The following is a 55,970-nucleotide window of genomic DNA, read 5'->3' on the forward strand; positions in this document are numbered from 1 at the left end:
CGCTCTGGCTGAGCAGGTCATTGAAGATCAGGAGGCCGAGATCGCCGAGATGGAGCAGATGCTCAACGAGCTCTGAACAAGGACATTCCCCGACCACCCCAGATGAGAAACACGACCATACGACCATCGGGCCAAACCAGGATTTCCGGGAAGGACAATCAGCATGCCGAATAAAATCAAGGTTGCAGTAAACGGGTACGGTGTCATCGGTAAACGTGTAGCCGACGCGGTGAGAGCCCAGGAGAACATGGAACTCCTCGGGGTCAGCGACGTCACCACCGATTACCGATGACACCGTACCCGGATATAGGTCTCATCCACCCGCCAGGAACTGGCCTGCCAGTCAGGTACCTGCCGGTACCACCGAGTGTGCTTGTCCAGCTCAGGGGCGTATTTCTGGACCCAGCGGTGAGAATCGTGGTGTGATCGACCGGCACGCCCCGCTGAAGTCATCATTTCCTCCAGATCTTAGGTCAGCTCACCCCGTAGCGGCAGTGACCTGCGCACTGCCCACAAAATGATGTCACGGGGGAAATGACGACCGGAGAAGATACCCATGGCTGTGATTATTTCACGTCGCTCTTCCTACTGCCCCAACTTTGCAACAGCACCGCGCGGAAGACCATCGGAGTAATCCAACCAGATGCCGAAGTCCGAGAGACGTTACGACCGGGTTATGCCACGAACGCGGATTCTTTGACCATGGCCGGCCATGTCGTCGCCATCGAGTTCGCTACCGTCGCCGCCGCCAACAATTACTGACGAGCTTAAGTCCCTGACGTGTGGCAAAGAGCGATCCCTGACCGGCCGCTGGTTTTGACCATCACGATCAACCGCAATCGAAGAGCTTGCGCAATGGGTCGGATGTAGTTGACTCGTCGCGTGATGCTGCAATAAACTTGCATTCCTCATGAATAATCGCCGCCCATCTCGATGTCAGTGACCGAAACCAAGCGCTGACCGCTATCCTGCGCATCGGCCCGCCCACGGAGGATCCCTACCACTGACACGTCAGAGTCCACTTTTTTACGTACTGCGCTAACTTCTCGGGTCATCAGGGAAGGCGCATGAACAAAAACATCGTCTCCTCACCATTCGATGCTTCCCAGACCGGCTCCGAAAGGTTGTTTATATGCACAAAATATCGATCGAGGCCCTCGCCCGCAAGCAACTTAAAGAGGCCGTCGCCGCCCCTAGTGCTCGTGCCGCCGATACCGTCTTCGGCGGGCACGAAAAAATTCTGCGGCAGACCGTCGTCGGGATACGTCAGGGTGCTGAGCTCGGAGAGCGCGACAATCACGATGAATCCACGATTTATGTCCTACAAGGGCGTGTCCAACTCAGGACGGGCGATGAGACCTGGATAGGTCGCAGCGGTGATCTGCTGATCGTGCCGCGATCTCGGCACAGCCTCGAAGCAATCGAGGACTCCGCTGTTTTGATCACCATTGCCAAACTGACGCAATAAGAAAGATAGGGACTTCCCCTGGGGTGTTTGAGCCCGCCGAGGGTCCGTCTTCCGCGGCGAGACCATGGACCGGCACCGTTCGATCACCGGCCTCCTGCCCCTGATGTTTGTACCAGCATGCGACGGTGACCAGCTGACCGGTTCCACTATCCTTACCGCTACTGGTGGCGGGCATAATCGAAAATATGTGCCCCTTGGTGAAGGGTCGGGGAGCTAATAGGATGACAGTGAACCTATTTTCCACGTCTTTATCCGTAGTATTGGAGATCCGATGACCTACACAATCGCCCAGCCCTGCGTTGATGTCCTGGATCGAGCCTGCGTCGAGGAATGTCCCGTGGACTGCATCTACGAGGGCAAACGGATGCTCTACATCCACCCCGATGAGTGCGTCGACTGCGGTGCCTGCGAGCCCGTCTGCCCGGTTGAAGCCATCTTCTACGAAGACGATGTTCCCCACGAATGGTGGGACTACACCGGCGCTAACGCCGCCTTTTTCGACGACCTCGGTTCGCCAGGCGGTGCCGCCAGCCTGGGTCCGCAGGACTTCGACGCCCAGCTCATCGCGGCGCTGCCGCCACAGAACCAGAACTAGGGCCTGATATCGGCCCTAAACAAGGAGAACCTGACTGCGATGTTTCATGTCCCTCGTACCAATAGTTGTTCCTGGCCTGTCATTGTGATGGTCGAAGGTCGACCTGCAGAAGATCATTAACCAAATCACCGCCAAGGGTGCGAGCGTGCACTTCATCAAGGAAAACCTGATCTTCTCGGCGGAATCCAATGCTTCGCGGGCCCAGCTGATGCTGAGCATTCTCGGCTCCTTCGCTGAGTTCGAATGCTCCATCATCCGGGAGCGCCAAGCCGAGGGGATCGCCTGGCGAAAAAGGCCGGCAAGTACAAGGGCCGCAAACGCGCCCTCACCCCGGACGACGTCGAGAAAGCCCGGAAACGGGTAGAAGCTGGTGAGTCCAAGGTGTCGATCGCCCAAGACCTCAGAATTGGCAGAGCCACCCTCTACCGAGCGCTATCCAATAACGATAAGGACTAATTCTCATCGCTCATGACCTGTGCCGGTAGGGTGGCGGCATGGCAGGTCGGGGACTAGATTCCCTCCAGTGAGTGACGTGTGGCGAAGGAGTTTTACGATGGAATCCGCAGGACGACCCCGGGTGACGCCGTTAGAAGAAGGAGCGCTGTTTGAAACTAAACGGATGGAAGCGGCGTCGGGAATTTCCTGGCCCAGACACAGAGCATCAACCGAATCGGTGCTCGTCGTCACCGAGGGGCGATGCATCGTTCAGTTCTCTGCCGAAGACCGTGGTGTGAGCGCGGGAGACAGCCTCGTCATTCCCGCTGATATCTGGCACGAGATCGTGGCAGACCCAGAGTTTAAGGCTGTCCACATCATGCCGAAGGAGATCCGGTTCACCTTCTCCACGTGATCTCCAGGAGTAATTCACCCTCCTCGGCTCCCTTCGTGGAGTTCGAGCGTTATCGGATCCATGAGTGCCAGGCCGAGGGTATCGACCTGGTTAAGGCGGCCAACCGCTAACAACGTCAGGGGCACGAAGTTCGATAACGAGCAACCCCAGGTGATCATGGAAAAGATCGCGGCCCACGTACCCAAGGGCCAGGTCGCCCGCGAGGACAAAGTCAACCGGCCCCCTCTACCGCATGCTTGAGCATGAGTAGGTGCCTCTTCTCGCATCTCGAGGCCGGAGTCCACGTTCCAGGAGATCTCCCAGAGAGTAACGGGACGTGTCAACGAAGAGATTAGCCCCGAAAGACGGCGAGGGTTGGCTCTGCTTCGTTGTGGGAAAACTAGGCCCTTAATAAGCTGTGCTTATAGGGTCTCCTGCACCGATAAAGGACTGATGATCATCTCCACTAACACCGCTCACCCCCTGCACGAACCGCACGTACCCAGCCACCACAATCGTATGAATACTCTGCGTGCCGGTGTGCTGGGTGCTAATGACGGTATCGTCTCCATTGCTGCGCTACTGCTCGGTGTGATCGCCACCGGCGCCAGTGACACCGTCGTGTTCGGCGCTGGTTTGGCCTCAACGATCGCGGGGGCGGTATCTATGGCTCTCGGTGAGTACGTCTCTGTCTCCTCACAGCGTGATACCGAACGGGTGCTCATCGCAAAAGAAGCGAAGGAGCTGGCCGAAGACCCGACGGCCGAGCACGTCGAGCTGTCGGAGATCCTACACTCCTACGGCATCTCCCCTGCGACAGCGAACCAGGCGGCCACCGAGATCGGGCAGGGCGACGCCTTGGGCGCCCACCTTCAGCTCGAGCTCGGTATTGATAATGAGCAACTGACCAGCCCCTTGGCCGCCGCCTTCTCCTCGGCCGTGGCTTTCCTGCTCGGAGCACTGCTGCCGATGGTGTCGGTATTCATCGCCCCTGCAGGCTGGGACGCCGGCGTGGTCTTCGTAGTCACGCTGCTGGTCCTGGCGGTGACCGGGTTCATCTCAGCCCAGATCTCGGGTACCTCCCCAATGCGCGCGTGCGGACGCCTGGTGATCGGTGGTGCCCTCGGCCTGGCCCTGACCTACGGTGTCGGTGTTTTGTTCGGGGCCGCAGTCTGAGGTGCCTCGGGACAGAAAAGGGGGAATGCGGGTTTTGTGGTGGCTGGGCGTTTTCGTCGACGCCTGGACGAGGTGATCGGCGCCGACCTCCTTGCAGACCATCCGGGGCCTGGGTGGACCGCTGCCCCAGCCGGTCGCCAGTTATGGTCCGGCTGACTACTCGTTTCTCCTTCGGCAGGTAACCACACTGGTCCTATGAGATGTCTTCTGAGAAGACGACTACCGAGTAGGCCACCACTGTCAGGCGAGATTCTGCCTGCTGGCCTCGGCGGTGAGATAGGCATGGGGGAACCGAGGATCCCAGTGGCTGTCGATTACCTGGAAACCCGCGGTCTCCAGTGCCTGGGCAAGCTCGGGCAGTGGCCACCGGTAGGCGGTGGCCACGGGATGATACATCGGTTCCAGAGAAGGCCCGGAGAAAAAGGACATCAGCAGGCCACCACCATCCTCCACCGCCATCCGCAGTGCGACCAGGGCGTCGGGCAGCTCATCAGGTCCCAGGTGAATGAGTGAGTACCACGCCAGGAGGCCCGCCCAGCGCTTCGGCGAGTCTGAGAGGTCGGTAATAGTGCCGTGGTGAAAGGTCACTGAGGGATGTGTCTGACGAGCGAGCTCCACGAGCCGTGTCGCCGGTTCCAGTCCCTCGATCTGGTGTCCGAGGCTCGCGAGGTGACCGGTCCACCGCCCGGTACCAGAGCCCACATCGAGGATCACCCCGTCGACGCCGGTCGCCCAGGGCTCGATGAGCACGCGGTCGGGGTCCTCGGCTGAGATTACCGTTCCGAGCAGTGCCTCCGCATCAAAGGTCGGTGAGCTGTAGGCCTTGCTAACGTCATCTGTTGCCATGAGGAACACCCTAGGCGTTCCAAGCCTTCCGGTACACGGCGTGCGGTTGTCGGCAGTCGCGCGGCTAGTGCCCGCGAGTCTGGATTCTAACGGCCTGTAGGACGACACAGCATCGGGGAAGGCGAGCCATCGTCGATGGCACGGCGTCTCGGGCACTGCTCCTGACACCGCTTGGCTACCCCCTCTGCGGGGATTGTCCCTTATTTTTCCTTTCTTATCAGGTTAGCGTGAGACGCATTATACGTAATTTTCCATTGTATGTAGCTATTGACGGTCACGATCTAAGGAGTAATCCGTGGAGATCAACCCAGATTTCCCCCTGTGGCTGCGGGCCACACACCTGATCAATTTCGTTCTCATCGGCATGCTGCTGCGGTCTGGCTGGGAGATTCTGTCGTCCATGCCCCGGCTGTGGTGGCGCAATGACTGCGCCTCGGGCACGGAATGGCTCTGGTTCACCAAACGCAAACTGCCCAAGGAGGAAGGGTCTACACCTCACTGATGGACGAGAAGTCCCTTTCCCCGTTGATCGGTCTGCCGGGTCGGGAGAACATCGGCCTGGGCCGACACTGGCACGGTCTGTCGACGATGTTGCGGGTGCTCAACGGCATCGTCTACGTCGTTCTGCTGTTCGCCACCGGGCTGTGGCAACGCATTATCCCCACCTCCTGGGACGTCTTCCCCGAGGCGTGGGAGACATTGAAGGTTTACCTGGGCTTTCGTGCCCCAGGCATCGAGCACTTCACCCCCCTATGACGCCTTGCAAATGCTGGGCTACACCTTCGTCATCTTTATCCTGGCGCCGTTTCTCATCCTCACCGGAATAGCGATGGCCCCGGCCATCCGGTCCCGCTTCCCGTGGTACGTCAAACTCTTCGGCGGCCACCAGGGTGCACGTTCCCTGCACTTCATCGCCATGGTGTTGATGACGGGCTTTGTCATCATGCACGTCGGCCTGGTTTTTTGGTCCATGGCGACTACAACATGGTCCACATGGTCTTCGGCGATATGAACACTGACCGTGCGGCGCAGGCCTACATCATCGTGATCACCACCATCGTCATTGTGGTGTTGTTCTGGATCGTGCTCAGCTATTGGTCGCTGGCTGACCGGGCCCGGGCCCAGCGGTTCACCGCCAGCATCACGGAGATCGGACGCAAAATCTTCCTCAACCGGCTGCGTCCCCGGATGAGCAGGCAGAACACCTACACGGACAAGGACATCTCGCAGTTCCACTGGACCAATGGCCTGCCGCCGGCCGATGATGAATCCCCCGAGTGGATCGCCGCCCGCGACAACGAGTGGGAGGGATACACCATCACCCTCGGCGACGATCTCAACGGCACCGAGAAGACCATCACCCTCGACGATCTGCGGGAGCTGCCGCAGACCTCGTATGTCGCCGTACACACGTGTATGCAGGGCTGGTCGGCGACCTCACGGTGGACAGGGGTGCGGTTACGTGACCTGATGGAGCTGATCGGTCCGAAACCGGATGGGGCGCGTTACGTGCTGGTCGACTCCTACGGTCTGGCCCAGAAGATGTACGACAACCGCCCGCGTGAGCCGTTCTACGCCGCCCTCGACCTGGAGACCGCCTATGAGGATGACACGATCGTCGCCTATGAGCGCAACGGAAATCCGCTGGAGACCCACCTCGGGGCGCCCGCCCGCCTACGGGTGGAATCCAACCACGGCTACAAAATGGTCAAATGGATCAATTCAATTCGCTGGATCCGAGACTATGCCGACTATGGTGATGGTAGAGGCGGTACCCGTGAGGACTCCGCCCTCCAGGCGTTCAACGGAAGGATCTGACCGGCAATGTCAGAGATTGTGTCCTGTCGCTTCACCGTCAGCGGCGTGCGTTCCGACAGGGACGTCAAAAAGGCCTTGCAGTCCCTCTACGACATCTTCGCCGATCACGGTCTCGGGCAGGCCGCCTTCGAGATCACCGGTGATGAACACGCCGAGCTGATCGTCAAACACTTAGTCTCCGTTAAACCGGATCCGGCCATCATCGATCAGGCCCTGGCCCGGGCGGGCAAGTACCGCGTGATCTCCTCCGATCTACACTCCGACCATTCTGGCCCTACCGGATAGTCCCTTTTGAGTTCCTACCCGTGGGCTGAGCACGAGTGAGGGCCGGGCACATATGTGCCCGGCCCTTTTTTCAATTCCCGCCCTGCTGAACCTCATCAAGGCCGGTGACCGGATCTATACAACAGCTAAGAGCACTCGCTCCAGACCTTGAGTTGGCTCGTCACGCCTGCTCTCGTGTGCTGCTGCCCGGCCCAGCTTCCCGCCCGGTATCGCCCCGTCAATGCTGTCCCTGCTGCTGGCCTCAGGCGGTGAATTCGAGTTCGCCAGCGTCTCGTAGCTGACCATCTTCCTTGATGAACCGTCGCGGGCCCGGCTGCCCGCCGGAGTGGTATTCGCCTGTTTGACATGCAGCTATGCAGGCATGCGCTTTTACGTAGACAATGGTGTCACTGAACCGCCACAAGGAAAGGACACGACATGGCCGAAGTAACCTTCGCCAGCCTGCACGAGAAACTGAACTTCCTGCTCAAAGACCATGGGGTGCATAATTTCGATGAATCTGGGCTCGACCTTGAGTCGGTGTCTTCGCTTCATGCGAAGGCTAATGCCCTGTGCTCCGCGCACGGGGGCGAGCCCTCGAGCATGCCAGCGGACACTCTCGCCCAGCTGCACCCCAAACTCGATTTGTTGATCAAGGGCCACGGCGTGGATTTCAACGCTACTGATCTCGATACGCTCGAGTCGGTAGAGGCAAAGGTGGACGTGATCATCGATGCCCACGAGGACACCCACGACGACCAGAGCTAACCAAGCATTACTAGCGCCCATCCACCGACCTCGTTACCAAATGAATCCGCTGGTAGGAGGGATGTGTCGTTATTTGATCCAGGTCAAGGAATTAACCCGGCCATGGCCGTATCTTTAAAGGTATCAGCCAAGGAACAAGACGAAAGGACCTGGATCACGATGACCGCTCCGACCACTCTCAAGAACACCACCCTGCGCTCTGATGAGTTCACCTGCCCGAGCTGTGTGGCCAAGATCGAAACCAAGCTGGGCGGCCTGGACGGGGTGGAGTCCGCCGAAGTGAAGTTCTCCTCCGGCCGTATCCTCGTCTCCCACGACCCACACAAGGTTAGCGTGCGTGACCTGGTGAATGCCGTGTCCGAGGTCGGCTACACCGCCAAGCCCTCCGCTATCTAAGACGTAGCGCCCGAGACCGCCCAGCCCCGGCCCCGGGCGCCCGGAACGCACCGAGCTCACCCGCACCACCTTCGGTGCCGGTGGGCTTCGTGCATCTTCCAACCGCGAAACACAGGAGGGACATGACTCCAGGACACACCGATTCCAGACTCTTTGCTCCAGATCAAGGAGTTAAACCCGGAATGCCCCTAACTTAAGAGATGTCGCAAGAAAACCTCGTTGCTATGTAAAAGGAAAACAATCATGAAGACCTGGAAAACCTGGGGCATCGTCGCCGTCTCAGGCCTGTTGATTATCCTGTCCTGGCTCACCCCCGCTGGGTGGCTGTCAGACGGATTCATGATCGCCGCCGCGGTGGTCGCCGGCTGGCAGATCGCCCTCTCCGCCGTCCAGGCCCTGCGCATTAGGATGATCTCGATTGACCTGCTGGTCATCGTCGCCGCCATCGGCGCGCTGTTCATCAACAACTACTGGGAATCCGCCGCCGTCACCTTCCTCTTCGCCCTCGGCAAGGCCCTGGAGAAGGCCACGATGAACCGCACCCGCAAGGCATTGTCGGACCTGGTGGACGCTGCCCCGAGACCGCCACCGTGCTGCGCGACGGTGAGCCCGAAACCGTTGAGATCTGGGAACTGGCCCCCGGTGACGTCGTGCTCGTGAAAAACGGCGAGCAGATCCCCGTCGATGGACGCGTGCTCTCCGGACACGGTGGGGTCGATGAGGCCACCATCACCGGGGAATCCGTCCCGGCCGAGAAGGCGCGGACTCCGAGGTCTTCGCCGGTACTTGGCTGCGCTCCGGTGTGCTGCGCATTGAGGCGATCGGCATCGGCTCGGATTCCACCCTGGCCAAGATCATCCACCGTGTCGAAGACGCCCAGGATGACAAGGCAAAAACCCAGACGTTCCTGGAGAAATTCTCGAAGTACTACACCCCCGGCGTCATGATCGCCGCCCTGGCCGTCGGCCTGATCACCCTGAACGTTGAACTGGCCCTGACCCTGCTGGTCATCGCCTGCCCGGGTGCCCTGGTCATCTCGATCCCGGTCTCGATCGTCGCCGGTATCGGCCGCTCCGCCAAGGACGGCGTCCTGATCAAGGGCGGGGAATACCTGGAGACCTCCGCGAAGGTCGACACCATAGTCGTCGACAAGACCGGCACCCTGACCAACGGCCGCCCCGAGCTGACTAACGTCGACGTCCTCGACCCCGCCTACTCAGACGATGAGGTGCTCACCCTGGCCGCCCGCGCGGAAACCGCCTCCGAGCACCCCCTGGCCGAGGCCATCATCCGCGGCGCGGAGAACAGGGGCTTGACCGTGGCGATGGTAGAAAAGGCCGAACCGGTCGCCGGCCGCGGTATCCGCGCTGACGTGGACGGTGCCACCGTGGCCGTGGGCTCAGCCGACCTGCTCGATCACACCCCGGATAACACCCGCATTCTCGAGCTCAACGAACAGGGCAGGACCGCCATGTACGTCGGCGTCAACGGCAAGGCCGTGGGCATCGTCGCCGTGGCCGACACCATCCGAGATGATGCCCCGGCCGCGATCAGGTCCCTGCACGATAAGGGAATCCGCGTGGTCATGGCCACCGGTGATGCCGAACGCGTCGCCCGCAACGTCGCCGCCGAGCTCGGTGTCGATGAGGTGAGGGCAGAACTGATGCCTGAGGACAAGCTCGAGATCGTCAAGGAGCTGCAGGCGCAGGGCCGGGTCGTGGCCATGGTTGGCGACGGTGTCAATGACACCCCGGCACTGGCCACCGCGGACATCGGTGTGGCGATGGGTGCGGCCGGTTCGCCTGCCGCCATCGAGACCGCCGATATCGCCCTGATGGCCGACAAGCTGCCGCGGCTGCCCTACGCCCTGGGTCTGGCCCAGCGCACGGTGCGCACCATGCGGGTCAACATCGGCATCGCCCTGCTCACTGTCACGATCCTGCTGGCCGGTGTCCTGCTCGGTGGAGTGACCATGTCGATTGGCATGCTCGTCCACGAGGCCTCCGTCCTGCTGGTCATCGCGATTGCGATGCTCCTGCTGCGCCCCACCCTCAAGGAAGACAAGGACAAGGCAGACGTCAGTACTGCTGACGCCGCGAAGGAGACGCTGAGCGCCTAACGACACAATCGCCACAGCCAGCCCCGCCGGTTTTCCTCCAGGTCTTCCCGGTGGGGCTTTCCCTGTGCACCAGATCCCCGATCTCATGTAGCTGCACTGTGACGGTGCTGTTGCAAAGTTGGGCGGAGAGCAGCGAAGACTCAGTTTCTCATTCCCTGATCGCCGCTGCGTGTGGGCGTTGTTAGGCCGTCTCGAAGACCCGGCTGACGATCACCGCGTCCGGGTTCGGTTGCCCGTAAGCAAACATCGTCCCCTGACCTTTCCGCAAGGAGTGCATCGCTTCCATCCCCTTCAGCGTCCGATATGCAGATGTCCTGTTCTTAAATGCACCCTTCGGCCCCAGGATCCTTTTCAGCCGCCCATGATCTCCCTCGAGAACGTTGTTCAGGTATTTCACCTGACGGTGCTCCACTGTCGGTGGGCAGATGCCTTCTTCCTTGAGCTCGGATATTGCCTTGGCCAGGGAGGGTGCCTTATCTGTATTAATCACCCGCGGGGACCCGGCTGACGCGTTTGACCTCAGGGTCTTAGCCAGGAAACGCTTGGCCGCAGCCACATTCCGTTTTGGTGAGAGGTAAAAGTCCAGGGTCTGGCCACCGGCGGTGATCGCCAGATCAGAGGTAGCACCACCTGCCGCCGACCCGGATATAAGTCTCATCCACCCGCCAGGAACTTAGCCTGCCAGTCAGGCACCTGCCGGTACCACCGTGTTTGCTTGTCCAGCTCAGGGGCGTATTTTTTGGACCCAGCGGTGAGAATCGTGGTGTGATCGACCGGCACGCCCCGCTGAAGTCATCATTTCCTCCAGATCTTAGGTCAGCTCACCCCGTAGCGGCAGTGACCTGCGCACTGCCCACAAAATGATGTCACGGGGGAAATGACGACCGGAGAAGATACCCATGGCTGTGATTATTTCACGTCGCTCTTCCTACTGCCCCAACTTTGCAACAGCACCCAAAATCCCACCCTGACCTCAGAAAAAGTGCCCCTCTAGATTCGCTTCAAACGGCCTAAGGAGGCCAAACCCACACTCTGGCCCCTTCGACATTTTCGACGCCTTAAATCGCCACCAAATCAGCCATCCCCAAAACCCCGCAACAGACACAAAAGCCTCAAAAGCCGCAAGACCCCAAAGCTCCCAAAAAGGACGAAAACCCCCGAGAAGAAGTTCTCCTCAGCGGTTTTCACCAAAACACAATTGGAAGCTTATGCCTCTGCAGAACCCTGCTGCTCTGCGACCTGGCGACGAACGTCATCCATGTCGAGTGCCTTAACCTGGTTGACCAGATCATCCAGTGCAGGAGCTGGCATGGTGCCGGCTTCGCGGTAGACCATGATGCCGTCGCGGAAAACCATCAGAGTTGGGATGGACTGGATCTGCAGTGCTGCAGCCAGGCCCTGGTTTGCTTCGGTATCAAGCTTGGCGAAGGTTGCGTCGGTGTGGGTTTCGGAAACCTTCTCGTAGGTTGGGGCGAACTGGCGGCAAGGTCCGCACCAGGATGCCCATGCGTCTACGAGGACAATTCCGTCGCCGGTAACTGTGCTCTCAAATGTTTCTTCGGTTACATCGATGGTTGCCATTAAGAATCTCCGTTCAAGATTTGTAAGGTCTGTATATAGACCAACTTTCAGCGGACTGTAGTTATTCCCGGCCAAGGATTTTCTTCGTTGACCGGCAGCTCGTCTGATTCACTGCACATCGTACCTTGGACGGTGGACACGTTTCAGAGTCCGCTGGATTTCATCACATCGGAAGGAAGAGAATTTTGAGTACCAAAAATTACCACGTCGAGGGTTTGACCTGCGCAAACGGTGTAGCTTCCGTAGAGGATGAAATCGGCATTGTTGCGGGCACCCAGGGTGTGGATATTGATTTTGAGACCGGCCGCGTCACGGTGACTGGTGAAGGTTTCACTGACGAGGAAATCATTGAGGCTGTCGCGAACGCGGGCTACAAAGTTTCTGAGCGGTAACACAATTGCGCATTCATCTCATCGATTCCGATGAGATTGCCACCCCCAAAATGGGGCGCCTATTTTTTTTACGGCCACCCACGGTAGCGCTTGTGCGCTCAGCCGGGGTGGCCGTTTGCGTGTACGGGTTTTGCTTATCGACGCCCACTTCTGATTTTAAAGGCAAATATTTTGTGTCACAGCGAGTAATCTTTTCGGGCATGAACCTAACCCGGAATGACAGGCTCGATCGACTGCCCGTAACTTCCAAACATAAAAAGATTCTTGGCGGCTCAGGTATCGGCTGGGCATTGGATGCCATGGATGTCGGACTGATCTCTTTCGTCATGGCTGCGTTGGCCACTCATTGGGGCCTATCCCCTACTGAAACTTCCCTGCTCGGATCCATCGGTTTCGTTGGCATGGCCATCGGCGCTTCGCTGGGCGGTTTGCTGGCGGACAAGTTGGGGCGTCGACAAGTTTTTGCGTTGTCTTTGCTAGTTTATGGCGTTGCCACTGGCGCGTCGGCGCTTTCAGTGTCGCTGGCAATGTTGATGGCGCTGCGCTTCGTCGTTGGACTCGGCCTGGGCGCTGAACTCCCCGTTGCATCCACTCTGATTTCCGAGTTCTCTCCACGAAAAGTTCGTGGCCGCATGGTCGTTATCCTGGAGGCGTTTTGGGCGCTGGGCTGGATCATGGCTGCAATCGTCGGAACCTTTGTCGTGGCAGGATCCGATAATGGTTGGCGTTGGGCGTTAGCTCTTGGCTGTGTCCCTGCAATTTACGCAGTGTATGTCCGTCTCGGACTTCCAGAATCAGTACGTTTCCTGGAGAAGAAAGGCCGGCACGACGAAGCAGAAGCCATCGTTGTTTCCTTCGAAGAAGCTGCCGCTGCCGAAGGTAAAGCTGCCGATGCCACCACCGCTGTGGTTCATGACAACGCTGCCGAGGGCTCCGTATCCATCTGGTCAGCTGCTTTGCGCAAGCGCACCGTCGCGCTGTGGATCGTGTGGTTCTGCATCAACTTGTCCTACTACGGAGCCTTCATTTGGATTCCATCGCTGCTGGTTGCCGACGGTTTCACCCTGGTGAAGTCTTTCCAATTCACTCTGATCATCACCTTGGCTCAGCTTCCAGGCTATGCGGTTGCAGCGTGGTTGATTGAAAAGTGGGGCCGTCGCAGCACATTGGCCACGTTCCTGGTTGGTTCTGCTATCTCTGCAGCGCTCTACGGCTTGGCAAATGTGGAGTGGCAGATCCTGGTCGCAGGTTGTTTACTATCCTTCTTCAACCTGGGCGCATGGGGCGCACTGTATGCCATTGGGCCGGAGCTTTATCCCACTAATGTCCGTGGAACTGGAACGGGTGCTGCCGCGGGATTCGGGCGCATTGCTTCCATCATCGCTCCGCTCATTGTTCCGCCAGTGATTGCTTTTGGTGGACCAATTGCTTTGTTCGCTCTCTTTGCCACCGCGTTTGCGATCGCAGCGATTGCGGCGTTTACGCTGCCTGAGCAGAAGGGTAAGTCTCTCGCTGATTAGTGAGATCCTTCCACCAGTTTTTCACCTGCCCAACGATGGTGCGTTTCTGCGCCTGGCGGAAGTCCTCCAAATTGCGGGGCAGGTTCGCGATAACCGTGGCACCCTGGGTGCGGGTGACCACGATATCTTCGCGCAGCTGCATGGTACTGGGGTTATAGTCTCTTGATGTCATCTGCTGCTCTCCTTAAAATCTCGATTATTTGCTCTGCTTTATCGTCGGGAGCAGCTTTCGCTGCTTCCCTGACCTTGTGAAACTCAGAGCGAATGTTAAACACCCGCACCTCTCGGGATTCTGGATTGCGATAAGCCTCCAGAATTGATCCCCACGCATCCTTGTTCTTTGCCACTTCCTGCGCGCCTTCTTCTGTAAGGCGCGCCATTTTTCTGCCCATTTCATGGGAGATGGAAATCAGGCCTTCATCTTCAAGCATGGACAAGGTTGGATAGATGGTTCCTGGGCTTGGAGTCCAGTTACCTTCTGTTTGCTCACCGATGGTGGTGATGATCTGGTAGCCGTGCATTGACTCAGCTTCCAGCAGCACCAAAATCACATTGCGCAGATCGCCTCTGCCAGCACGTCCACCGCGACCACGTCCGGGTCGCCTGCCGTGATGATGTCCGCGATCATGACCGTGTCCATGTCCGTGTCCGTGCCCTTCAGCGTGCCGTTGAGCATGACGCCTGCCCGGCCTTCCCCTGAATTCTCCGGATCCGCGTGATCCACAAGGTTCATTGTTTAGTTCTTCAAAATGCATATCATTATCTCCCGTTCTTGAACTGAAGTTAACGATATATCGCAACATATCTCTATGTCAACGATATGGCTATTCTAGAACAACTTTGCAGGTCAGTCTATGTCGGTAAGTCTTGCCAAAGATAGGATTGCCTGGGCTGAGTGACTTAGAATCACTAAAGGCAGTGCCCCACATCGGAGTCACTGCCTTTAGAAAAATGAACTTTTTTAACCGCGCGCCATGTCCACAAAACGTGAATAGTGCAGCTGGTGCGCCACCTGGACGGTATCGATCGGGCCACCACGGTGCTTAGCCAAAATGATGTCGGCCTCGCCCGCGCGCTCGTCGTCCTTATCTTGGGAGTCTGGGCGGTACAGCAGCATAACGATATCGGCGTCCTGCTCCAGCGAGCCGGATTCACGAAGGTCAGCAAGCTGTGGTCGCTTATCGGTACGGGATTCAGGTCCACGGTTCAGCTGGGAAATCGCGATCAACGGCACATCGAGTTCTTTGGCCAGCAGCTTGAGCTGACGGGAGAACTCGGAAACTTCCTGCTGGCGGGATTCCACGCGTTTACCGGAGCTCATCAGCTGGAGGTAGTCCACCACGATCATTTTCAGATCATGCTTCTGCTTCAGCTTTCTGGCCTTGGAGCGGATTTCCATCATGGTGAGGTTCGCGGAGTCATCGATGAACAACGGTGCCTGGGCTACCTTGTCCAACTTCTGCACCATCTTTTCCCATGCGGTTTCATCCATCTTGCCACCACGCATATCAGCCAGGCGGATTTCTGTTTCAGCAGAGAGCAAACGCATCACGATCTCTGACTTGGACATTTCCAAGGAGAAAATGGCAGACGCCATGTTGTTCTTGATGGATGCCGAACGCATGAAGTCCAAGGCGATGGTAGATTTACCCACACCAGGACGAGCTGCAACGATAATCATCTGGCCACCGCGCAGACCGTTGGTGAGGTCATCGAGATCCTTAAAGCCGGTTGGAATACCGGTGGCGATGCCGCCGTCGTTGAGCATTTCCAGCTCAGCCATGGTTTCATCCAGAATATCCGCCAGGACTGCATAGTCTTCGCTCTGATTCTTTTGGGAAACGGCGAAGACTTCTTGCTGCGCGCGGTCAATCACCGCGTCGATTTCGGCGCCTTCATCGCCCTCGTAGCCGAGCTGGACGACGCGGGTGCCGGCGTCGACAAGCCTGCGAAGCACTGCCTTTTCCGAAACGATTTCCGCATAGTAGCGTGCGTTGGCTGCGGTGGGAACGGACTGGATGAGGTCGTGGAGGTACGCGCCACCGCCGACGCGGTCCAGATCGTTGGTTCGATCGAGGCGACCGGAGACAATCACGGGGTCAATATCACGGTTGTCACTGAACAGGTCAATGATCGCCTGGAAAATCAGCTGGTGGGACGGCCTATAGAAGTCTTCTGGGGTGAGGATATCCAGAATGTCGATGACTGTGGTCGGACTGAGCAGCATCGCGCCCAGCACGCCCATCTCAGCGTCATTGTCATAGGGAGGTTGGCGGAAGTCACGGTATTCACGGGTCTCGTCCTTGCGGCCCCTCTTCTTGAAGCCCTGAGAGTCTCCTCCCCTAGTTCCCTGACCAAAAGCCTGGGCCGGGGAGAAATCCTCAAACGCCGGAGCAGGGACATCTACGTGTGCGTCATCCGCGAAGGAATCGCTTGGCTCCTGTGGAGGTACGTAGTCATCATCAAAACTTGCGGCGTGTGTATCTGTAGCCATTTTCTTTTCCCCAATCTGATTCTAAGTTCACTCTAGCCCCTGCATAGGCCTTTCCAGAAGGCACGAAAGCCCCACCCCGAGGCTTTGTGATTTCCAACTCATCAGGCCGTGCAGACACATTCTTTTACAAAAACAATCCACAGAGCGTTAGGTTAACAACCCTAATTATCCACAGTTTTTAAAAGTTGCACACATTTGCACTCCACGCCTGTGGATAACTTGTGGACAACTTCCTCGCAATTGACATGAATTGAGTCATATCTGCAGGTCACGACGGCGTGTCACACTGTGGATAACTAGTCTCAATCGGTGGATAACTATTCTCACCTGCGGTTTTAGTATCCCAAACTCACCGACAATAGGCCTAAGCAGGGGTTATACAAAAAGAGAATAGAAGGTTAACTATCCACAATTACTCACAGTTATCCACAGGCCTGGGATAACTTTAAATTCGGGAAAATATCCCTTGTATATTTGTCAAAGTGTGTTAGATAAAAAATACTTCAGCCCCACTCCTGCTGTTTGGAGTGGGGCTGAAGAATGCTGTTGTCGTTGGGTGATTTACCTCTTCTGTGGGTAGATCACCGCCGTCGCGTGCGCGTTGTCGTTACGCTGCGACGACCTCAAACTTCACGCGGGAAACAATTCCGTCGGTGAGCTTTGCTTCTACCTGGTACTTACCGGTGGTCTTAACCAGGTTCTTCGGGAGAACAATGGCACGCTTGTCCAGGTTCGGGCCGCCGGCTGCCTTGACTGCGTCGACGATGTCGTCAGCCTTAACGGAGCCGAACAGTTTTCCGCTCTCGGAGGTGCGGACTGCAATGGTAACACCTTCAAGTGCTTCCAGTGCTGCCTTAACTTCGCGAGCGTGGTCGAGGTCGCGAATCTCGCGAGCCTCCTGGGCACGCTTGATGCCCTCGATCTGCTTCTCAGCACCCGGGGTGGCTACGATTGCCAGGCCACGGGGGAGCAGCAGGTTACGTCCGTAGCCGTTCTTAACCTCTACGATGTCGCCAGCGACACCAAGGTTTTCAACGGCGGCGGTGAGGATCAGCTTCATGATCCCTGCCTTTCGTGGTTTTTGAGTGTTTGTGAATGTTTTAGAAAAGAAAAGCTTTAGAACGGTGGCTCATCGTCTGCGCCGCCGAACCCGCCGGAGCCAGCTGGTGGTGCAGAATTCCAAGGATCATTGTCCGGTGCTGCCTGTGGGCTGCCTCCGCCAAATCCACCTTGGTTGAAGTTGTTACCCTGGGACTGGTTTTGGTTTCCACCAAATCCGCCCTGGTTGCTTTGCTGCTGGTTGCCTTGGTTTCCACCGAAGCCGCCAGAGTTCTGGTTGCTGAATCCACCTTGCTGGTTGCCTTGGTTTCCACCGAAGCCACCACCTTGGTTGCCGCCACCGTAGTTTCCGCCAGAGTTTCCACCGCGCGGTGTGCGCTGGACATCTGCCTTGGCAAATGTCAGTGATGGTCCGACTTCATCCGCTTCGACCTCAAAAACGCTGCGCTTTTCGCCCTCACGGGTTTCATAGGAGCGCTGCTTGAGACGACCGGTGACGATAACGCGCATACCCTTGGACAGGGACTCTGCAACGTTTTCAGCTGCCTGACGCCAAACGTTGACGGTGAGGAAGAGGGCTTCGCCGTCTTCCCACTGGTTGGTTTGGCGGTTGAACGAGCGGGGAGTTGATGCAATGCGGAAGTTAGCCACTGCTGCACCCGATGGGGTGAAGCGGAGTTCCGGGTCAGCAACAATGTTGCCAACGACGGTAATGTTGGTATCTCCGATTGCCATAATCCTTCAACTACCTCTCTAGAGCCTTAAAGTTCTTTACTTGTCGAGTCGCAGAACCTTGGTGCGCAGGACACCATCATTCAGGTTCAGAACACGATCGAGCTCGAGTACGGTCGCAGACTCACACTTGAGATCAACGACGGCGTAAACGCCCTCTTCCTTCTTGTCGATTGGGTATGCAAGACGGCGCTTGCCCCAAACATCAACCTTCACAACGTCACCCTTGTCCTTGCGGACAACCTCGAGGAATTTATCCAGGGACGGGGCAACAGTGCGCTCATCCTGAGAAGGATCGAGAATGATCATAAGTTCGTATTGACGCACGGACCTCATCACCTCCTATGGTCTAGTAATTGTTTTTTCGGCCATGCCGTCGTTGGCATAGCAGGAGGGTCGTTGCGTCAGCAACCTATTCAAGGTACACCAGACGCGCGGAAATGTCGATTCCTGATTTATGCGTTTTCGTTCACAGTTCCTGCATGGAGGTTATGCTCTGCTTCCAGCGGCCTCGCTTCAGCGGTGGAGATGCTTGCCAACGTCAAAGCTGAAGCCGCGAGCATGCCTACAAAGGTGGTTGAAGTCTTAGATTTTTTCATCTGTTACCTGCCTTTCTACCTTCCTTAACGCACTTAGTTAGAGGAAAGTTCCCACGGGAGGAGGGAGACGTCGAAAAGCAAAATCTTTTAGGCGGGCGTGGTGGCCCAGAAAACCGCAATCGTCACCGGAATCACCGTGATCAGCACAATCGCGATGCTGAACAGCGTCCAAATCTGCTTATTCGATTTCTTATACATGAAGCTGGCAAACGCGCCGCCGAAACAGAGAAAACCCACAAAAACGCTGACCATGGTGACCAGCAAAACTGTTGTGCTCAACTTACTTCCTTCAATGCTTTTCGACGCTCACCAGCGCCGAAGGGCCCGGCCAACAAATCGCGCCCGGCGTGCGCATCCATCACCGGATCTGCACGTCGTCCGAGCATCTGCCGGATTACACCTACTATCATGACCACAATGAAGGCATCTCGGGAAATCACGATGAGATCCAACATCTCATGGGGGAGTCCCTTGTTGTCCGTGCCGAGCATATGCCACATCAAAATTGGCCACACCATGGTGTCTGTAACCATCCACGGGAACAGCACTTTCCACTGAGGAAATGCCAGAACAGCCAACGGGACCAGCCACAGTGAATACTGAGGACTCCACACCTTGTTAAACAGCAAAAACGCCGCGACAATCAAAAAGGCCAGCTCAGCGACTCGGGGAGTGCGCTGTACCCTGAGCCCAAGGATCAAAATAGCCACACACGATGCACCAAACAACCCGAAGCTCAGCACATTAAGCAGCACTGGATCGTTCAAATTGATCGGCAAATTACGGTCGATGACCTGGTAAATCGTGGTCCACTCCGCACCACGCTCCCGGTTCAGGCGCAAGAATTCATTCCACGCCTTGGGGTACGCGATCATCACTGGCACATTCACCACGAGCCATGTCACCGCAGCCGCTGCAGCCATGGTGATAAACGGCTTGAGATTCTTATTCTTGACCGCCAGCACCAAATACGCACCAAGAAGATAAAGCGGCCACAATTTGAACGCCGTACCCGCGCCGATCAGCACACCCGCAACCAAGGGGTTTCCGCGTTTCACCGCAAGCATCGCACCAATCACCGCCGCAATGGCTGGAGTATCCCAGTTGGTAAACGCATGCACAGCAACCAGGGGAGACGCCGCAACAAGGACGGTATCCCACACTCGATTGCCAGTGAGCTCCACCATCATGCGGATGACCAACACCCAAAAGAACGCCAACGCAAGCGCGGTGACGATGAAATAAAGACCAGATTCAGGCAGCGTATGAAACGGAATGACATCAACAACCGGGTACAAAAACCGCGTGATAATGCCACAAATCCACTGGAAAATTCCGCCCAACACCGGGTACTCCATGTACCTGGTGAGATCACCTTCCTGCCACGAAAAGGCGTAAGGGAAACCTGGCGCATCAATTCCGCGCCCCCCATAGAGCGGAACGATGTCGTTGTAACAGGCTGAGGTGTACTGGCGACTTCCCGACCAGTTCAAAGAAACCACACCATCAGTACCTCTAGAACCCTGGATACAATTGGCTTTTGTTAAAAACCCCATGGCCAAAAACACCAGGGAAGTGGTGATCAAAACACGCAGGGGAGTCCAGAACCGCTGAGTGCCTACCTGCGCAAAACGACCAAACCGACCGCCGATTGCATTGATAAAATCCCGTGCCACCGGTTCACTATCACCGGGCGATACGCGGTCTACCTTCTGCTGGTCCAATTTCTGGTCCATCGGCGGTCGGCTCCTTTTTAAGGTCGTTTAGGCTACGACCGGATTTTAGCCGATCCCTAAGAGATCTCCCGGGATAGTCAGCCCCGGCAGGATTTCTACCTGACCGTTACCGGTCTCCTCTGCAGGTGCAGTGGGATCTACAGCAGGGGTATCGATTACTGCATTTGGATCCTCCACTGGAGCTTCCTCGGTTTCTACTTCTGGATCATTAGTCGCGATGTTTGGACTTGGAGTCCACACATATTCCGGAACTGGTGGGTTACCGTACCCCAATGCTGGAGCGATATCCCAAGTTTCGAGAGGGGAGTTCTCGAGGGCGTTATCCATGGTCTGCTTCCAGATCGTGGCAGGGGAGTTAGAACCATACATACTGCCACCCCAGGTGTTATACAATGCAGTGTTGTCATCAGTTCCGACCCACACCGCAGTAGCTAGCTGAGGTGCCGCACCCAACATCCACGCATCCTTGTTGGCGCCGGTATCACCAAGCTGAGTGGTACCAGTCTTGGATGCAGAAACCTGACCATCAGCCAGAGCGTTTCCGTTGGAGTATGTGGCGATTGGTCCCATTGCCTTAAGAAGGTTCAGTGCGACCTTTTCAGAAACACGGCGCTCGCCGTCGCCATCCTCGAACTCGTAGAGAACCTCACCGCTGACAGTCTCCACCTTGGACACGAAGTGCGGGCGGTGCCAGACGCCTTCATTAGCGATGGTTGCCATCGCAGAAGCCATATCAAGTGGGCGGGACTCGTACTGACCCAAGATGATGCCCTCATAAGGGGTCTCTCCGTTTTCAGTCAGTGTCTCAGGGATAGTTGGCAAAGACTTCGCGATACCCAAAGCATGCGCCATGTCCGCAGTATCCTGTGAACCATTTTCCAGATCCTGCTGCAAACGAATGAAGCTGGTGTTGTAAGAATGCAACAACGCCTGCTCGATGGAACAGGAACCACAACCGCTGCCACCGACGTTTCCGATTTGAGCATCACCCACGGTCACCGGCGCAGAGCTGTAAGGCTGAGACAGCGGGATACCCTGCTGGAGAGCTGCCGCCAGACCAAAAATCTTGAACGTGGAACCAGTCTGAAGCGGAGCGTTTGCAAAGTCCCAACCAGTCGCATCCTCGCCACCATAATAAGCACGAACTGCACCATTAGAAGGATCAATGGAGACTACCGCTGCACGGTTGTTCTCAGACAGAAGATCCAACTGGTTTTGTACCGCTTCAACGGCACCTTCCTGAGTCTTTGGATCAATGGTGGTGGTGACCTGCAAACCACGGGTTTGCACATCATCCTCAGTGATTCCAAGCTCAGACAACTCAGCCATCACTTGGTTCTTGATCAAACCATTGGTGCCGGTGGCTTCGGTGTACGCACTGTTGGACGCTGGATCAGTTGTCTCAGGATAGGTAGCAACTGCGCGCTCCTCTGCCGAGATAGCTCCGATTTCCACCAGGCCGTCCATGACATAGTTCCAACGCGTTTCCGCCTCAACTGGATTTGTCCAAGGATCCAACTGGCTTGGCAGCTGAATACTGGCCGCCAGCACTGCGCCCTCAGCAGCCGTGAGCTCTTCTACTGGCTTATCAAAGAATGCATGAGCTGCAGCCTGCACACCATAGGCATTTCGACCGAAGTACACAGTGTTGAGATAAGCCTCAAGGACCTCATCCTTAGACCACTCATTGGCCATCTTCGCGGAATAGACCAATTCCTTAGCCTTACGGATCAGCGAACGCTCATCACCAACCACAGCCTTCTTCACATACTGCTGAGTAATGGTGGAACCACCACCCGCTGAAGAATCACCAGTGATTACGCCAAGTGCTGCTCGGGCATAGCCAGTAATGGAAAAACCGGGGTTTGTGTAAAACTCTCGGTCTTCCGCAGCCACCACCGCATTTTTCACAGTGTCAGGCACCTGATCGATCGTCACCATCTGGCGGTTGCCTTCTGGAGGAACGATGCGTGCCAATTCAGTCTCACCGTCAGATGCGTAAATCTGCGAAACCTGGGGTGAAACCAACTCTTCCGGTTCTGGAACATCAACCATGATGTAAGCACTCATGAACACCATTACTGGAATCAAAATGACAGCAACAATGGCACCAATGATGGTGTTTCTTACAGCGTGGCCCTTAGAGTCGCTCTTTAAGCGCCTTTTGCCGCTGCTCTTTTTGGCAGGAGGATTTTTACTATTCGTCAACTGGTGTTTCCGTTCAATCAGATCTGGTTCTTATCTGAAGCTTGTGCTGTAGAGAATACTGCGCCTAAGCCTATTCATCTGAATCTGAGAATCAGCTGGCCGTCGCGGTTTCCGCCTTAAGCAGGTGATTCCACTTGCAGGTGGGACATACTTCAACAGTATGCACCGTTGCCTGCCGTCCATTCTTTACCAACTGTTCGATTTCTTCTTCACTTCGAGCAGAACCTGCCGCCCGACCGATTTCATCGCCATAAACCCACAAAACCACACGTAGATCCTCGCTGCCACAAATCGGGCAAGGATAATCTGCGAGGTGTCCGTGATATTTGCTCGCAGTCACCAAGATGAACTCGGCGTCACAAATTGTGTCTTTTTGCACCAACCCCGCCCGAAACTGACGGAGAGTCTGCCTACGAGCTAGTTGGTGACTGATCTCATTTTGATAATGCACCACGATTAAAAAGTGTAGCCGTAAGCCGACCAATGAAACGACCCTCTAGAAGCATCGTTTAGAATTGCTTTTAAGTGAATAAGGAACAGCACAGAATTAAGGCCTCGGAGTTATCGCTCACGCTACTTCTCAAGTGACGCCAAGGTAAGTTGTACTTTTTCTGTCCAAATTATTGTTTTTTCCGTAGATAGGTTATCGAACGGAAATTACTTGGCAATACCGCTATGCTGGCAGGCATGCCTAATTTAAACGCTGAGGAGCTAGCAGTCCGCGTGCGACCCGCGCTGACAAAACTCTACGTTCTCTATTTCCGTCGCTCTGTGAATTCTGACCTCTCGGGTCCACAGCTCACTATTTTGAGTCGCCTGGAAGAAAACGGCCCATCCCGAATTAGTCGCATCGCGGAACTTGAAGATATTCGTATGCCAACCGCTTCGAATGCTCTGCATCAGCTGGAGCAACTCAACCTGGTTGAGCGTATCCGCGACACCAAAGACCGCCGAGGCGTGCAGGTTCAGCTCACTGACCATGGACGCGAAGAGCTTGAGCGCGTGAACAATGAACGAAACGCAGAGATGGCTCGACTCCTTGAAATGCTCACCCCAGAGCAGCTGGAACGTACCGAAGACCTGGTGGATATCATTACTGAGCTTGCAGAGGTGTACGGTAGCTGGAAAGAGACCGACAGCGGTTCTTAACAGTTTTCTCCATCTCAACTCCGGAATTTGATGAAACAACCCCTTCGCGTACTTATTTCTTGTCGACCCGAAGAAAATTCGGGTGGCAAACGTAGTGAACAAAATGATGCTGTTTTTGAGTTCGCCGCATGGCTAGCTCGTACTTCAGACATCAATGTTCGTGGAATCACAACTTTCATACGCCCTTGGCCGTCTTCCTCCATCAGTAAGCTCGGAGGAAAATATCATAAGTGGTATAAGAATTTAGATTCTTACTACCGCAGTCGCACGATCAAGGGACTCAAAGAGGCCGGAGTTGAGAAGTCCCAATGGGACGATGATGTTTCAGTTTTTGTAGATGGTCCTTCTGAATCCACGCTACTCACCCATGCTGCTGAAGAATTCGAAGCGGACCTCATTCTGCTTGGCTCTGATGCGACCGCACCAAAAGGCCGCTTCCTGGCCAGCTCCACCGCAGATGCCCTCCTTCACTCCTCGCCCGTCCCACTAGGACTTGTGCCGCGAGGGGTGAAGCTTTCCAAAAAGGGTGTCACCCGCGTCAACTACGCTTTCACCAATGAAAGCGATGACTTTGAGCAAGGTTTACGCTCTTCCGCGGAGCTCGCCACCAATTGGAACGTTCCTCTTCGGATCCTTGCTTTTTCACCCACAGGCATTACTTCCGCACCAACGTCGCGGAGCTTGGATATTTCCACTGAGCTTTCCTCCGAGTGGCGTGAACTAACGCTCGCCATGCTTGATCGAGCCCGTGATGGCGTCCTCACAGACCACCCAAACTTGAGCGTGAGCAGTGAAACCGGTTCTGGCTGGGGTTGGAGCGGTGCAATTGATGCTTTGCGATGGAAGAAAGGTGACCTGCTGTGCATGGGAAGCCATCGCACAGACACCCTTTCACGTGTCTTTGTCGGTTCGGAAACAATGGAAATTATCCGAAACTCTCCTGTACCGACCATCATTTATCCCGGTCTTTAGGCTCTCCAACAGCAGAGGACTAGACTTAAGTATGCCTGCAAAGGAGGACAACTTCATGAACACCCAACCAGAGCATCCAGAAAATGATCTAGTCGACGAAGCCGATTTTTCTAACCGGCCCAGGATCTACTCGGACGATCCTGATTCCTTGGCTGATGCGCCAGACCCAGCGCTGGAGCATGAGAAGAACAAGAAATCTTCACGCCAAGCACTCATTTATCTGTTTGCAGTTCCACTAGTTACATTCGTTTCTGCATACGTATTAGCCTGGGTGTCACGACTCCAGGGCGGTCCCATCTGTGACGCCGGTGAGGCCGTGTGGATTTGTTCCCGTGCTGCAGAACTGTGGTGGCCAATTACCACTAGCGTCATCGCATTTGGTGGCATGCTTGGATCTGCATGGATCCTCTATGACAAATACCGAAATTACCTACGCTGGCGTCCTTGGATGGGCGTGTTGTGGATTTTGATTCCATTCAGCATGCTGTGGGGAACCTCGGTGCTCACCTTGTCCATCTTGGGGCACTAAAAACTTCACATAAATGACAAAAGTCGGAACCTTTGAATCTTTCAAAGGTTCCGACTTTTCTCTTTCCCTACTTAGCGCCGGTAGATCCTAGGACTACTTCGAACTCCAGCAGGGAAGCGCCGGAAGCGACAGGCTTCTTATCTGAGCCGTGGGCTCCCTGGCCATGACCGCCCTTGGCCTTTTCGGCATCACGCCACGCGTTATAGCTGTCTTCATCAGCCCACTGGGTGACTACAAAGTAGCGGTCTTCACCGGAAACAGGGCGTAACAGTTGAAAGCCCTCAAATCCCAGAGCGGAATCCACGGCATTTTGGCGGGCTGCGAAGCGCTTCTCAAGCTCTTCACCAGCGCCTTCTGGTACGGAAATTGCGTTGATCTTAACGATGCTCATACCCAGCCACCATACCCTTTTTAAGAAGTAACGAGCGGATCAATTCCTTGCTCAGCGAAATCCGCAGCAATTGCTGCACAGCGTTCGCGCTTGCAATGACGAGTCTCAACATTGGCGAAGCAATCAGGGCACATCAACACGAGCTCGCGGCAATCATCTTCGTTGAGGCAGTACTCAAATTTGTTGGTGGGAGTATCGCAATGGATGCAGTGTCCGACCTCTTTGTAATCCTCGCCGAATTCCATATGCATGCGCTTATCGAAAACGTAGAGGGAGCCTTCCCACAGGCCCTTGTTGCCAAACTGCTCGCCGTAGCGAACGATGCCGCCATCGATTTGGTAGACCTCTTTGAAACCACGGTTGATCATGAGTGAACTCAGGATCTCACAACGAATTCCGCCGGTGCAGTAGGTGACCACAGGCTTGTCTTTGAGATCGTCGTATTTTCCGGACTCAATTTCTGCGATGAAATCATGAGTGGTTTCTACGTCAGGGACAACAGCGTCCTTGAACTTGCCGATCTGGGCTTCCATTGCGTTGCGGCCGTCAAAGAACACAACTTCATCGCCACGGGCTTCCACAAGCTCATTGACCTGCTGTGGTTTCAGGTGAACGCCGCCACCGACGACGCCGTTTTCATCCACTTTGAGCTCATCTGGAGCGCCGAAGGCAACGATCTCATCGCGGACTTTGACACTGAGCTTTGGGAAATCATCAGCGCCACCCTCGGACCACTTAAACTGCATGCGGTTGAAACCTGGGTACTCGCGGGTCTTTTTAATGTACGCCTTGCAATCATCAATATCTCCGCCCACGGTTCCATTGATGCCGTGAGTGGAGATCAGGATGCGGCCACGAAGATTCAGTGACTCGCAGAGCTCACGCTGCCACAGCTGAACCGCTTTAGGGTCAGAGAGCGGGGTGAATGCGTAATAAAGAAGAATTTTTGAGGTAGCCACAGTTCTTCAGTCTAGTGCGATGTGTGGCTACCTTAAAAACGAGGCTTTTACTCATAACGCAAGGCGTCAATTGGATCGAGCTTTGCTGCCTTGTTGGCGGGGTAGTAGCCGAAAAACAGGCCGATAGCCATGGAAAATACCAAGGCGATCACGATTCCACTCAGTGGTGGCAAGGAAATGTAGCCAATAGCGCTGGACATGATCAATCCCAAAATGCCGCCCAAAAGCACGCCGAGGATGCCACCGATGAAACAAATAATCATGGCTTCAACGACGAATTGCAGGCGAATGTCACGTCGACGAGCGCCGAGGGCTTTTCGGACACCGATTTCGCGGGTTCGCTCGGTGACAGACACCAACATAATGTTCATCACTCCGATGCCACCGACAAGCAAGGAAATTCCGCCGATGGCTGAGATACCCAAACTCATTGCGCCGAGAATGGTGTTGAACTCTTCGATCTGTTTACGGAAGTCCAACATGGCAACGTGGTGCGAGTCATTGTTGGCGTACAGCGCGTCGAAGTAGGTTTGCAGTGAACCCTTAAGTGAATCCTGGTCTACACCCTGAGCTGCACGGATACTTAACGTGTTGAATCCATCTTCCGTGTGGGTGATGTCATTGGCCACCGTGTATGGGGTGTAGGTGTGGACGGTTGGCATACTTCCCACAAGTCCACCTGCTGCGGCTTCTTTATACACACCGATAACCCGCAAAAATGTCTCTTGACCGTTGAGTTCAAAAGCTACTTCGGACCCCAGAGCGAGGTTGGGGTTTGCGTCGAAAAGCGTATTAAAGGTGTCTGGGGCGATGATCGCAACGGGGCGCTGAGCGGCAACATCGTCTTGCGTGATGGCGCGGCCGTAGTTCATTTCGACGCCATTCATCCACATATAATCCTCGTTGACGCCGAGGAGATCGGATTTAAGATCTGCGGTGTCGCCGATGAGAGTGCCTTGCGTACCCATTCCGCCAACGCTGATTCCTGTGATGCTGCCTGCGAAACGATCGCGCAGCGTATCAACTGTTTCTTCCGGAATCAGATTGCCACTAGAGTTTGCAGCCCCAGAAAAAGCGAACATATCGGGTTCGGGGGAATCTTCGTCGGGGCGTTCCTCCACCTGCGCCGACAGATCATTCGCGCCCAAGCTTTCCAAACTATTCAAAGTTTGATCCTGCAGGGCTTTACCAATGGTCAAAATTCCGATGACTGATGCGATACCAATGATGACACCCAACAGCGTCAACAATGCACGCATCTTGTTGCTTCTCAGGCTGGTGAGCGCCAAAAGAATTGATTCTGCAAGGCTCATGAGTGTTTCACCTCAGAGCCAATGATGCGCCCGTCAACCATGGTGACCACCCGATCAGATTCATCAGCAAGCTCAGGGTTGTGAGTAATAAACACGATGGTTTTGCCCTGCTCCTTGTTGAGCTGGTGGAAAATATCCATCACCATCCGGCCCGTTGCAGAATCCAACGCACCAGTTGGTTCATCAGCAAGAATAATCTCAGGATCGTTCGCCAACGCGCGAGCAATGGCCACGCGCTGCTTCTGACCACCCGAAAGCTCATTGGGCTCATGGTTGAGACGCTCACCCATCCCGACCATTTCCAACAATTCAACCGCACGACTTCTCCGCTGCTTAGCCGGAATGCCCGCATACATCATGGGCATTTCCACATTCTTCAACGCATCGATCCGGCCAATCAGATTGAAGTTCTGAAACACAAAACCAATCGATTTAGCGCGGTGGCTCGCCAAAGCATCATCGCTGATATCCAACACATCCACGCCATCCAAGGTGTACGTGCCATCAGTTGGCTTATCCAACAACCCAATGATGTTCATCATCGTTGATTTACCCGAGCCGGACGTACCCACAACCGACACGAATTCGCCACGGTCCACATGGAAATCCACACCGTGCAACACGGTGAGTTCACCTTCAGATCCAATGTTGTAGGTCTTGACAATATTTCGCATTTCGATGAGGCTCATAGGCTAAATCACCTGGCCCACGGTTTGCTTGGCAGAAACGGCAGGGGCTGCAGGGTCAAAAGGGGCCGCAGGACTAAAAGGAGCCGCCGCCTGCTCCACCGTATCTGCGTGAAGTTTCACTGTCTCCCCGATGAGGCCCCGGTAGTTTCCAGGCTGGGTGAGCACTCGAGCGTCTTCTGAAATTCCGGTACCGCTGACTGCGATATCAAAGTCATCGGATTCAGCTGTTTTTACTTCTACTTCTTCTACTTTGTTGTCGTCGCTGATGATCAAAACAGCGTCTTTGCCGTCATCATTTTTGTACACAGCTTCCAAAGGAACGGTCAGTACGTGTGGTGCGATTTCATGGACGATGCGTACTCGAGCGGATCCGCCGAGGTTGAGGCCTTCGCGGTCACCGGTGACAGAAATTTCGATGGGGAAGGTGACGTCACTGTTGGTGGTTGCGGCGCCTGCGGCAGCTCCTTCACCTGCAGCTGGGGCACTGGCGGCAGCTGCAATGGGGGAGACTTTGGATACTCGGCCGGCGAATTCTTTGGTTCCGGTCGATGGGGTAGTGAAGGTGACGCGGGATCCGACGGTGACGTTGCTGATCTCTGCTTCTTTTACATTCGCGGTGATCTTCAGTTCGGAATCATCCGCAACACTCAACAGTGCGCCGGCTGCAGGCTGACCTTGGGCTGCCTGCACGGATGAAACAATGCCTGAGTATGGGGAGCGAACGGTGGTGTTGTTGATATCCATCCGCAGCTGGGACGTGGATCTGGTGGCGGCTTCATTATCTACTGATGCCAAACCTAAAGCTGCATCGATGGCGCTTGATTGGGCTTCCAATTGGTGTTGGGTGGAAAGCTGCGCGGTCTCGAGGCCAAGTGCTGCGTCTTGTTGTGCTGAGTGGGCTTCGGCAACGGCGCGCTGTGCGGCGGCTAGTTCTGAGTCAACTTTTCCGAGTGAATCAATGTAGATCTGCTCGGCTTTTTCTAGAGCATCAGTGGTGGATGCGACGCGTCGCTCAGCTTCCTCCAAAGCGGTGTAGGACTGCAAGTAAGTCTGATCTTGGCTAGGCCACGTGGAGGTTTTGGAAGCAATTGATTGTTCCAGGCCTGCAACCTTTGCTTCAGCTGCAGCGACTGCCTCTAGGTCACCTGCAGCGCGGGCTTGAGCTAGTTCGGATTCCGCAGAAGCCAAAGATTCTCTCTCATCGAGCAGACCAATGACATCGTTGAGGTTGCTGCGATCGTTGTTGAGCAGTCCGAAGTCCGCGCGCAGTCGTTCAATTTCAGCAGCATCTGCTTGCTCACGAGCTGCCTTGAGAGCATCCGATTGAGCGACCATGGTGGAATCCAATCCGCCATCTACATCTCGCTGCTTCGCTTCAAAACTGCGGATCGCATCCTGATATGCCTGTGAGGACGCCCGCAACGAGGACTGCGCCGAGTTGATCTCCGGGCTCAAACCACTATCAAGAAGTTCCCTGGACTGCTCATATGCTTGCTGCGACTGCGCGATGGAATTGCGGTTTGCCATGGCTGCACGCGCATTGTTGGCATCAGTTTCATCCAACTGTCGTTGCAGGACAGAGGCATCCAACTCAGCCAACACCTGATCAGCTGCCACACGGTCACCAACCGCAACCGGCAAGTTCGCGACCGGCACAGTCAGACTGGTGTAAATGGTGGTGGTTCGCGCAGCTTCAATATTTCCGTTGACAGACACACGCGCCACGATTCCCTCGGAGGAAATCTCCCGAACATCAGAAGTGGCAATCACCTGGTCATTCGATGATGAACGCAGAAAATAAAACGAGGCAGCCGCAATGATCAAAATCAGGACCACGGCCACAATGATTAATTTCTTCGGGACCAAGGAAAGCGAAGGTGGTAGTGCCACAGTGAGATGGCCCCGAGGATCAGGTAACCCCGGGGCACTCCTTTCATAAGTTCTTACAACAAGTCTGTATCCAAAATGCCAGGGTACGGACATACCATTCACAGCACATCAGGGAATCCACCTACTTTGTTTTCCCCTAGAAATCCCCCATTTCATCACTCCCGAATGGGGGTAATGCTTGATCGATCAATTGAGTTGCTTTATCGATCAGGTCTGATTTCTGCTGGGAATCCCCACATTTTGGAACGTAGCGTCGATAAGCGTGCGGCGAAGCTTTTTCGGTCGCGGCCGTTATCTTTTTAAGAGGAGAAATTTTAGATGAGCACGTCCACCATCAGGGTTGCCATTGCCGGAGTCGGAAACTGCGCGACCTCCCTCATTCAGGGTGTGGAATATTACCGAAATGCGGATCCTTCCGAAACTGTCCCGGGTTTGATGCACGTCAAATTCGGTGATTACCACGTTGGCGACATTGAATTCGTGGCCGCGTTCGACGTCGACGCCGAAAAAGTAGGCATCGATCTTGCCGACGCCACCGAGGCTTCACAAAACTGCACTATCAAAATCGCCGATGTCCCACAGACCGGCATCAACGTGCTGCGTGGCCCGACTCTCGACGGCCTGGGCGATCATTACCGCGCGACCATCGACGAGTCCACCGCCGAGCCAGTCGACGTTGTCCAGGCGCTTATCGACGCAAAAGCCGATGTTTTGGTGTCCTACCTCCCAGTGGGCTCCGAAGAAGCCGACAAATTCTACGCACAAGCCGCCATCGATGCAGGCTGCGCCTTTGTCAACGCTCTCCCAGTATTCATCGCCTCCGACCCTGAGTGGGCTAAGAAGTTCACTGACGCTGGCATCCCAATTGTTGGCGATGACATCAAATCCCAGATCGGTGCAACCATCACCCACCGTGTCCTCGCACGCCTTTTTGAAGAACGTGGCGTTCGCGTAGATCGCACCATGCAGCTCAACGTCGGCGGCAACATGGACTTCAAAAACATGCTTGACCGCAATCGCTTGGAATCCAAGAAGGTCTCCAAAACCCAAGCAGTGACCTCCAACATTCCAGATGGTCCACTGTCTGGAAAGGTGGAAGACCGCAACGTCCACATCGGACCATCCGACCACGTCCAATGGCTCGATGACCGCAAGTGGGCTTATGTCCGCCTCGAAGGCACCGCATTCGGTGGAGTTCCCCTCAACCTTGAGTACAAACTCGAAGTGTGGGATTCACCCAACTCTGCCGGCATCATCATCGACGCTGTTCGCGCCGCCAAGATCGCCCTCGATCGCGGTATCGGCGGACCGATCATGCCAGCAAGCTCCTACCTGATGAAGTCCCCACCTGAGCAACTTCCAGACGATGTTACTCGTGAACGCCTAGAGGCATTCATCATCGAGGCATAAAATTTGGGTTAAGGTCCGGTTTAGATTCAGACCTTAACCCATTTCTTTTGCCAGATTCAGATTCTAGAAATGATCCTCGCACCACTGTTGACCAGCTTCAACGAAATCATCGGCAGTACCAAATACTTCAGTCGACGTGGCATACATATCCCGCATGACTAGACCTGGATCTATTCCTTCAAGCATTCCTACTGATGTGGAAACACTCGGCATATACTTTTCTTTTGCGAAAGGAATCGGCCAACCTTTATCCACCAACCTCGGACTGGCAATAATGTACTTTCCCTGTTCCGTGGGCAAATTGATTGGCTCAACAACTTCCCAAGGGGCAGGATCAGCGATGTTGACTACAACATAACCCGACTCAGGGTTGGAAGTTTTCAACGCCCCAAGGGCTGGGTTGTTTGTCCCAGGTGGGCCATCGTAAATACCACCGCTAAGTGTAAGTTCATCCACCGCGTTATCGCCACAGATGTACATGTGAAAGCTGATATTTCCGTCCTCATCATGGGACATTCCAGATAATCCTTGCGACTCTACGTTGACGTAGTTTCCACAGCCTGCAAGGGCTAAAACCGGAAGAATCGGTGCAAGCCACTTCAGTTTCACGAGCTTCACCTTATACATATTTGTAGTAGCTCACCCGCTAAACAGCCTGAAACTGCTCGACAAAATCCAGTGCCTTAACGCTTCCGGTACAAAGCTTTGCGCTGGTACTTCGGCTCTGAAGTAACTAGAACTCCGAGGTTGCGGAAAATGCCCTCATCAACTGATCCGAGGATCGTGGTGGTGTGGACATCGCAGCCGCGGAGATTTTTCAGCTCGTCCAGAGCCCGGCGGGCAGTTTCGGAGTTCGCGGCAGAGACCGACAAAGCAATAAGCACTTCATCAGTGTGCAGGCGAGGGTTGCGGGATCCCAGGTGCTGAGTCTTCAGGGATTGGATTGGCTCGATGGATTCGGGGGAGAGCAGGTCCACGCTGCGATCAATGCCAGCGAGTTCCTTCAATGCATTAAGCACCATCGCTGCGGAGCATCCGAGAAGTTCGGAGGTCTTGCCGGTGACGAGTCGACCATCGTTAAGTTCAATGGCACAACCCGGCGCGCCGGTGGATTCTTCAACATCAAGTGCTCGGGCAACCACGCGACGGTCTTCAACGGTGCAACCGGCCTTGCTCATGACAATGGCGATGCGCGCTGAAATGGTATCGTCCTGCTCCTCGCGGCGCTCGTCGACAAGCGCCTTGAAGTAACGCCGAACAATTTCTTGGCGGGCGGCTTCCTGGCACGCAGCGTCGTCGATAATTGCGCTTCCGACCATGTTGACACCCATGTCGGTGGGGGATTTGTACGGCGATGAGCCCGACAGCATTTCCAGCATGGTTTTCAGCAGCGGGAAGACTTCCACGTCGCGGTTGTAGCTGGTGGCTTTGGTGTCATAGGCGGCGAGGTGGAAAGGATCGATGATGTTGATGTCATCGAGATCCGCCGTGGCAGCCTCATAAGCCAAGTTAACTGGGTGCTCAAGAGGCAGGTTCCAAATGGGGAAAGTTTCAAACTTTGCGTAGCCGGACTTGATTCCGCGCTGGTGATCGCCATAAATCTGGCTCAGGCAGGTAGCGAGCTTTCCAGAACCTGGGCCCGGTGCGGTCACAACAACCAAATTGCGGGTGGTTTCCACATACTCGTTGATGCCGAAACCTTCCTCGCTAACAATGCGGCGAGCATCAGTTGGGTAACCTGGAATCACGCGGTGAACAGCAACCTTCAGGCCAAGGCGCTCTAGGCGCTGCTTGAACGTGAGTGCCTGATAGTTGTCATCCTCCAACTGTGTGAGCACCACATGCTCCGCCAAAAAGCCCAGCTCACGGAACACATCAATGAGGCGTAAAACATCTTCCTCATAAGAAATGTCGAGGTCGGCGCGGGTTTTCTTGCGCTCCAGATCCTTCGCGTTGATTGCGACGAGGATTTCCAGCTCATCTTTAAGCTCAGTGAGCATAGCGATCTTGTTGTCAGGAGTAAACCCTGGCAGCACACGGGAAGCGTGCATGTCGTCGAAAAGCTTGCCGCCCATTTCCAGATACAGCTTGCCGCCGATCTGCTCGCGGCGCTCATTGATGTGCTGCGACTGCATCTTGATATAAAGGTCGCGGTCGAATCCGATGCTCATAGCGCCAACTCCCCAGTTGCTTCAGCTGAAATCTAACCCCTGAAACATTACCTGGACACCCTATGAAATGGGCAAGGCCCCAGGGAGGAGGCTTATCGCCGAGGTTGGTGGAAGTCGGTTTTCGCGAGGGGGCGGGGCGTGGCGATTTAAAGGGCTTTGAGGTTGCAGTGACCCCTAGATTGGTTTTGAGTGGGTTAGGCCCTTAGAGGCGATTCTAGGAGCGTTACTTTTGAGGCGATTGAGGCTGCTGTGATTCCTGCGGGGTCACTGCAGGTTGACTGTTCAACTTCTCGTTACAGATCAGCGGAAAACTTAAAAATCGAACGAAGTTTTGCATATTCAAGCAGCATTAGCGCAAGTTCTCGATCAAAATTGGCCTTTCCCCGCGAACCGGGGACGAATTTTAGCAATCCCAACACTCAGTCCCCCAACTTGCACCTCCTGCGAGGTTCCACAGCAAGGATCCACCACATCCCACGGCAAATTCCGGAGTCTGTGGTGGATTCGTGCAGGATCCTGCGACGAAAAGTGCAAAAATCCACCACAAATTTCAGGATCAAAAATTTTGTGGTGGATTTTTGCACTAAGGACTAAGGAAGCCGCTGACCCCCGGGCTGGTGGGGGTCAGCGCCTTAACGCTTTTCGACGTTTTACTCTTGGATGTTTCCGTCTACATCAACAATGTGTGCGCGGATGAACCACTGGAATTTCTCCAGCTCCGCAGCCTGGCTGATGTAGATGTCTTCAGTTACTGGATCCACTGGGCCGGCTGATGCCATGGACTCGCGAACTCCGGTCAACACTTGGGTGTACACGCGATTGAGGTCAGTGAGGTGTGCTTGGACATTTCCGGCATTGCGCTCATATTGCAGTGGGGTGCGGTCAGCAACGTGGCCTTCTGGGGTTCCAACTGGTGCGCCTCCGAGGGTGGAAATGCGCTCTGCAACTTCGTCAGCATAGCCACGAACAAGGTCAACCTGTGGGTCGAGCATTTCGTGAACAGCAATGAAGTTGGGGCCAGTGACGTTCCAGTGCACGTGCTTCAAGATGAGGTGAAGATCGTTGTAGTCGGTGAGACGCTCCTGCAGTCCATCAATAAGCTGCTTTGCGTCATTCTCGTTGATTCCAGGGACTGTGTAGTTTGCCATGACCCCTATTATAGCACTGCTTGATAAATTGTCACCGACCCTTAGTCTAAGCTTATTTATATTAGGTTGTCCTATCCTGAAAGTGCCGATTCCCGCAGGCCACACTTAGTTTTTTATCAAATCGGCACACCGGCTACTAAGGTTGGTGATTATGCCTGAAGGACACGTGATTCATCGACTAGCTGGGGAGCTCACCAAGCATTTTGGCGAAACCGTTTTGGACGCCACTTCACCTCAAGGACGCTTTGCTTCTGAAGCGGCGATCATCAACGGTCACCGCATCGCGGTTGCGGAGGCTTATGGCAAGCACCTGTTCGTCGAGTTCGATGCGGATCACCCTGAGCACATTTTGTATATCCATTTGGGTCTGATTGGCACGTTGCAGTTTGAACCTGCGGAAGAAACCCGCGGGCAGATTCGCCTGCACCTTTCCGACGGGGAGATCTCAGCTAATTTGCGCGGACCCCAATGGTGCAGGTTGATCACCGATGCAGAGCGCACCCAGGCCATTGGAAAATTGGGCGCTGATCCGATTCGCGATGATGCCGATCCGGAACCAATTCGGATTAAGGTGCAGCGCTCAGGGCGAAGCATTGGTTCGTTGTTGATGGATCAGAAGCTTTTCGCAGGTGTGGGAAATATCTACCGTGCGGAGACACTTTTCCGCCTGGGGATTTCACCGTTCACCATTGGAAAAGACATCACCACGGCACAGTTCCGATCCATTTGGGCGGATCTTGTTGGGTTGATGAAAGACGGTGTTGTGGCTGGTCGGATTGATACTGTGCGCCCGGAACACACACCGGAGGCGATGGGTAGGCCACCGCGGAAAGATGATCACGGCGGTGAGGTTTACACCTATCGGCGAACCGGTCAAGAGTGCTTTCTGTGCGCAACTCCCATCAAGGAGCAGGTCATGGAGGGTCGAAACTTATTTTGGTGTCCCGGCTGCCAACGCTAGACAGATTCACTTTTTGCTGTCATCATTGGCTCTACACGTTTAAATGAGGAAGTTAAGGAGTCGGCCGTGCGCTTTTATCAGCAACTACACCTGCTGCAAAAGCCTGCGCCGCCATGCCTTCTAAACGTGTTGAACTTCTAAAAACACATTTTTAAGCCCTCCCGGCGTAGCTGAAAACTCAGTCGCCGGGAGGGCTTTTTTGTACCCGAATTTGTACCCGAATTTAAGGAATCGCTATGAATCATGTTGTTAATTTTGCTTCACATTTGGAAGACGCAGCCCTGAAGCAAGCCGAAGCTACTGCCACCATGCCGTTTATTTACCCGCATGTGGCGTTGATGCCTGATGCTCACTTTGGGTTGGGTTCGTCGGTGGGAACGGTGTTCGGCACCAAGGGTGCGATCATTCCGGCGGCTGTGGGTGTGGATATAGGTTGCGGAATGATAGGAGTGTGTACCAATTACACGGCCTCTGACCTGGAGGGACGTGATTTGGTGACGCTTCGGGATTACATCGAGCGGGTTATTCCGTTGTCTCCTGGAAATTACAATTCCACCACCTTGAAGGAAACCGCGAAGGTGAAGGTCGCGGAGTTGGAGGAGCTCGCGGAGAGCGATGGTGTGGATTTGTCGCACTCTCCGACGTGGAAGCGCCAGTTGGGTTCGCTTGGTGGAGGTAATCACTTCCTTGAGTTGTGTCTTGATGAGTTGGATCGGGTGTGGATGTTTTTGCACTCTGGTTCCCGCGGTGTGGGTAACAAGATTGCCCAGAAGCACATCAAGATCGCGCAGGCTGAGTGTAAGAATGAGGAGCTTCCCGATAAGGATCTTGCGTACTTGACCGAGGGGACTGAGGAGTTTGAGTCTTACATCAAGGAACTGAATTGGGCGCAGCGTTTTGCGTTCCTCAACAGGGAAGAAATGATGGACAGATTCGCACGGGAGCTGGGTTTTTTCGTCGACAAGCAGCTTGAAGAGGTCGAGCGCATCAACTGCCACCACAACTACACGGTCCGGGAGGAGCACTACGGGGAGACCATTTGGCTCACCCGTAAGGGTGCCGTGTTGGCGGACGAAGGCACGCCGGCGTTGATTCCGGGGTCGATGGGCACCGCGTCGTACGTGGTCAGTGGCAAGGGCAACGCCGAGGCACTGCGGTCGGCGCCGCATGGGGCGGGCCGGAGGATGTCGCGCAACCAGGCTAAAAAGCGCTTCTCGACGGCTGACCTGGATTCTCGGATGGCGGGCATCGTCTACCGGCCCGGCAAGGAGTGGATCGATGAAATTCCCGACGCTTACAAAGACATCGATCAGGTGATGGCCGATGCTGCCGATTTGGTGACAATTCGCCATAAATTGCGCCAGATCGTCAACGTGAAAGGCACCTAGTTTTCCTTAAGGGTGCTCGAGCTTCAACAACCACTGTTTCGCTTCCAAGCCACCTCGGTATCCGCCTAAAGCTCCATCAGTGCGCAACACTCTGTGGCAGGGAGCGAAAATTGGCAGTGGATTGGTCGCGCACGCGCTGCCCACTGCGCGAACCGCACCAGCATTGTTGAGTTCAGCGGCGATCTGCTTGTAAGTTTTGCTCTCCCCATAAGGAATGGACAGCAAGAACTCCTGAACTTTCCCTCGGAAGCTCAGCAAGTTTTGGCTCGGCCAATCCAGGGGAGTGCTGAACTCTTTGCGTTTACCAGCGAAGTATTCTTTCAGCTCAGAAACTGCTTGCTCCAACACTGCGTTGGTGCCAGGGGTCGATCCGACGGTGCAAGCTGCATAGTTTTCATCGGAGAATGCCACGTAGGTCAGCCCTTGATCACTTGCGACCAGGAGTAGCTCTCCGATTGGTGAGTCATAGCGTAGATGATGCATTGTTCAAATCCTCTTTAAATCCTCACAACGATTTTTCCTGAGGTTTTACCCTGCTCAACGAGCCGGTGTCCCTCCATGATGTTGGCAGCGTTGAGACCCTCCAGCACAGTTGCTGTCACTGCCTGAAACTGACCCCGATCAACCATGTCGGCGATCTTATTCAGAATTTTGCCTTGTTCACCCATGTCAGGGGTATTGAACATAGCGCGGGTAAACATGAACTCCCAGTGCAAAGCGATGGCTTTTTGTTTGAAAGCACCCAAGTTTGGATCCACTGGATCATCAATAAGCACCAGGTGGGACTGTGGCTTCATCAACGTGGCTAGTTCTACTTCACGACCCGTAGTCCACGAGCTGAACACAAAATCCACATCGGAGATCTGCTCACTCAAATCCTTGGAGTGATCAATCACCTCATGAGCTCCGAGCTTAGTCACCCATTCTGCCGACTCAGGTCGGGAAGCAGTTGCCACCACTTTCAGACCAGTAAGAGCTCGGGCAATTTGGATAAGAGCGGAAGGCACACCACCTGAACCACCCAACACCAGCAACGTGCCGGTGGAAGACTGAGTTACGCCCAAACGATCAAAAAGCGCCTCCCATGCCGTGAGCGCAACCAGTGGGAGAGCAGCGGCATCGTGTGGCTCTAAGCTTTGTGGCGCATGCCCTACCAGCCGTTCATCCACCACCTGGTACTGCGCATTACTTCCTGGGCGCTGGTTGGAACCTGCATAAAACACCTTGTCACCAGCATTGAAAAGCGTGACCTGAGATCCAACTGTCACCACTTCACCTGCAGCATCAAACCCAAGGATCTTTGGGTGCTTTTGTTTCCCGGCACGCATACGCACCTTGGTATCAACAGGGTTAATTGAGACCGCTTCAATTTTGACCAGCACATCATGAGGGCCGGGAGTTGGTTGATCAACTTCTACATCAACTAGAAAATCTGGTTGATCAGAAGGGATGGAATCTAACATTGCAACAGCAGACATCGTGGGATCAGGGGTATCCATTTGCACGCTCATGCCCCCGATGTTAGCCCTTGGGTACGTTTCATGCCGGTGTTTTCTATGGCATTGGACACGGTCAGATGTTTGCCGTATCTAACGTGCTTTTTAATTGCACAATAGATCTAAGAATAAGGGTAGGGTACCTTAAGCTTTTGTGTATCAAAAACTTCTAATGCCTTTTTTATGCTCCGTAATGCTGCTCAGTGCGTGCGGAACGGCAAACGATACTCCTGAAACAACTGACACTTCTGTGGAAACTGCCCTCGGCACCCTCAACGTCCCCTCCACAATTGACTCAGTAGTAATACTCGAAGGCCGCCGTGACCTAGACATCGCCTTGGCGCTGGAACTCCCCGTGGTGGGCTACCCCTTTGAGGAAGCAGGCTCACTTGAACTCGAATCGCCACTGGCAACTCAGCTAGAACAAGCCAAACTCAATGGCGCAGAAGAAATTTTCTCCGCAGATGACATCAGCCTCGAAGCAATTGCAGCGGCAGACCCCGACCTCATTATCTCCAGGCTCAGCGATGTTGAACCCATCCAGGAGCAACTAGAAACCATCGCACCAGTTCTTCCCATCGGTGAACAAGACACCAGCACATGGCAAGAAGACCTCCGGCTCGTCGCCCAAGCCACAGGCACCGAACAACGCGCTGAAGAACTAATTGCAGATTACGATTCCCGGATCAAAGCACTGTCCACTCAATATGCAGACATACTGGCCAACAACACTTTCGCACCACTGAGCTTCAACGGAGAGAGCTTTGAAACCCGACCCAACCGGCTGCTCTCTGTCGTGCTCCGCGATCTTGGAGCAACCCCATCACAGGCTTTCGAAGCGGCAATCGACGGTGATGCAACCAAATACAGCCCAGAGCAAGTGCTCACTGGCTTTGGAGATGCAGACGGATTAATCATGCTGGTCAACAGCCCACAAACCTGGCAAGAACTTCATGACAACCAGCTCTACCAGCAGCTCCCTGCGATAACAGAGGGACATTTCGTACGCTCAGACAAGCAAACCCATGAAGGTGGGCCGCTAACCGCGCTGCACGCGCTCGATGTGATCGAGCAACTACTCCGAACCTTCCAGTAAGTTCAGCAGAATGTGGCGCAGGCACACTGGCTACCAGCTGAGTTAGATTGATAACTTAGCTGGATATCCACCTTTTTAATCTGGCTGAATTCTCCACAGCGGGCTACTGTTTTTCGAGACTAACTTTAACGATCTAGAACTTGCCTTAAGCTGCCCAAAAAGCTGCGTTTTATAGACGCCCGGCAAGTCCTCCCCACACGTTCATCTGAGCAAGTTCAGTAGAGCAAGTTCACCCGAACAGATTCACTCGAGAAGTCGACAGACCCCATTAAACAGCCCGATTCAAGAAAGGCTTCGCAGCCATGAGCACCACCACCGCGCCCGAAGCACGGTTTCCTGTCGTCCCTTTGACCGCCATGAGTTTCGCGGCATTTGTTTATGTCACGTTCGAGATGTTTGCAGTTGGCCTCATCAAGCCGATGGCCAGCGATCTTGGAGTGTCAGAATCCAGCATCGGCCTGTTGATGACTGTGTATGCGACTGTCGTTGCCGTGGTGACGATCCCTGCCATGTTGTGGGTTTCTCGATTTAACAAGCGCACAGTTTTCCTGATTACTCTGGCATTTTTGGCCACGGGCATTGTTGTTCAGGCACTGACCGTTAATTATGGAATGCTAGCCATCGGCCGCACTATCGCAGCATTGACTCACGGGGTGTTTTGGGCACTTGTTGGGCCAATGGCAGCGCGTATGTCCCCAGGTCACACTGGTCGTGCAGTAGGCGTTGTGTCGATTGGATCAACCATGGCGCTGGTCGTTGGTTCTCCGCTGGCAACATGGATCGGTGAACTCATCGGATGGCGTCCTGCCACCTGGATTCTTGGTGCGCTGACCATTGCGGCCGTGGCTGTACTCATTCCAACCGTTCCATCACTGCCACCACTTCCAGACACGGAATCAGAGTCCAAAGAAAAGAAATCCCTTCCATGGGGTCTCATTTCCCTGGCCATTTTCCTTCTCCTTGCCGTCACCGGTGTTTTTGCTGCCTACACCTACCTTGGCCTCATCATCGCTGAAACAGCAGGGGACAGCTTCGTGTCCATTGGCTTGTTCGCCTTCGGTGCACTCGGACTCATTGGCGTGACAGTGGCAACCCGAACTGTGGATCAACGCATGCTGCGTGGAAGTGTTCACACCACCACTTTGTTTGTCATTGCTGCAATTCTTGGACAGATCGCATTCGGATTAGAGGGCACACTAGCCGTAGTAGCTATCTTCCTTGCAGTCACCGTGTTTGGTGGAGCATACGGCGCTCTCCCAACCCTGGGAACCACCATCTTCCTCCATGCGGGTCGCGACCACCCAGATACTGCATCCTCCATTTATGTGGTCACTTACCAAGTGGGTATCGCGTCTGGCGCGGCACTTGGCGCGATGGCTGTGGATGCCGATTGGGTTGCTGGCACTTTGTGGATCATGGCTGGACTGTCATTGGCTTCCACGTTGGTCTTGGCGCTGTGGTCCCGCCCGCTACTGAAGTAGCAGCCCAAATTCAGCCCACTGAATCAACCACTGAATCAACCCCAAAACCACCCAAAAGTCACACTTAGCAAACAATTAAATTCATCACAAAACACCCCTGCACAAACTTAGCAATAAAGGTCAGGGATGTTTTGCAAATGTTCACATTGCGAATTTTTTGTTGAGCTACAGATTTAGCTAGTGTTTTTGTTCCAGAACCCTAAATGAGGTTCTACCCTTAACAGAGCTTCCCGCAAAAACACCGATTAACAAGGCTAAATGATATGACCATCGACCTGCAGCGTTCCACCCAAAACCTCACCCATGAGGAAATCTTCGAGGCACACGAGGGCGGAAAGCTCTCCATTAGTTCCACTCGTCCGCTCCGCGACATGCGCGATCTTTCCCTTGCTTACACCCCAGGTGTTGCTCAGGTTTGTGAAGCAATCAAGGAAGATCCAGAGGTTGCACGCACCCACACGGGCATTGGAAACACCGTCGCGGTTATTTCCGACGGCACCGCTGTTCTGGGTCTTGGCGATATCGGACCTCAGGCCTCCCTTCCCGTCATGGAGGGCAAGGCTCAGCTGTTTAGCTCTTTCGCTGGCCTGAAGGCTATCCCTATCGTTTTGGATGTTCACGATGTTGACGCTTTGGTTGAGACCATCGCAGCCATCGCGCCTTCTTTCGGTGCTATCAACCTGGAGGACATCTCTGCACCTCGTTGCTTTGAGGTGGAGCGTCGCCTCATTGAGCGTCTTGATATCCCAGTTATGCACGATGACCAGCACGGAACCGCTGTGGTTATCCTCGCTGCGCTGCGCAACTCCCTGAAGCTGCTGGATCGCAAGATCGAAGACCTCAAGATTGTTATTTCCGGCGCAGGCGCAGCGGGCGTTGCTGCCGTAGATATGCTGACCAACGCTGGCGCAACCGACATCGTGGTTCTCGATTCCCGAGGCATCATCGACGACAGCCGTGAGGATCTTTCCCCAGTTAAGGCTGCTCTTGCAGAGAAGACCAACCCTCGTGGCATCAGCGGTGGCATCAATGAGGCTTTCACCGGCGCGGACCTGTTCATTGGCGTGTCCGGCGGCAACATCGGCGAGGACGCCCTCAAGCTCATGGCACCACAGCCAATCCTGTTCACCCTGGCGAACCCAACCCCAGAGATCGATCCTGAGCTGTCTCAGAAGTACGGCGCCATCGTCGCGACCGGCCGCTCTGACCTGCCTAACCAGATCAACAACGTGCTCGCGTTCCCAGGAATTTTCGCCGGCGCTCTCGCAGCCAAGGCCAAGAAGATCACCCCCGAGATGAAGCTCGCCGCTGCAGAGGCAATCGCCGACATCGCAGCTGAGGACCTCGAGGTCGGCCGCATCGTGCCTACCGCCTTGGATCCCCGCGTCGCCCCAGCAGTCAAGGCAGCTGTCCAGGCCGTCGCCGAAGCGCAAAACGCTTAAGAATTTGCTTATCGACGCCTCCCTCCCCGTCGAGGCGCCAATATTTTAAGAGCAAACTTGAGGCCCACAGAATTGCTTCTGTGGGCCTTCAAATTCGCTGATCAAGAACTCACCACAACCCCGAGACCAGACCTTTAAATCAAACAAATTTTTGCACTTTATCCAATTCGCAAAAATCCACCACGAATCACAGAATTTCTGCGTCTTGTGGTAGATATTCGCATGCGTGTTCCACTGCGAAAAGCTAGACCAACTTGAGGTAGAGGGCGTCGAAAAGCTCTCTTGCCTTGGAGTAATGGTGCGCAAAGCGCGGCTGATGCGTGGTGCCGAATGGTGGCGTCGCGCGCGTGCCGCCTGGTTCGAGCTGCTCAAGGACGATAAGTGCGGTGCCGCGAAGGGTGGCGCGCTTCATTTCCAGAGGGATGACTGGGGTGTCGAGGGCGTCGGAAAGCATCGCGAGGAATTCTGGGTGGTCGGTGGAGACTCGTCCTGATGCGATGACCCGTTCAGGGGCTGCGCCGGCTTTCTCCATGTGTTCCCAAACGCGCTGGTAGGAGAGTGCGAGGGCTTCGAAAACGCCGCGCCACAAGTGTTCAGGGCCGGTTTGCTCCTGAATGTTGGTGATCGTGGCCTGCGCTGAGGCTGCCCAGCCGATGGAGCGTTCCCCGGAGAAGAACGGCAGGACAGCTGGGGTGCCTTCAAGGGGTTCTCGGATCAAAACTTCATCGAGGTTTTCAGGCTTGATGATGGTGCGCTCCAGCCAGGTGACGGCACGTCCGACGTCGTTGAGTGCGCCACCAACGATGCACTGGTCGCGGGAAACGCGGTAACACCACAGGCCAGATGGGATCTGTTCGGGAACGCTCGGAAGGATCACGCGCATGGCGCCGGATGTAGCGGCGGCGACTGCGACGGTTTTAGAATCCACCGCGCCTGGGCCAATGTTGGAAGGCCAGCCGTCTGGAATGGCATGGAACCAAGGGATTTCTTCCAGGTGCTTCCACTTTTTGTCGACAACTTTGGCATCGGTGGCTGGTTCATCAGGGTTTCTGATCTCACCGAACAGAGCCGGATCAACACCGATGTGCTCCAAGATAGTCAGATCAAGTTCGCCGGTATGGGCGTCCAAAATGCCACTCCACGCGGCAATCGAAGTAGCCATTCCGGTGATGCCTGCAAGTTTGAAGTAGACGTACTCACCGATGGTCATCACGTACTTGGCTTTGTTGAATTCTTCCTCGAACTCAGTTTTCAGCCACAGCAGACGCGATGGGTGGTAGGAGGTGTGCAGGCGGACGCCGGTGCGGCCGTGGTAGGCCTCCTCATCGATTTCCGCGCGCAGCTGCTCCACATACTGTGCAGAACGAGAATCCGCGTAGGTAATGCACGAGGTGAGCGCATTGCCTTCACCATCGACCAAGATTGATGAGGATGCAAAAGAATCTAGCGCGACAGCGGCGATCTGATCTTTGATGTTGTGATGATCAGCCGCGTTCAAAATGCCATTAATAACTGAGGTGATCTCTGAAACCACCTGGTCAGCATCAATGGTGGAAACGCCCTCACCGGTGGTGAATTCATGGGATTCGCGCTGCTTGGTGCCTTTGATTGGGCAGCCGGAAGCATCATAAAGTCCACCTCGTGATGCAGTGGAGCCAATATCCATCGCAAGGACATAAGGTCCACGTGAGTCATCGAAAGGGATGGACATTGTTGGAATAGATCCCATAAGGTTTCCTTTAAAGGTCTGACTAATAAAGAATTGTCCCTCAAGGATATAGCCTGATCACACGAAAACATTCATGGGAGTGACGCTCAATCGCTGCGCTTGTCCCAAATCAACTACCTTGTCAGGATCGCCAAGCCTTGGCCCCAGTGCCACCAAGACTGCAAAAACTACTGCCAGAATCAGTGCGAGCCAAACCCACACCTTAAAAAATCTCTCCCCAAAGATCTTGGCAATTAATGCTCCCGCGCCGGCACCAAGGGTATTGAAAATAAGGTCATCGATGTCGCTGTATCCCAGCATGAAAACGTACTGAGATATCTCAATAGCCAGGCTAAATAACGCGCCCACCCGCATCGTGTGAATGACTGAATTCTTATGCCACGACCCAGATGTTTTTAACAGGACGTAGAACAGCACTCCGAAGGGGACAAAGAAAGCGAAGTTCCCTCCGTAACCAAATAGCGGAGAAAACCACGAACTGGATTCGATGAAATCATTAAACGGCACCAAAGAAATCGAGCGATTCCTATGGGCTTCCGGCACCCACAACAATCCAATGACGAAGAATGATTTCAACATGGTCAACGAAACCATGACCGCGCTGTAAGCAATCAGCGCGAGGGCAATCATCGAAGTAGAAGGGGTTCTCATGAGTCCTGATCATATAAGGACAACATGGATTTTTCGCCCGCGCAAGCGGAACTGCTGAAACCTTCTAGGCGGTAAAACTTGAATACATCATCATCGCCATCACAGATAGTGAACCGCCCATGATGATTCCGCTGACTACCTTGGAGGATTTAAGCGAGACAAGCGCTGCTACGGATGCTCCAATGAGTCCGCCGATCGTATTAAACAACAGGTCATCGACATCTGAATATCCAATAGCAAACACCCATTGCAGAACTTCGATACTGAGGCTGGTGACGCTGGCAAACAGGATGGTTTCTACGAAGGGGAATCGATGGTTGAATTTACGGAGCATTTTGTACAGGAAAAACCCAAATGGCATGAACAGTGCGATGTTGCCAAAAGTGTTGGTCCAAGGCCCCCACCAAATTGGTGGATCAATAAAGCCGTTGAAAAGCTCTAAGTCGATGGATCTGTATTGGTGTGCTTCTGTGTTCCACAGTCCGCCTAAAGAAAGGCGACTTTTAAGAAGTGTCATCATCACAAGCAGCACCAGGTACACGCCGAAGGAAAACGCGAACAGTAAAGAAGAGGCATTGAAGCTCTTTTTCACTGATTCGTCCTTTTGTGGCGGGGCATGGTGGGAACCGTGTGGCACTTGTGGAGCCTGGATTCCGGAGGCGTGAATGGTTGACATATGGCCAACCCTAGGGGGATGGCCTGTGTGTTCGCTGTTAGGCTTCCTCAAAATCTTTAACGAACAACGAAGAGCTTGCCCGAGAGTATCTTGGGTCGCATGGACACTGAGTTTGATCTCATTGTTGTTGGTTTCGGCAAAGCAGGCAAGACTATCGCGATGAAACGCTCGGCAGCGGGGGACAGGGTCGCACTGATTGAGCAGAGTCCACAGATGTATGGCGGTACCTGCATCAATGTAGGTTGCATCCCCACGAAGAAGTTGTTGTTTGAGACTGCAACGGGCAAGGATTTCCCGGATGCGGTTGTGGCGCGTGATCAGTTGATTGGCAAGCTGAATGCCAAGAATCTTGCGATGGCCACAGACAAGGGTGTCACCGTCATTGATGGAAAAGCTACGTTAACAGCTAGCCACGAAATCACAGTAACTGCAGGTAGTGACACTCTTGTGCTGTATGCGCCAACGATTGTGATCAACACGGGCTCCACGCCGGTCATCCCCAATGTCCCAGGCACCGACAATCCGCATGTTTTTGATTCCACTGGCATTCAGCACATTTCGCCCCTGCCGAAGCACCTCGCGATCATCGGTGGTGGCCCAATCGGCCTGGAGTTCGCCACGCTTTTTAGCGGCCAAGGCTCCAAGGTAACCATCATCGACCGTGGCGAATTACCGCTGAAAAATTTCGACAGGGAAGTGGCGGAGCTGGCCAAAACCGATCTAGAGGCCCGCGGAATTACTTTCCTCAACAACGCTGAACTCACCGGTTTCAGCGGCGATCTCACCATCGCACTTCAAGACCGCGACATCGACGCCGACGCAGCCCTTATTGCCATCGGCCGACGCCCGGCCACCGACGGGCTCGGCCTTGAACAGGCAGGCATCAAAACAGGCACGCGTGGGGAGGTGCTTGTCGACGCCCACCTCCGGACCAACATCGACGGCATCTTCGCTGTAGGCGATGTCAATGGCGGCCCGCAGTTTACCTACGTGTCCTACGATGACCACCGCATTGTGCTGGATCAACTAGCCGGACCTGGTGAGAAATCCACCGAACACAGACTGATCCCCACCACCACATTTATCGAACCGCCGTTGTCCACCATCGGTGACAACACTGAAGGGGAAAATGTGGTGGTGAAAAAGGCCTTGATTGCAGATATGCCGATCGTTCCCCGACCAAAGATTATTAACCAACCTCACGGTATGGTGAAGTTTTTCGTCGACAAGCAATCTGATGCGCTGCTCGGCGCGACCTTGTACTGCGCCGACTCCCAGGAGCTCATCAACACCGTGGCGCTTGCCATGTGGCATGGCGTCACCGCCTCCGAGCTTGGCGACGGCATCTACACCCATCCCGCAACCTCGGAGATCTTCAACCAATTATTGGGCAGTTAACGCAGCGGATCGAACGGCTTGATGATCGGGTTGGTATTGCCTGTAGCCATCAGCTCCGCCAAATACTTACCGGTGGCAGGGCCCAGCACCACACCCCACATGCCGTGACCACCGGCAACGTAAATGTTCTCCGCCTTGGTCTGCCCAATCAACGGACGCCCATCCGGAGTGACCGGGCGGGAACCCACCCACTCATCCTTGCGATCGTTGAAATCAATACCTCTCATAACCTTCTTCGCCTGCGAAACAATCGCATCCACCCGGCCCTGCTGGAACGGCTCATCCGGACCGCGGAACTCCATGGTGCCCGCAATGCGGAAACGGCCCTCATACGGCGTGCAGGCCATGCGGTGGTGGGGAAGGTACACAGAATGCTTGGCAGGAATATCCGTTGCAACAGAGAAGGAATAGCCACGACCAGCCTGAACAAGAGTTTTCACACCGTATTCACGCGTTAGACCCGGCAGCCAGGCACCCGTTGCCACAACCACCTTGTCCGCTTCTTCACGGCTACCATCCGCCAAAATGACCGCGGGACGATCACCCTTCGCCACATGCACAACTTCTGCCCCGGCGCGGATCACGCCACCACGCTTCACCACAGCATCCGCCAATGACTGCACGTATGGACCCGGCTCGATGAAACGCTGGCCTTCCAAACGGTAAGCCACCTGAATTTGCTCATTCAGCATCGGCGCCAACTCTTGTGGATTCTCCAGTCGAGACATCTCCACTTTCTGGCCATACCTGATCACACCATCAATTTCCTTACGGAAACCCGCCGATTGGCTCTCTTCCTCAAAACCAATAACAAATGGACCTTCATGGGTGAGGCCTTCCACGCCACCGATCGACAGCTCATCAAAAGCTTCGAGCGCGACCTTATCGATCTCTGTGAGATCCGCCATTGTGGAATCCCACTTGCTTTGAAAAGCCTGCGCCATAAATTGCGCCAAGAAAAGCCACAGTTTGGGATCCACACGAAGTGGCATATGCATCGGCGACACCGGATTGAACAGCTCTTTCGGACCATACGTCCAAAGCCCCGGCTCCGACAACGGAATAGTTTTCGCCGGCGCTAACCAACCAGCATTACCCCACGAAGAACCTGCAGCGACACCATCCCGATCAAGGACGCTCACCTCGAACCCGTGCTCCTGTAAATGCCAGGCGGTGGCAAGACCCACTATGCCGGCTCCAACAACAATGACTTTTCCAGACGAACTCATGAAACCCTCCTGAGGGTGGGGTGGACTCCTAGTGCCCCCAGTATTCATGAGTTCGTACTTAAATGTGTTGGTTTGGAAATTCCTATGGGGTTATTTCTTGCGGCCTTTCAAAACTAGCCAGCTGGCAAACGCAGCGAACGCCAAAATGAGTGCGACGATAGCGCCAACAATGAGCGGGGAGATTCCAGTGCTGCTTTCCTCAGTTGCGGTATTTTGAGCTGGCTCATCTGGTTGAGTGCTTGGGCTAGAGGATTCTGAGGTGGTTGCAGAAACCTTTTCAAACACTGGGCCTGGCTCTGCATCACCAAAAGCATCCGCTGCTAAGCGATAACGAAGGGGAAAAGACTGCTGGTTGCTGGCATCTCTGATTGTACTGCCACTGAGATCGTCATAGTGCACAACGAGGTAGTAATCGCCTTCAAACGTAAACGTGCTGGTGGCCTTAGAAGTAGTGCCAAATCCGCCTTCATTAGGGAACATATTCAGGTAAGTCAGCGGAACTGGCGCTGCAAAATACTCACTGGCACCTGCCCGAGGCGCAACGTCCGTCCACATATCGACTCCAGCATTTTGCCGTGTTGGCGAATACACTGCAACACCCAATTTGTCCGTCACTCCAGGATCATCTTGTGCCGTGTTTTCTACAACTTCCACAAAGCCATGCAGCTGCTGACCAGTTGCCATAGGCAGGCGATAAACGTGATTTTCACCAGGTACGATCTCTGCTTCAACACCTTCACCTGGAGTTAGCTCCGTAGCGTTGGTAAACCAAGATCCGCCAGTGGTGGGTGCCCATGTTTGTACTGCGGCCACATCGAGATCTGGGATTTCACGCTGTTGATCACCGAGTGGAAGCCCTGACGTATCCGCGTGATTAAGGCGCTTTACCACGATCTCAACAGGTAATTCTTCTTCCCAATTGAAAGGCTGGCCTCTGGTGATTGCGAGAACCAGTTCATCGGTATCGCACTTATCTCCAATCACATCTGACTCCACACTGGCAACCAAAGGCCGCGCACCGTAATTATCAAGAATTTGGTCATTGCTGATCGAACGATGACAGGTTTGATCTTGTTCATCTCCGAAAAGCAGTTCATTCCTAATGCTCAGGTAGTCGTTCCCGAGTCCAAAAGTCACTGGTGCAACATACGAGGTGGTTACCTGCACACGTTCATAATCTTCAACGGGAATGGACCAGTACTGAGTTACTTCGCCGTCTTTATTATCTAGTGCTGGAAGATCGGCTTTGAACAATTCCACATCATCTGGAATCGGAGTTGGGCTTGTTTGGCTGCTGTTGCCATCGATTTGTTCCAGGTCTGATTCATAGCCCACTGCAGTGCGGGTGGCTGCTCGCTTCAGTTCTGCCACAAGCGAATCCGCATCGCTCGCATCCGCATAGGTACCGTTTCCGGCCTGCGCGATGCATTCCAATTCCGCGCGAGCAGACTCATCGACGTTGAATCCAACAGTGTTAATCACCAGATCAACACCCTGGTCAGCCAATTCTGCAGCAACCTCACACACTGGAGGGGGCGTACACGTTGCAATGCCATCAGAGACCAATACGATGGTGCCAGATTGGCCTTCAGGCAATTCTGCTGCAGCCTTGCGCAAGGACTCACCAATCGGCGTATAGCCCTGCGGTTGGAGGCTATCAATGTGTTGTTTAAGCTGCTCAGCCTGCCCATTAGTTGGCCCGCGGACGACGGTGATGTCCTGGCAACCGGCTTCATAATCTTCTGGTGTTTCACCAGTGTTTCCGCCGTAGGTCACCAAACCTAAGTCGAGGGTTCCAGCGAGCTCATCAATAAACTGATTCGTAGCCTCTTTGGCGGCATCTGACCTGCTTTGCCCACCAGCATCTGGAGTCACCATCGATCCCGAGCTATCCAACACCAGCATCGTGGGAACTCCGCGGGATGTAGATTCTGTTTGCGCATTCGCGGTGGAGGGCACACTTAAAACTATGAGAAGAATACTTGTTATTACGGCAAGGAATATCGTTTGCCGTTGTCTGGTGAATTATCCAGCTAGGTGCACAATGAACACTCTCTCAGTCGTCGAGCAGAAAAATGGACTACCGTCAGCATTTTCAGCGGGAGGTCAGTTTCTTTGAGAATTACACAGCGATCGCAGCAAATACCGATCTTGGTAATTCAAACTAACAGCTTTCTGAGAAGTTCGACCTCTGAGTAAACAACTTTTTGACAACAATGTTCTTATTTATGAGTGTGAAGGCTCTAGCGTGATTGTGGTCCGGTTCTGTTGTCAGAATGGCCAAGGGCTCAATGTAACGCTAACGCCCCCTCAAAGACTGGTAGGGACTATTAAATTCCCCTCTCTGGATAAATAAGAGCTCTATTTCGGTTTTGCACGGTGTTGGCGCAAAGTAATCCTCCACACAATTACTTGATACGGGAACTAATTCGGGAGCATTCACCGTTATAAGAAGTATGACTACAGTTACCCAAGACGTACTAACACTTGACGAAGACGCACAAAACCTTCTTTTCCGTGAGGCTCGCACCGCAAATGCATTCACCGAAGAGCCTGTCACCGATGAGCAGATCGAGGCCATCTTCGACCTAGTTAAGTGGGCACCAACCGCAATGAACTCCCAGCCTCTGCGCGTGGTAATTGTTCGTTCCGAAGAAGCCAAAGCTCGCCTCGTGCCATTGATGGCAGAAGGCAACCAGGCCAAGGTTGCTGCAGCTCCTGCGGTCGCACTTCTTGCAGCCGACATCGACTTCCACGAAGAAATGCCAAAGCTTTTCCCACACTTCCCAGGTGCACGCGACATGTTCGATGCTGACGAGGCTTCACGCGCTTCCTCCGCAGAACTCAATGCTGGCCTTCAGATCGGATACGCCATCATCGGTATCCGCGCAGCAGGTCTCGCCGCTGGCCCAATGACCGGCATGGATGCAGACGCTATCTCCAAGGAGTTCTTCCCAGACGGCCGCCACCGCGTTCTGGTTGCCATCAACATGGGTAAGCCAGCTGACAATGCTTGGTACGACCGCCTGCCACGCCTTGAGCAGGACGAAGTTGTCGAGACCCTCTAGAAACCACTCTAGAAATAGCTTTAGAAAGACTTAAATAGATGCCCCGGCTAGTTACATACTGGCCGGGGCGTTTTCCATTTACACATCTGTTCGACTCGCGCCCGATTGATGTCGCATCCACATGAGAAGCTACTTCCATACTTTTACTGATTGATAAGAATGGACAAAGACAATGAACCGCACACTCCGAACACTTGGCTGGCTTGCTGCCGTAATTCAAGAAGATCCGGAGCCCTGGTTCACCACTGATCCCGACACCGATTATGTCCCTTATGTAAATAGTTTCTCATTTGAATCCCTTTCCCTCGTTCCCGATGCTCTGATGCTGCTCAAACGTTCTCTTCACCTTGCGATGGAGCAACAGGACCTCCCAGTGAAGGATCTACAAGAAGCACTGAGGCACGTACTAGTTTTCAAATTCCACTTCAGGGAAGAATGGGAGCTGGAATTAGCATGGGACTCCGAGCGGACAAGGTCTGCAGTAGAAACCATTGAATATACAAAAGACGCACTTGCCGAAGAGTACCAAGACTACAAATACGCATTCTTACCCGAGTTAGTTTTCCAGGAATCTCGTGGAATCTTTGAGTTTGAACTTGAGGGATACACACTCAAAGTAGGGCGCGGCACGCTTTCAGTCCCATGGGAGATGGTCGCTACTGGTTATATCCCCGCAAGCCTCCAAAATTTTGGAGAACTCTTGGACGCAGACACCAGAGACCTAGACGCAGATCCCCTCTTGAAACCACGGGAACTCATTTTTGAGATTCATGACTCCGAAGGTTTTGATCCTTGGATACGCCGAGAAACCTTTGATTTCATGATGGGTATCGCAACCGAAGTCGGCTGGTTTCATTCCCTCCATCCAAGCTTGAACAATATCCTTGTCTTCGACCTAGTATCCCGCATGCCTGGATTCCACATCGAGAATAATTTCCATCCCCACCCACCCAACACCTCCTGGGCAAAGCTTCAAAAAATTGCCCGAGTGGTGGAAGAAAGCGAAATTCATTCATTCAATATGGATGTTCTCGAGGCTCGATATCAAAGATTTCAAAAGTTACTCAGCCCAACGCCAGTTGAAGAACCTAGCGAGTCCAGCACATAAAAAACCGCGCCTGCCCACTACTTTAATAGCGGGCCGGCGCGGCTTTTAGGGCAATCTCAACCGAATGGGTTTACTTCACCACAAGGTTGACCATGCGGCCAGGGACAACGATCTGCTTGATCAGGTTCTTGCCGGAGATTTGCTCCTGCACCTTCTCGTCGGCAAGCGCTGCCTCGATGACCTGCTCCTGGCTGGCGTCGGCTGCAACGGTGATGCGACCGCGGACCTTGCCGTTGACCTGGACTGGCAGTTCGATTTCATCGTCGATGAGCCATTTTTCCTCAAAGGTGGGGAATGGTTCGTAGGTGACGGTGTCGTCGTGGCCGAGCTTCTTCCAGAGTTCCTCCGCGATGTGTGGTGCGACAGGGGAGACCATGACGATCAGTGGCAGGACTGCGCCAGCTGGGATGGTGTCTGGGTATGTCTTGGTCAGGTAGTTGACGTATTCGATGAGCTTGGCAACCACGGTGTTAACGCGCAAGTTGGTGTAGTCGTCGCGGACGCCTGCGATGGTGCGGTGCAGTTGCTTGTTGTCATCGTCGGTGAGGACTTCATCGCGAGTGAGCACTTCGCCGGTGTTTTCATCGACGACGAGACGCCACAGACGCTGGAGGAAACGCTGCGCACCGACGACGTCCTTGGTTGCCCATGGACGGGAGGTGTCCAAAGGTCCCATGGCCATCTCGTAAACGCGCAGGGTGTCAGCACCGAAGTTGTTGCAGATATCGTCTGGGGCAACGGCGTTCTTCAGGGACTTGCCCATCTTTCCGTATTCCTGGTTGACTTCTTCGCCCTGGTAGAAGAACTTTCCGTCCTTCTCTTCGACATCATCGGCAGGCACGTAGACGCCACGAGAATCGGTGTAGGCGAAGGCCTGGATGTAGCCCTGGTTGTACAGGCGACAGTATGGCTCCTTGGAGGAGACGTGGCCCAGGTCGAAGAGGACCTTGTGCCAGAAACGTGCGTAGAGCAGGTGGAGAACTGCGTGCTCGACGCCACCGACGTAGAGGTCTACGCCGCCTGGATCGTTTGGTCCGTGGGTTTCTGGGCGTGGGCCGGTCCAGTAGCGTTCGTTTTCGATGTTGCAGAACTGCTCATCGTTGCTTGGATCGACGTAGCGCAGCTGGTACCAGGAGGAACCTGCCCACTGTGGCATGACGTTGGTGTCGCGGGTGTACTTCTTCTTGCCGTCGCCGAGATCGAGTTCCACCTCAACCCATTCGCGGGCCTTTGCCAGCGGTGGGGAAGGCTCGGAGTCTGCGTCTTCAGGGTCGAAGGAGACAGGCTTGTAGTCCTCTACCTCTGGCAGCTCGACTGGAAGCATGGAGTCTGGCAGAGCATGTGCTTGGCCGTTTTCGTCGTAGACGATTGGGAAAGGCTCGCCCCAGTAACGCTGGCGGGCGAACAGCCAGTCGCGCAGTTTGTACTGGATGGTGCCGCGGCCAAGTTCCTTTTCTTCCAACCATTCAATGGTCTTGGCAATAGCCTCATCCTTGGCAAGGCCGTTGATGTCCAGGCCGTTGTCGTTCGCAGAGTTGACTGCTTCGCCAGATTCGGTGAAAGCAGTCTCTTCGATGTTGCCACCTGCGACAACTTCCTTGATAGGCAGACCCAAAACGGTGGCGAATTCGTAGTCGCGCTCGTCGTGAGCAGGAACCGCCATGATGGCGCCGGTGCCGTAGCCGGTCAGAACGTAGTCAGCGATGAACACTGGGATCTGATCGCCGTTGACTGGGTTGGTCGCGTAAACGCCCAGGAAGACGCCGGTCTTTTCCTTGTTTTCCTGACGCTCCAGGTCGGACTTCGCGGCGATGGAGGCGCGGTATGCAGCGACAGCTTCCGCAGGGCTCGCCTGGCCATTGGTCCAACGGGCATCAACGCCCTCGTAGGAACCAGCCTTCTCCAGCAGCACGTCGACCAGCTCATGCTCAGGTGCAAGAACCATGTAGGTCGCGCCGAACAGGGTATCTGGGCGGGTGGTAAACACGGTGACGGTTTCGCCCTCTGCACTGAAATCAACTTGAGCGCCGCGGGAACGGCCAATCCAGTTACGCTGCATGGACTTGACCTTCTCAGTCCAATCGAGCAGCTCCAGATCATCGATCAGACGATCCGAGTACGCGGTAATGCGCATCATCCACTGGGACAAATTCTTACGGAAAACAGGGAAATTGCCACGCTCGGAACGGCCGTCCGCGGTCACTTCCTCGTTTGCCAACACGGTGCCCAAGCCTGGGCACCAGTTCACGGTGGAGTTCGAGCGATAAACAAGGCGGTAGTCATCCACCGCTTTTTGCTTTTCGACGTCTCCCAGCGCGTTGTAATCCGCCCCGTCCTTAGTCTTCAGCTCGCCGGACTCCAGCAACGGAATCAGCTCACTGATGGGACGTGCCTTCTGCTGCTCTGCATCGAACCACGAATTGAAAATCTGCAGGAAGATCCACTGAGTCCACTTGTAGAACTCAGGATCCGTGGTGGCCACCGCACGACGGGAATCATGGCCAAGACCCAGCGCACCGAGCTGGCGCTTCATGTTCTCAATGTTGGCCATGGTGGTGGTGCGTGGGTGTGTACCGGTTTGGATCGCGTACTGCTCTGCTGGCAGTCCGAAGGCGTCATAGCCCAAGGTGTGCAGAACGTTCTTGCCCAGCATGCGGTTGTAGCGGGCGAAAACATCCGTTGCGATGTAACCGAGTGGGTGGCCTACGTGCAGGCCAGCTCCGGATGGGTACGGGAACATATCCTGGACAAAGAGCTTGTCCTCAGGAAGTGCTTTACCGTCCGCAGGCGCTAAATCACCCACCGGGTTGGGTGCGTTGAATGTGCCGTTGTCAGTCCAGTAATTCTGCCACTCACCTTCGATCTTGTTGGCGAGTTCCGGGGTATAACGGAACGCCAGGGGAGTGGTGCCTTCGCTCGGGTTAGTCATGGTTAAACAGTGTAGTAGGTACACGGGACATCTCATGTGTGGAGGGCAATTCTTCCTCCCCTCAATAAGTAGATAGACTTGAAGAATTATGTGGAAA

At 54.6% G+C, this 55,970-nt stretch carries 60 protein-coding genes and 4 pseudogenes (2 of these 64 only partly in view); 32 read left to right on the top strand and 32 right to left on the bottom strand.

The annotated features are described in order from the left end of the window. Together KW808_RS15490 and KW808_RS15495 are read left to right on the top strand one after the other, a co-directional pair. Window positions 1-76: the final stretch of a DUF305 domain-containing protein gene (locus KW808_RS15490; protein WP_003859498.1), read on the top strand. 587 nt of this gene lie to the left of the window's left edge; only the last 76 of its 663 coding nucleotides appear in the window; the start codon falls outside the window, past its left edge; its stop codon occupies window positions 74-76. A gap of 87 nt (window positions 77-163) precedes the next feature. Then, window positions 164-292, top strand: coding sequence for a dehydrogenase (locus tag KW808_RS15495; RefSeq protein WP_003859501.1), 129 nt, complete (start codon window positions 164-166; stop codon window positions 290-292). 5 nt (window positions 293-297) lie between these two features. Here the strand turns inward: KW808_RS15495 and KW808_RS15500 are convergent. Beyond that, a pseudogene (locus KW808_RS15500) lies at window positions 298-558 on the bottom strand (IS6 family transposase); the annotation flags it as partial. On the opposite strand from KW808_RS15500, the gene KW808_RS15505 reads away from it, so the two are divergent. The 7 genes and pseudogenes from KW808_RS15505 to KW808_RS15535 all read left to right on the top strand — a co-directional run bounded on the left by KW808_RS15505 (window position 535) and on the right by KW808_RS15535 (window position 4,068). Next, complete coding sequence (locus KW808_RS15505) at window positions 535-762, top strand: hexameric tyrosine-coordinated heme protein (protein WP_003859503.1); 228 nt, start codon at window positions 535-537, stop codon at window positions 760-762. The pseudogene KW808_RS15500 and the gene KW808_RS15505 sit on opposite strands and share 24 nt — an antisense overlap. A gap of 370 nt (window positions 763-1,132) precedes the next feature. Next, on the top strand, window positions 1,133-1,468 hold the full coding sequence (locus KW808_RS15510) for a cupin domain-containing protein (protein WP_003859505.1): 336 nt from the start codon (window positions 1,133-1,135) through the stop codon (window positions 1,466-1,468). A 271-nt stretch (window positions 1,469-1,739) separates the two neighbouring features. Continuing rightward, window positions 1,740-2,063 carry a ferredoxin gene (gene fdxA / locus KW808_RS15515; protein ID WP_003859507.1) on the top strand — a complete coding sequence of 108 codons (324 nt, stop codon included), beginning with the start codon at window positions 1,740-1,742 and terminating at the stop codon, window positions 2,061-2,063. Between the two features lie 145 nt (window positions 2,064-2,208). After that, window positions 2,209-2,298: pseudogene (locus KW808_RS15520) on the top strand (recombinase family protein); the annotation flags it as partial. Window positions 2,299-2,306: 8 nt separating this feature from the next. Continuing rightward, a complete protein-coding gene (locus tag KW808_RS15525) occupies window positions 2,307-2,519 on the top strand; it encodes a helix-turn-helix domain-containing protein (protein WP_231107864.1) in 213 nt (70 codons plus the stop codon). A 97-nt stretch (window positions 2,520-2,616) separates the two neighbouring features. Then, window positions 2,617-2,913 carry a cupin domain-containing protein gene (locus KW808_RS15530; protein ID WP_003859509.1) on the top strand — a complete coding sequence of 99 codons (297 nt, stop codon included), beginning with the start codon at window positions 2,617-2,619 and terminating at the stop codon, window positions 2,911-2,913. Between the two features lie 432 nt (window positions 2,914-3,345). Further along, complete coding sequence (locus KW808_RS15535) at window positions 3,346-4,068, top strand: VIT1/CCC1 transporter family protein (protein ID WP_003859513.1); 723 nt, start codon at window positions 3,346-3,348, stop codon at window positions 4,066-4,068. A 240-nt stretch (window positions 4,069-4,308) separates the two neighbouring features. Here KW808_RS15535 and KW808_RS15540 read toward each other — a convergent pair whose 3' ends face one another. Continuing rightward, window positions 4,309-4,914: a class I SAM-dependent DNA methyltransferase gene (locus KW808_RS15540; protein WP_003859515.1), complete on the bottom strand. Its 606-nt coding sequence runs from the start codon at window positions 4,912-4,914 to the stop codon at window positions 4,309-4,311. Window positions 4,915-5,209: 295 nt separating this feature from the next. Between KW808_RS15540 and KW808_RS15545 the strand changes: the two genes are divergently transcribed. From KW808_RS15545 to KW808_RS15580, 8 genes and pseudogenes are all read left to right on the top strand, one after another. After that, the gene (locus tag KW808_RS15545; protein ID WP_034983362.1) at window positions 5,210-5,416 is read left to right on the top strand and encodes a hypothetical protein; all 207 of its coding nucleotides are present in this window, start codon (window positions 5,210-5,212) and stop codon (window positions 5,414-5,416) included. Next, complete coding sequence (locus KW808_RS15550; protein WP_034983364.1) at window positions 5,416-5,670, top strand: hypothetical protein; 255 nt, start codon at window positions 5,416-5,418, stop codon at window positions 5,668-5,670. Before KW808_RS15545 ends, KW808_RS15550 begins: the two co-directional genes overlap by 1 nt. 10 nt (window positions 5,671-5,680) lie before the next feature. Next, window positions 5,681-5,926 (top strand): cytochrome b/b6 domain-containing protein, encoded by a 246-nt coding sequence (locus tag KW808_RS15555; RefSeq protein ID WP_034983375.1) that lies wholly within the window; start codon window positions 5,681-5,683, stop codon window positions 5,924-5,926. After that, window positions 5,908-6,732 carry a molybdopterin-dependent oxidoreductase gene (locus KW808_RS15560; RefSeq protein WP_231107866.1) on the top strand — a complete coding sequence of 275 codons (825 nt, stop codon included), beginning with the start codon at window positions 5,908-5,910 and terminating at the stop codon, window positions 6,730-6,732. The genes KW808_RS15555 and KW808_RS15560 overlap by 19 nt, the downstream gene beginning before the upstream one ends. Window positions 6,733-6,738: 6 nt before the next feature. Beyond that, window positions 6,739-7,017 carry a hypothetical protein gene (locus KW808_RS15565; RefSeq protein WP_003859519.1) on the top strand — a complete coding sequence of 93 codons (279 nt, stop codon included), beginning with the start codon at window positions 6,739-6,741 and terminating at the stop codon, window positions 7,015-7,017. Window positions 7,018-7,434: 417 nt separating this feature from the next. Beyond that, window positions 7,435-7,764 carry a hypothetical protein gene (locus KW808_RS15570; protein ID WP_003859526.1) on the top strand — a complete coding sequence of 110 codons (330 nt, stop codon included), beginning with the start codon at window positions 7,435-7,437 and terminating at the stop codon, window positions 7,762-7,764. A 159-nt stretch (window positions 7,765-7,923) separates the two neighbouring features. Further along, window positions 7,924-8,160, top strand: coding sequence for a heavy-metal-associated domain-containing protein (locus KW808_RS15575; protein WP_003859529.1), 237 nt, complete (start codon window positions 7,924-7,926; stop codon window positions 8,158-8,160). 243 nt (window positions 8,161-8,403) lie between these two features. After that, a pseudogene (locus KW808_RS15580) lies at window positions 8,404-10,279 on the top strand (heavy metal translocating P-type ATPase). A 181-nt stretch (window positions 10,280-10,460) separates the two neighbouring features. Here the strand turns inward: KW808_RS15580 and KW808_RS15585 are convergent. Together KW808_RS15585 and trxA are read right to left on the bottom strand one after the other, a co-directional pair. Further along, window positions 10,461-11,180: pseudogene (locus tag KW808_RS15585) on the bottom strand (IS6 family transposase). 305 nt (window positions 11,181-11,485) lie between these two features. Next, complete coding sequence (gene trxA / locus KW808_RS15590; RefSeq protein WP_003861174.1) at window positions 11,486-11,860, bottom strand: thioredoxin; 375 nt, start codon at window positions 11,858-11,860, stop codon at window positions 11,486-11,488. A 185-nt stretch (window positions 11,861-12,045) separates the two neighbouring features. On the opposite strand from trxA, the gene KW808_RS15595 reads away from it, so the two are divergent. Together KW808_RS15595 and KW808_RS15600 are read left to right on the top strand one after the other, a co-directional pair. Beyond that, window positions 12,046-12,252, top strand: a complete 207-nt coding sequence (locus tag KW808_RS15595) for a heavy-metal-associated domain-containing protein (RefSeq protein ID WP_003861176.1) — start codon at window positions 12,046-12,048, stop codon at window positions 12,250-12,252. 200 nt (window positions 12,253-12,452) lie between these two features. Beyond that, entirely contained in the window at window positions 12,453-13,772 is a 1,320-nt protein-coding gene (locus KW808_RS15600) for an MFS transporter (protein ID WP_003861178.1), read from the top strand. On the opposite strand, the gene KW808_RS15605 is transcribed toward KW808_RS15600, so the two are convergent. The 12 genes from KW808_RS15605 to KW808_RS15660 all read right to left on the bottom strand — a co-directional run bounded on the left by KW808_RS15605 (window position 13,732) and on the right by KW808_RS15660 (window position 23,084). Beyond that, a complete protein-coding gene (locus tag KW808_RS15605) occupies window positions 13,732-13,944 on the bottom strand; it encodes a hypothetical protein (RefSeq protein ID WP_227747687.1) in 213 nt (70 codons plus the stop codon). The two genes, KW808_RS15600 and KW808_RS15605, sit on opposite strands and share 41 nt — an antisense overlap. Continuing rightward, complete coding sequence (locus KW808_RS15610) at window positions 13,925-14,323, bottom strand: PadR family transcriptional regulator (protein ID WP_003861182.1); 399 nt, start codon at window positions 14,321-14,323, stop codon at window positions 13,925-13,927. The genes KW808_RS15605 and KW808_RS15610 overlap by 20 nt, the downstream gene beginning before the upstream one ends. Continuing rightward, a complete protein-coding gene (locus tag KW808_RS15615; RefSeq protein WP_003861184.1) occupies window positions 14,320-14,505 on the bottom strand; it encodes a hypothetical protein in 186 nt (61 codons plus the stop codon). Before KW808_RS15615 ends, KW808_RS15610 begins: the two co-directional genes overlap by 4 nt. A 228-nt stretch (window positions 14,506-14,733) precedes the next feature. Next, the gene (gene dnaB / locus KW808_RS15620; RefSeq protein WP_003861187.1) at window positions 14,734-16,266 is read right to left on the bottom strand and encodes a replicative DNA helicase; all 1,533 of its coding nucleotides are present in this window, start codon (window positions 16,264-16,266) and stop codon (window positions 14,734-14,736) included. Window positions 16,267-16,873: 607 nt separating this feature from the next. Next, the gene (gene rplI / locus KW808_RS15625) at window positions 16,874-17,326 is read right to left on the bottom strand and encodes a 50S ribosomal protein L9 (RefSeq protein WP_003861189.1); all 453 of its coding nucleotides are present in this window, start codon (window positions 17,324-17,326) and stop codon (window positions 16,874-16,876) included. A gap of 56 nt (window positions 17,327-17,382) precedes the next feature. Then, entirely contained in the window at window positions 17,383-18,060 is a 678-nt protein-coding gene (locus tag KW808_RS15630) for a single-stranded DNA-binding protein (protein ID WP_003855070.1), read from the bottom strand. Between the two features lie 36 nt (window positions 18,061-18,096). Beyond that, window positions 18,097-18,384 (bottom strand): 30S ribosomal protein S6, encoded by a 288-nt coding sequence (rpsF, locus tag KW808_RS15635; protein ID WP_003855074.1) that lies wholly within the window; start codon window positions 18,382-18,384, stop codon window positions 18,097-18,099. A gap of 128 nt (window positions 18,385-18,512) precedes the next feature. Next, complete coding sequence (locus KW808_RS15640) at window positions 18,513-18,656, bottom strand: hypothetical protein (RefSeq protein ID WP_003861192.1); 144 nt, start codon at window positions 18,654-18,656, stop codon at window positions 18,513-18,515. A gap of 87 nt (window positions 18,657-18,743) precedes the next feature. Then, window positions 18,744-18,935: a hypothetical protein gene (locus tag KW808_RS15645; protein WP_003861194.1), complete on the bottom strand. Its 192-nt coding sequence runs from the start codon at window positions 18,933-18,935 to the stop codon at window positions 18,744-18,746. Beyond that, a complete protein-coding gene (locus tag KW808_RS15650; protein ID WP_003861196.1) occupies window positions 18,932-20,392 on the bottom strand; it encodes a glycosyltransferase family 87 protein in 1,461 nt (486 codons plus the stop codon). The genes KW808_RS15645 and KW808_RS15650 overlap by 4 nt, the downstream gene beginning before the upstream one ends. A gap of 45 nt (window positions 20,393-20,437) precedes the next feature. Next, window positions 20,438-22,600, bottom strand: a complete 2,163-nt coding sequence (locus KW808_RS15655; RefSeq protein WP_499652336.1) for a transglycosylase domain-containing protein — start codon at window positions 22,598-22,600, stop codon at window positions 20,438-20,440. Window positions 22,601-22,691: 91 nt separating this feature from the next. Next, window positions 22,692-23,084, bottom strand: a complete 393-nt coding sequence (locus KW808_RS15660) for a DUF5318 family protein (protein WP_003855082.1) — start codon at window positions 23,082-23,084, stop codon at window positions 22,692-22,694. A gap of 191 nt (window positions 23,085-23,275) precedes the next feature. On the opposite strand from KW808_RS15660, the gene carR reads away from it, so the two are divergent. From carR to KW808_RS15675, 3 genes are read left to right on the top strand one after another with little or no spacing between them, the layout of a single operon-like run. Continuing rightward, on the top strand, window positions 23,276-23,749 hold the full coding sequence (carR, locus tag KW808_RS15665; protein ID WP_003855083.1) for a MarR family transcriptional regulator CarR: 474 nt from the start codon (window positions 23,276-23,278) through the stop codon (window positions 23,747-23,749). A 30-nt stretch (window positions 23,750-23,779) separates the two neighbouring features. Next, a complete protein-coding gene (locus KW808_RS15670) occupies window positions 23,780-24,721 on the top strand; it encodes a universal stress protein (RefSeq protein ID WP_003861200.1) in 942 nt (313 codons plus the stop codon). Window positions 24,722-24,752: 31 nt separating this feature from the next. Beyond that, window positions 24,753-25,250, top strand: a complete 498-nt coding sequence (locus KW808_RS15675) for a hypothetical protein (protein WP_003861203.1) — start codon at window positions 24,753-24,755, stop codon at window positions 25,248-25,250. Window positions 25,251-25,317: 67 nt separating this feature from the next. Here KW808_RS15675 and KW808_RS15680 read toward each other — a convergent pair whose 3' ends face one another. The 5 genes from KW808_RS15680 to KW808_RS15700 are packed head-to-tail and all read right to left on the bottom strand — an operon-like array spanning window position 25,318 to window position 30,444. Further along, the gene (locus KW808_RS15680) at window positions 25,318-25,641 is read right to left on the bottom strand and encodes an antibiotic biosynthesis monooxygenase family protein (protein ID WP_003861205.1); all 324 of its coding nucleotides are present in this window, start codon (window positions 25,639-25,641) and stop codon (window positions 25,318-25,320) included. A 20-nt stretch (window positions 25,642-25,661) separates the two neighbouring features. Further along, complete coding sequence (trhO, locus tag KW808_RS15685) at window positions 25,662-26,600, bottom strand: oxygen-dependent tRNA uridine(34) hydroxylase TrhO (RefSeq protein WP_499652339.1); 939 nt, start codon at window positions 26,598-26,600, stop codon at window positions 25,662-25,664. A 47-nt stretch (window positions 26,601-26,647) separates the two neighbouring features. Then, window positions 26,648-27,913 (bottom strand): ABC transporter permease, encoded by a 1,266-nt coding sequence (locus KW808_RS15690; RefSeq protein WP_003861208.1) that lies wholly within the window; start codon window positions 27,911-27,913, stop codon window positions 26,648-26,650. Then, window positions 27,910-28,602 carry an ABC transporter ATP-binding protein gene (locus KW808_RS15695; protein WP_003855103.1) on the bottom strand — a complete coding sequence of 231 codons (693 nt, stop codon included), beginning with the start codon at window positions 28,600-28,602 and terminating at the stop codon, window positions 27,910-27,912. Before KW808_RS15695 ends, KW808_RS15690 begins: the two co-directional genes overlap by 4 nt. Before the next feature lie 3 nt (window positions 28,603-28,605). Continuing rightward, complete coding sequence (locus KW808_RS15700) at window positions 28,606-30,444, bottom strand: permuted SH3 domain-containing protein (RefSeq protein ID WP_003861210.1); 1,839 nt, start codon at window positions 30,442-30,444, stop codon at window positions 28,606-28,608. Window positions 30,445-30,810: 366 nt separating this feature from the next. Here KW808_RS15700 and KW808_RS15705 point away from each other — a divergent pair, with 366 nt between their 5' ends. Next, entirely contained in the window at window positions 30,811-31,902 is a 1,092-nt protein-coding gene (locus tag KW808_RS15705; protein ID WP_499652341.1) for an inositol-3-phosphate synthase, read from the top strand. Window positions 31,903-31,965: 63 nt separating this feature from the next. On the opposite strand, the gene KW808_RS15710 is transcribed toward KW808_RS15705, so the two are convergent. From KW808_RS15710 to dps, 3 genes are all read right to left on the bottom strand, one after another. After that, on the bottom strand, window positions 31,966-32,511 hold the full coding sequence (locus KW808_RS15710) for a hypothetical protein (RefSeq protein ID WP_034983380.1): 546 nt from the start codon (window positions 32,509-32,511) through the stop codon (window positions 31,966-31,968). Between the two features lie 74 nt (window positions 32,512-32,585). Then, window positions 32,586-34,073 carry a DUF1846 domain-containing protein gene (locus KW808_RS15715; protein ID WP_003861216.1) on the bottom strand — a complete coding sequence of 496 codons (1,488 nt, stop codon included), beginning with the start codon at window positions 34,071-34,073 and terminating at the stop codon, window positions 32,586-32,588. A gap of 650 nt (window positions 34,074-34,723) precedes the next feature. Further along, window positions 34,724-35,221, bottom strand: a complete 498-nt coding sequence (dps, locus tag KW808_RS15720; protein ID WP_003861220.1) for a DNA starvation/stationary phase protection protein Dps — start codon at window positions 35,219-35,221, stop codon at window positions 34,724-34,726. A gap of 151 nt (window positions 35,222-35,372) precedes the next feature. Here dps and KW808_RS15725 point away from each other — a divergent pair, with 151 nt between their 5' ends. Together KW808_RS15725 and KW808_RS15730 are read left to right on the top strand one after the other, a co-directional pair. Next, window positions 35,373-36,182 (top strand): Fpg/Nei family DNA glycosylase, encoded by an 810-nt coding sequence (locus KW808_RS15725; RefSeq protein ID WP_003861221.1) that lies wholly within the window; start codon window positions 35,373-35,375, stop codon window positions 36,180-36,182. 236 nt (window positions 36,183-36,418) lie between these two features. Then, a complete protein-coding gene (locus KW808_RS15730) occupies window positions 36,419-37,570 on the top strand; it encodes an RtcB family protein (protein ID WP_003861222.1) in 1,152 nt (383 codons plus the stop codon). A gap of 6 nt (window positions 37,571-37,576) precedes the next feature. Here the strand turns inward: KW808_RS15730 and KW808_RS15735 are convergent, their stop codons facing one another. Together KW808_RS15735 and KW808_RS15740 are read right to left on the bottom strand one after the other, a co-directional pair. After that, window positions 37,577-38,053, bottom strand: a complete 477-nt coding sequence (locus tag KW808_RS15735; protein ID WP_003855120.1) for a methylated-DNA--[protein]-cysteine S-methyltransferase — start codon at window positions 38,051-38,053, stop codon at window positions 37,577-37,579. Between the two features lie 14 nt (window positions 38,054-38,067). Next, window positions 38,068-39,069, bottom strand: a complete 1,002-nt coding sequence (locus KW808_RS15740; protein ID WP_004567909.1) for a zinc-binding alcohol dehydrogenase family protein — start codon at window positions 39,067-39,069, stop codon at window positions 38,068-38,070. Window positions 39,070-39,238: 169 nt separating this feature from the next. Here KW808_RS15740 and KW808_RS15745 point away from each other — a divergent pair, with 169 nt between their 5' ends. The 3 genes from KW808_RS15745 (at window position 39,239) to KW808_RS15755 (ending at window position 43,085) form a co-directional block, all read left to right on the top strand. Further along, window positions 39,239-40,162: an ABC transporter substrate-binding protein gene (locus tag KW808_RS15745; protein WP_034983381.1), complete on the top strand. Its 924-nt coding sequence runs from the start codon at window positions 39,239-39,241 to the stop codon at window positions 40,160-40,162. A 302-nt stretch (window positions 40,163-40,464) separates the two neighbouring features. After that, window positions 40,465-41,643: an MFS transporter gene (locus KW808_RS15750; RefSeq protein ID WP_004567913.1), complete on the top strand. Its 1,179-nt coding sequence runs from the start codon at window positions 40,465-40,467 to the stop codon at window positions 41,641-41,643. A 263-nt stretch (window positions 41,644-41,906) separates the two neighbouring features. Further along, window positions 41,907-43,085, top strand: coding sequence for an NAD(P)-dependent malic enzyme (locus tag KW808_RS15755; protein WP_004567915.1), 1,179 nt, complete (start codon window positions 41,907-41,909; stop codon window positions 43,083-43,085). A 244-nt stretch (window positions 43,086-43,329) separates the two neighbouring features. On the opposite strand, the gene KW808_RS15760 is transcribed toward KW808_RS15755, so the two are convergent. The 3 genes from KW808_RS15760 to KW808_RS15770 all read right to left on the bottom strand — a co-directional run bounded on the left by KW808_RS15760 (window position 43,330) and on the right by KW808_RS15770 (window position 46,141). Further along, entirely contained in the window at window positions 43,330-44,814 is a 1,485-nt protein-coding gene (locus KW808_RS15760) for a gluconokinase (protein WP_004567917.1), read from the bottom strand. A gap of 57 nt (window positions 44,815-44,871) precedes the next feature. Continuing rightward, on the bottom strand, window positions 44,872-45,465 hold the full coding sequence (locus KW808_RS15765) for a VanZ family protein (protein WP_034983383.1): 594 nt from the start codon (window positions 45,463-45,465) through the stop codon (window positions 44,872-44,874). 64 nt (window positions 45,466-45,529) lie between these two features. After that, a complete protein-coding gene (locus KW808_RS15770; protein WP_004567921.1) occupies window positions 45,530-46,141 on the bottom strand; it encodes a VanZ family protein in 612 nt (203 codons plus the stop codon). Between the two features lie 99 nt (window positions 46,142-46,240). On the opposite strand from KW808_RS15770, the gene KW808_RS15775 reads away from it, so the two are divergent. Continuing rightward, entirely contained in the window at window positions 46,241-47,539 is a 1,299-nt protein-coding gene (locus KW808_RS15775; RefSeq protein ID WP_004567922.1) for an FAD-dependent oxidoreductase, read from the top strand. Here the strand turns inward: KW808_RS15775 and KW808_RS15780 are convergent. Both KW808_RS15780 and KW808_RS15785 read right to left on the bottom strand, forming a co-directional pair. Beyond that, window positions 47,536-48,768: a D-amino acid dehydrogenase gene (locus KW808_RS15780; RefSeq protein WP_004567923.1), complete on the bottom strand. Its 1,233-nt coding sequence runs from the start codon at window positions 48,766-48,768 to the stop codon at window positions 47,536-47,538. The two genes, KW808_RS15775 and KW808_RS15780, sit on opposite strands and share 4 nt — an antisense overlap. Before the next feature lie 90 nt (window positions 48,769-48,858). Next, window positions 48,859-50,727, bottom strand: a complete 1,869-nt coding sequence (locus KW808_RS15785; protein WP_231107869.1) for a VWA domain-containing protein — start codon at window positions 50,725-50,727, stop codon at window positions 48,859-48,861. A gap of 497 nt (window positions 50,728-51,224) precedes the next feature. Here KW808_RS15785 and KW808_RS15790 point away from each other — a divergent pair, with 497 nt between their 5' ends. Further along, the gene (locus KW808_RS15790) at window positions 51,225-51,836 is read left to right on the top strand and encodes a malonic semialdehyde reductase (protein WP_004567927.1); all 612 of its coding nucleotides are present in this window, start codon (window positions 51,225-51,227) and stop codon (window positions 51,834-51,836) included. A gap of 172 nt (window positions 51,837-52,008) precedes the next feature. Further along, window positions 52,009-52,944 (top strand): hypothetical protein, encoded by a 936-nt coding sequence (locus tag KW808_RS15795; protein ID WP_004567929.1) that lies wholly within the window; start codon window positions 52,009-52,011, stop codon window positions 52,942-52,944. Window positions 52,945-53,014: 70 nt separating this feature from the next. On the opposite strand, the gene leuS is transcribed toward KW808_RS15795, so the two are convergent. Then, window positions 53,015-55,873: a leucine--tRNA ligase gene (leuS, locus tag KW808_RS15800; RefSeq protein WP_499652347.1), complete on the bottom strand. Its 2,859-nt coding sequence runs from the start codon at window positions 55,871-55,873 to the stop codon at window positions 53,015-53,017. An 88-nt stretch (window positions 55,874-55,961) separates the two neighbouring features. On the opposite strand from leuS, the gene KW808_RS15805 reads away from it, so the two are divergent. Beyond that, on the top strand, window positions 55,962-55,970 hold the 5' portion of the coding sequence (locus KW808_RS15805; RefSeq protein WP_004567933.1) for a YbaN family protein. It continues 423 nt past the right edge of the window; the window shows 9 of its 432 coding nt (coding positions 1-9); its start codon is at window positions 55,962-55,964; the stop codon falls past the right edge of the window.

This window comes from [Brevibacterium] flavum (genome assembly GCF_019317305.1).
Lineage (GTDB): Bacteria > Actinomycetota > Actinomycetes > Mycobacteriales > Mycobacteriaceae > Corynebacterium > Corynebacterium glutamicum.

Excerpts from the sequence above, each read along its gene's own strand:
- KW808_RS15745 (WP_034983381.1), top strand. The coding sequence starts at position 39,239 with ATGCCTTTTTTATGCTCCGTAATGCTGCTCAGTGCGTGCGGAACGGCA.
- KW808_RS15780 (WP_004567923.1), bottom strand. The coding sequence starts at position 48,768 with ATGAGTTCGTCTGGAAAAGTCATTGTTGTTGGAGCCGGCATAGTGGGT.
- KW808_RS15675 (WP_003861203.1), top strand. The coding sequence starts at position 24,753 with ATGCCTGCAAAGGAGGACAACTTCATGAACACCCAACCAGAGCATCCA.
- KW808_RS15670 (WP_003861200.1), top strand. The coding sequence starts at position 23,780 with ATGAAACAACCCCTTCGCGTACTTATTTCTTGTCGACCCGAAGAAAAT.
- KW808_RS15770 (WP_004567921.1), bottom strand. The coding sequence starts at position 46,141 with ATGTCAACCATTCACGCCTCCGGAATCCAGGCTCCACAAGTGCCACAC.
- KW808_RS15540 (WP_003859515.1), bottom strand. The coding sequence starts at position 4,914 with ATGGCAACAGATGACGTTAGCAAGGCCTACAGCTCACCGACCTTTGAT.
- KW808_RS15680 (WP_003861205.1), bottom strand. The coding sequence starts at position 25,641 with ATGAGCATCGTTAAGATCAACGCAATTTCCGTACCAGAAGGCGCTGGT.
- rplI (WP_003861189.1), bottom strand. The coding sequence starts at position 17,326 with ATGAAGCTGATCCTCACCGCCGCCGTTGAAAACCTTGGTGTCGCTGGC.
- KW808_RS15535 (WP_003859513.1), top strand. The coding sequence starts at position 3,346 with ATGATCATCTCCACTAACACCGCTCACCCCCTGCACGAACCGCACGTA.
- fdxA (WP_003859507.1), top strand. The coding sequence starts at position 1,740 with ATGACCTACACAATCGCCCAGCCCTGCGTTGATGTCCTGGATCGAGCC.
- KW808_RS15730 (WP_003861222.1), top strand. The coding sequence starts at position 36,419 with ATGAATCATGTTGTTAATTTTGCTTCACATTTGGAAGACGCAGCCCTG.
- leuS (WP_499652347.1), bottom strand. The coding sequence starts at position 55,873 with ATGACTAACCCGAGCGAAGGCACCACTCCCCTGGCGTTCCGTTATACC.
- KW808_RS15565 (WP_003859519.1), top strand. The coding sequence starts at position 6,739 with ATGTCAGAGATTGTGTCCTGTCGCTTCACCGTCAGCGGCGTGCGTTCC.
- KW808_RS15530 (WP_003859509.1), top strand. The coding sequence starts at position 2,617 with ATGGAATCCGCAGGACGACCCCGGGTGACGCCGTTAGAAGAAGGAGCG.
- KW808_RS15555 (WP_034983375.1), top strand. The coding sequence starts at position 5,681 with ATGCTGGGCTACACCTTCGTCATCTTTATCCTGGCGCCGTTTCTCATC.
- KW808_RS15765 (WP_034983383.1), bottom strand. The coding sequence starts at position 45,465 with ATGAGAACCCCTTCTACTTCGATGATTGCCCTCGCGCTGATTGCTTAC.
- KW808_RS15650 (WP_003861196.1), bottom strand. The coding sequence starts at position 20,392 with ATGGACCAGAAATTGGACCAGCAGAAGGTAGACCGCGTATCGCCCGGT.
- KW808_RS15735 (WP_003855120.1), bottom strand. The coding sequence starts at position 38,053 with ATGCATCATCTACGCTATGACTCACCAATCGGAGAGCTACTCCTGGTC.
- KW808_RS15495 (WP_003859501.1), top strand. The coding sequence starts at position 164 with ATGCCGAATAAAATCAAGGTTGCAGTAAACGGGTACGGTGTCATCGGT.
- KW808_RS15550 (WP_034983364.1), top strand. The coding sequence starts at position 5,416 with ATGGACGAGAAGTCCCTTTCCCCGTTGATCGGTCTGCCGGGTCGGGAG.
- KW808_RS15695 (WP_003855103.1), bottom strand. The coding sequence starts at position 28,602 with ATGAGCCTCATCGAAATGCGAAATATTGTCAAGACCTACAACATTGGA.
- KW808_RS15750 (WP_004567913.1), top strand. The coding sequence starts at position 40,465 with ATGAGCACCACCACCGCGCCCGAAGCACGGTTTCCTGTCGTCCCTTTG.
- KW808_RS15605 (WP_227747687.1), bottom strand. The coding sequence starts at position 13,944 with ATGACATCAAGAGACTATAACCCCAGTACCATGCAGCTGCGCGAAGAT.
- KW808_RS15570 (WP_003859526.1), top strand. The coding sequence starts at position 7,435 with ATGGCCGAAGTAACCTTCGCCAGCCTGCACGAGAAACTGAACTTCCTG.
- KW808_RS15725 (WP_003861221.1), top strand. The coding sequence starts at position 35,373 with ATGCCTGAAGGACACGTGATTCATCGACTAGCTGGGGAGCTCACCAAG.
- KW808_RS15640 (WP_003861192.1), bottom strand. The coding sequence starts at position 18,656 with ATGAAAAAATCTAAGACTTCAACCACCTTTGTAGGCATGCTCGCGGCT.
- KW808_RS15715 (WP_003861216.1), bottom strand. The coding sequence starts at position 34,073 with ATGAGCATCGGATTCGACCGCGACCTTTATATCAAGATGCAGTCGCAG.
- KW808_RS15505 (WP_003859503.1), top strand. The coding sequence starts at position 535 with ATGACGACCGGAGAAGATACCCATGGCTGTGATTATTTCACGTCGCTC.
- KW808_RS15560 (WP_231107866.1), top strand. The coding sequence starts at position 5,908 with ATGGTCTTCGGCGATATGAACACTGACCGTGCGGCGCAGGCCTACATC.
- dnaB (WP_003861187.1), bottom strand. The coding sequence starts at position 16,266 with ATGGCTACAGATACACACGCCGCAAGTTTTGATGATGACTACGTACCT.
- trxA (WP_003861174.1), bottom strand. The coding sequence starts at position 11,860 with ATGGCAACCATCGATGTAACCGAAGAAACATTTGAGAGCACAGTTACC.
- carR (WP_003855083.1), top strand. The coding sequence starts at position 23,276 with ATGCTGGCAGGCATGCCTAATTTAAACGCTGAGGAGCTAGCAGTCCGC.
- KW808_RS15740 (WP_004567909.1), bottom strand. The coding sequence starts at position 39,069 with ATGGATACCCCTGATCCCACGATGTCTGCTGTTGCAATGTTAGATTCC.
- KW808_RS15790 (WP_004567927.1), top strand. The coding sequence starts at position 51,225 with ATGACTACAGTTACCCAAGACGTACTAACACTTGACGAAGACGCACAA.
- KW808_RS15630 (WP_003855070.1), bottom strand. The coding sequence starts at position 18,060 with ATGGCAATCGGAGATACCAACATTACCGTCGTTGGCAACATTGTTGCT.
- KW808_RS15510 (WP_003859505.1), top strand. The coding sequence starts at position 1,133 with ATGCACAAAATATCGATCGAGGCCCTCGCCCGCAAGCAACTTAAAGAG.
- KW808_RS15755 (WP_004567915.1), top strand. The coding sequence starts at position 41,907 with ATGACCATCGACCTGCAGCGTTCCACCCAAAACCTCACCCATGAGGAA.
- KW808_RS15705 (WP_499652341.1), top strand. The coding sequence starts at position 30,811 with ATGAGCACGTCCACCATCAGGGTTGCCATTGCCGGAGTCGGAAACTGC.
- KW808_RS15760 (WP_004567917.1), bottom strand. The coding sequence starts at position 44,814 with ATGGGATCTATTCCAACAATGTCCATCCCTTTCGATGACTCACGTGGA.
- KW808_RS15615 (WP_003861184.1), bottom strand. The coding sequence starts at position 14,505 with ATGAACCTTGTGGATCACGCGGATCCGGAGAATTCAGGGGAAGGCCGG.
- KW808_RS15575 (WP_003859529.1), top strand. The coding sequence starts at position 7,924 with ATGACCGCTCCGACCACTCTCAAGAACACCACCCTGCGCTCTGATGAG.
- KW808_RS15525 (WP_231107864.1), top strand. The coding sequence starts at position 2,307 with ATGCTCCATCATCCGGGAGCGCCAAGCCGAGGGGATCGCCTGGCGAAA.
- KW808_RS15600 (WP_003861178.1), top strand. The coding sequence starts at position 12,453 with ATGAACCTAACCCGGAATGACAGGCTCGATCGACTGCCCGTAACTTCC.
- KW808_RS15690 (WP_003861208.1), bottom strand. The coding sequence starts at position 27,913 with ATGAGCCTTGCAGAATCAATTCTTTTGGCGCTCACCAGCCTGAGAAGC.
- KW808_RS15795 (WP_004567929.1), top strand. The coding sequence starts at position 52,009 with ATGAACCGCACACTCCGAACACTTGGCTGGCTTGCTGCCGTAATTCAA.
- dps (WP_003861220.1), bottom strand. The coding sequence starts at position 35,221 with ATGGCAAACTACACAGTCCCTGGAATCAACGAGAATGACGCAAAGCAG.
- KW808_RS15775 (WP_004567922.1), top strand. The coding sequence starts at position 46,241 with ATGGACACTGAGTTTGATCTCATTGTTGTTGGTTTCGGCAAAGCAGGC.